We start from the raw sequence: 57,671 nt of genomic DNA on the forward strand, positions 1-57,671 counted from the left end.
TGGATGCCGTTAAGCTTAACGATTAAATCACGCAGTACACGTAATAAATTATTGCTGTGGCTCATTCAGCTTTTTTTGCTATTAGTGCTACTGATCTTTTTATTGCAGTTTAAGTCATTTACAGTGGTTGCAGATATCAACAAAATATTTACGGTTGAGCAATCTGATGATGTCCGTTTAGTTAGTGAACAAGTTGAGCAGAGTCAATTACGCCAACATGTTTTGCTGGTGGGCCATCCACAGCGTGATATTGCTATAAAACATGCTGAGCAGGCTGCAGCAATACTTTCTCAAATCAATGGTATTGATGTCACTGTTAATTTTCCTGCGTTACCAAAACTAAACAATGTGGTCGATCATTATTTGTTGTATCAACATGCATTTGTCAGTAGCGCTTATCGCACAGTGCTACAAAGTAACGATGCACCAACTATCTTCAATTATCAATTTAGTCTACTTAGTGACATTGGCTCGCCTTGGGTGGCAGCAACACTTGAAAGTGATCCAAGTTTAAGTTTAGCTGATTTTTTCAATCAACAAAGTCTGCCGACCAGCGCACTTAAACATGAGCATGGCTATTTAACTGCGCAACAACAAAATCAGCATGGTGAGGATATTTACTATGTATTAGTTAATTTTGTGAGTGCAGGTACAGGGCTTGACTTAAATGTTGCCAGCAACATTGCTACTAAAGTGAATGAGCTTAAACATCTTAATACTAAACATGTTACTGGTATTGAATATTTAGTAACTGGTGCTGCGTTTTTTACAGCCAGTGCTAGTAACAGCGCACAAGCAGAAATGGCAATTTTTGGTGGGATCTCTCTTGTTGCCACTTTATTGCTTATTTTATTAATTTATAGAAGTATACTGAGTGTATTGTGTACGCTGTTTGTGATCGCAATTAGTATGTTATACGGCTACATTGCATTGCGATTATTTTTTACTGAGGTGAATATTCTAACCTTAGTTTTTGCAGTGACATTAATTGGTATTGCAGCAGATTACAGCTTTCATGCTTTGAGTGAGCTACGTTTTAGTAAGCTCAATCAGCACAACCCATTATTAGCCATTCGCAGTTCATTATTACTTGGTTTTATTACTACAACGGCAGGCTACTTAATTTTAGTGTTTACACCATTGGGATTATTTCAACAAATTGCCGTGTTTACGATCGCCGGCTTGCTAGGTGCTTTATTAACCGTATTACTCGTCTATCCGAGCCTTTCGGCTGTACTTTCAAAACACACAGCGCCAATTCCAAATATTATTAGCAAGTTGAATCGTGTCCAACAAACTCTACTTGATAAGCGTACGCATATTGCGTGGCAAGTTGTGGCAGTAATAGTGTTACTGGCTGTTTTAGTTGGTGTAAAAAATAATGACGATCCGCGTAGTTTTTATCAAAGCTCTGCTGATTTAATCGCACAGCAACAACAAATTACCAAGATACTTAATGTTCACTGGGATAGTCCTTATATTTTAGTTGCAGGGGATTCGGCACAACAAACATTACAACGTAGTGAACAGTTTTTAACAGTACTGGACGAGTTGCAACAACGTCAAGTTATTACTGATTATGCCAGTATTAGCCAATGGTTGCCGTCAATAGCCGCACAAAAAAAATCTCAGCAATTAGTTGCTCAGGCACAAAAGGACGGATTATTTTCGCAACTAAATGGGGTGCTTGGACACCCACAGTGGCAACAAAATAAGCCACAGACTCAGCTGGATATAGCAACGTGGCAAAAAAGCCCAATTGCTCCTTTGTTCAATGGCCAGTGGTTTGAGATCAATAATCGCTATTACAGCATTATTAAACTGCAGGGAATTAAAGATGCTACTCTGCTTAAAAGTACTCTTAAAGATTACGAAGGTGTTGTATTTGTAGATAAAGTAGCAGATGTTAGTCAGCAAATTGGGGAGTTTAGAGGCCATTTAATCGTTATTTACGCTTTTGCTTTGGCGTCCGCTATGATGGTGTTTTGGCTGCGTTATGGATTATTTGACGCCTTCATCGCTGTGAGTCGTCCAGTGCTTGCTATGCTCATTGCATTGCTCCTGAGTGCATGGTTTCTTGATGGATTAACCATTTTTAATTACGTGGCAGGAATACTCATTCTCGCCCTGGGTTTAGACTATTGTGTATTCTATGCTGAGCATGGGAGTTGTAAAAAGATTACCCTTACTACGTTCATATCAGCGTTGAGCTCATTGTTGGTATTTGCAATTTTAATTGTTAGTTCTACGCCTGCTGTTCGTCAGTTTGGTTTTACTGTATTTATTGGTGTGGTAGTAGTGTTTATGCTTGCTCCGCGCCTTGCTCTCGTATCAAAAAGGAATATTTAATGGTATCTACTGATTTTGATGTAACTATCATTGGTGCTGGCCCGTCAGGGACAGTTGCCGCGTGTTTACTTATGCAACATGGTTTACGTGTCTGTTTAGTTGAGCGAGATGAGTTCCCTCGGTTTTCTATTGGCGAGAGTTTATTACCGCAATCTATGGATTATCTGCGTCAAGCCAACATGCTTGATACACTGCTAGATAATGCAGATGAACTTGGTTTTCAGTTTAAAAATGGTGCAGCATTTTTTCGTAGTGGTCATCATACCAACTTTAATTTTGAGGAAAAATTTACCCCAGGCCCTGGCACGACGTATCAAGTTAAACGTGCTCAGTTTGATAATCTACTAGCGGATGAAGCTATCAAACAAGGTGCGGAAATTCGCTTTGCTCAACAGGTTACAAATTTCACTACTAATGGGCAAGGGACGTGTATTGAAGTCACTGATTTAAAAACTCAGCAACATAGTAAAATTACTGCCCGTTTTACCTTAGACGCCAGTGGCTTTGGACGAGTACTGCCTCGGCTACTTAGTCTTGAAGAGCCAAGTGAATTAGCACAACGCAAAGCTATTTTTACACATTTTAAAGACAATATTAATTGTCCTAAATTTGACCGTAATAAAATTTTAATTACAGTACATCCTACAATGGCTGATGTGTGGTATTGGCTGATCCCATTTGGTGATAGTACAGTAAGTGTTGGTGTGGTTGGAGAAACAAGACAAATTGAACAAGCTGATCAATCACTTGAGCAAACTTTGTTAAAGTTCATCAGCGAAGATGATAACTTGTCTACTTTGTTAGCTGATGCTGAAATCATCGCGCAAGTGCGTACCATTGGTGGTTATTCTTCCAATGTAAAACAGTTATATGGTGATCGTTTTGCATTATTAGGTAATGCCGGTGAGTTTTTAGATCCGGTATTCTCCTCCGGTGTTACCATTGCACTTCGCTCTGCTGTGCAAGCGTGCGAACTTGTAGTTAAAGAGCTCAATGGTGAAAATATTGACTGGCAAAACGAATATGAAGTGCCACTACGTGAGGGGATTTCAGTCTTTAAGTATTTTGTAAATGCATGGTACGACACTTCATTACAATCGGTAATTTTCTTTGCTGATGGGCAACCGGATGTAAAAGCGATGATCTGTTCAATTTTAGCCGGTTATGCATGGGATAAAAATAATCCGTTTGTGAAAAGTACAGGGCGTGGTCTACGTATTTTAGAGCAAATTTGTGAACCTGAAACAGCTAGTACTATATAAGATGTTGTTTATTCCTCGTGCTATTAAAATTGCTTTATATCTAGCGTTGTTATTTAGTCTAGCGGCTTGTCATTTAACGAGTAAGCCGGAACGTGAGCTGCCTTTGTTTGATTTGATGCCAGTACCTGATTCATTAAATGGTGGTGGGTGGCTAGAGCGATTTCAATTTTCGGGGCTCGTTGAGCAATCGATGCTAGTATCGACGGAGTTTGCGCGTCCCCTAATCCAGATTGCTGCTGTAAGTTTTGAAGGTGTGCCATTAACACAGTTACAGTTTGATACTCAAACACAGAAATTAACGAGTACAAATAGTTTAGGTGTAGAGCTTGACGGTAGAAAAATCATCTACGATATGCAAAGTGCCTTTTGGCCAATTGCTTTGCTTGAACAACATATGCGTGATAATAACCGTGTTATTGAACGCAACATTGCAGGTCAATTAACACGACGATTTTATCGTAATGAGACATTGACTCGTGAAATCACGTATAATGGCGTGCTGATTCAGCTTAATGAGTTAGAGCAAAATTACCGCTTAAAAATAGAACGATTAGAAGAATATTAATATGCAACAACCGCTATTTATTAGCCATTACGCTATGGTCAACGCTTTAGGGCGTGATAATCAAAGTATCAAACGTAACTTACTAGCTGGCAGCCAAGCGGGTATTGTGCTTAATGATACTTTGTTCAATGAAGGGTCGGTATATGTTGGTGCAGTACAAGGCGACTTACCAACATTAACAAAGCATGCGACTGAATTTCAGACTCGTAATAACCAGTTAGCTGCGTTGGCACTTGAACAACTGCATGACCCCGTTGAGGCACTTACACAGCAATACGGTGCCAAGCGTATCGCTGTGATAGTTGGCACCAGTACCTCTGGTATTGCGCAAGGCGAGCAAGCAATACAGACATATCAGCTGCAAGGAACTTTCCCTGTTGAGTATCATTATCAGCAGCAAGAAATGGATAATTTAGCGCAATTTATTCGCACTGAACTAGGTTTACAAGGCGTGGCTTTAACACTCTCAACAGCCTGTTCATCCAGTGCTAAAGCATTTGCTACTGCGCAAGAAATAATAAGTGCAGGTTTAGCCGATGCAGCTATTGTCGGTGGTGTGGATAGTTTATGTGGAATGACTGTAAACGGCTTTGCAGCTCTGGCATCAACGTCTGCTGGGGTGTGTAACCCATCTAGCCGCAATCGTGATGGCATCAATTTGGGGGAAGCTGCCGCATTATGCATTGTGCAAAAGCATGGCAAAGTTAAATTGTTAGCTGTTGGTGAATCAAGCGATGCTCACCATATGTCTGCGCCTCATCCTCAAGGTGAAGGTGCCGCGGTAGCTATGCGTAATGCGCTTGCTGTTGCTGGTTATCAAGCCTGTGATGTTGATTATGTAAATTTACATGGTACGGCAACGCCTAAAAATGATGAAATGGAAGCCATTGCCCATGCTAATGTATTTGGGCTTAACACTCCATGTAGCTCAACAAAAGGTATGATTGGCCACACTTTGGGTGCTGCTGGGGCGACGGAGGTTGGTCTATGCTGGTTGTTACTCGGTGGTTACGACTATGCCCCTCATGTTTGGGATGCTCAAGTGGATGAGAGTTTACCTGCAATCAATTTAGTGCCTATTGGGGCACGACAAAAAACCCAAATAACCACTTGTTTGTCAAACTCGTTTGCGTTTGGTGGCAACAACGTTAGTGTATTAATCGGATTATAAGTAATGACAATGCACCCAATTGAAAATGTATTACCGCATACCGCGCCAATGATTTTGATCGACAGTTTAGATAAATATGATGAAGACACGGGCATTTGCTCGGTCATGATCACTTCACAAAGTAATTTTTATAATGTCGATACTCAGTCTGTCCCAAGCCATGTAGGAATTGAATATATGGCACAAACGATTGCGGCATATGCTAATGCAAATCAACTTGATAATGGCTCAGAAGTAGCAATTGGTTTTTTAGTTAGTAGTCGTAAATACCAAATGCATTGCACTGGATTTAATTTACATAGCACTTTAACCATTGAAGTTGTAAAACTCTACAGTGAAGCGAATGGATTAAGCGCATTTGAATGTGTAATTAAAGAAGGTGAGCGCGTGTTAGTTGATGCCAAAATCAATGTATTTCAACCAGAAAACCCAGAACAATTTTTAGCGGAGCAACTATAATGTCAAGACGTATATTAGTCACAGGTTCAAGTAAAGGTATAGGTAAAGCAGTGGCTTTACAACTGGCTAAAGATGGCTTTGATATAAGTTTACATTGTCGATCTGGCTTGGCAGCTGCTGAGCAAGTTAAAGCGCAAATTTCTGCACTGGGTGTGGCTGTCGATATTTTACAATTTGATGTAGCTGACAGAGCTGCAGCCAAAGCCGTGCTGGATGAATACGTAGCAACAAACGGCGCTTTTTATGGTGTTGTATGTAATGCTGGCATTACGGCTGATACCGCGTTCCCTGCGATGACAGATGATGAGTGGGATAGTGTTATTCATACCAACCTTGATGGCTTTTATAATGTACTGCACCCATTAGTGATGCCAATGGTACGTACCCGCCAAGGTGGTCGTATTGTTGCTATGTCATCGGTATCTGGTGTGGCGGGCAATCGCGGTCAAGTGAATTACAGCGCTTCAAAAGCAGGAGTTATTGGTGCTGCTAAAGCTTTGGCTGTTGAACTTGCAAAACGAAAAATTACAGTAAACTGTGTAGCTCCAGGTCTGATTGATACGGGAATGACTGATGATTTACCTGTTGCAGAAATGACTAAAATGATCCCAGCGAATCGCATGGGTAACCCAGAAGAAGTCGCGGCAGCGGTGTCTTTTTTGATGTCTGACGGAGCAAGTTACATCACACGTCAAGTTCTTCAAGTAAATGGCGGTATGGCGTAATGAAACGGGTAGTAGTAACAGGCATGGCGTCGATCACCGCGTTAGGTGATAACTGGGATGATTTTAAAGCTGCGTTGATCAAAGGTGAAAATGCAGTGCAACGCATGGAGAATTGGCGTTATATTGATGGTTTAAATACCAATTTAGGCGCACCAGTATTAGATTTTAATCGCCCTGCACATTATTCTCGTAAAAAAGTCCGTTCAATGGGACGTGTCTCACTGATGTCAACGGTTGCTACTGAACGTGCGCTCGAGCAAGCACAACTGCTCGAACACCCAGCACTAACGGATGGTTCAACTGGGGTTTCTTATGGCTCTTCAATCGGCTCAACAGAACCACTCGTATCGTTTGGTAGAATGATGGACACAGGTTCAATGAACGGGGTGACAGCAACAAGTTATATCCAAATGATGGCGCATACTGCTCCGGTTAATGTTGGCGTATTTTTTGGGATAAAAGGCCGAGTGATAACCACAAGCTCTGCGTGTACATCTGGTTCACAAGGTATTGGTTATGCCTATGAAGCAATTAAATTTGGTCGCCAAAAATTAATGGTTGCTGGCGGTGCTGAAGAGTTGTGTGTTACTGAAGCCGCTGTTTTTGATACCTTATATGCCACCAGTACGCAAAATGATACGCCAAAGCAAACACCTCGTCCGTTTGATAAAAACCGGGATGGTTTGGTAATTGGTGAAGGGGCGTCAACATTGATTTTAGAAGAATACGAACACGCTAAAGCTCGTGGAGCAATTATCTTAGCTGAAATTGTTGGTTTTGGCTGTAATTCAGACGGCCAACATGTTACGCAGCCCACTTCTGAAACAATGCAAGTGGCAATCGAAATGGCACTGCAAGATGCTGATTTAGCTGCCGATAAAATTGGTTATGTGAATGCACATGGTACATCTACGGATAGAGGTGATATTGCTGAATCTCATGCAACGTTTAATGCGCTAGGCGCTAAACCAATTAGTTCATTAAAAAGTTACTTAGGTCATACACTCGGTGCTTGTGGCGCAATTGAAGCGTGGGCTAGTATTCATATGATGGCAGACAATTGGTTTGCACCAACTATTAATTTGACCGAGGTTGATAACGAATGTGCGCCTTTAGATTATATTACCCAACACGGGCGAGAAATTCATACTGATTATGTGATGAGCAATAATTTTGCGTTTGGTGGTATTAATACTTCATTGATATTTAAACGCTTCAAAGGTGAATAACATGCCTTGGTTGGTTTTATTGCTGTGCTTATTTAGCTCGATGAGTTCTGCTGCATCTAAACTCGAAATTGGGGGTGGTGTCTTTATTGCTGATATTCCGCATTACTTAGGGTCTGATCAGAGTGAGCAATATATAATGCCAGTGCCTTATATTCGTTATCAAAGTGATGATCTAGATGTTGACCGTAATAGCTTTACGGGTTACCTATGGCATAACGAAAGTTTACACTTAGATATATCAGCAGGTGTCAGTTTAGCCGTAGACAGTGAAGAGAATCAAGCACGAGAAGGGATGGATGATTTAGATTGGGTATTTGAACTTGGCCCGTCATTAAATTACTATTTTATTGGCGCTCCAAAAACAGCAAAACAGTTCTCTATCGGTTTATTTACTCGTAAAGCGATGGCGACTGATTTTAGCTCCGTGACTAATGCGGGTTGGCGATATGGTCCAAGTATTTATTTTGAAAGCCCTCTTATAGTTAGTTCGGGTTATGAAGTAACAACCAGTGTAAGAGCTAATGCAAATTTTGCTGATCATCGGTATTTAGATTATTACTATGGCATTTCAGCACTTGATAGTCGCAATGAACGTTCACAGTTTAATACGCAATCAGGCTATTCTGGTGCTGATCTATCAATCGGACTTAATTTTGATAGTAAAAAATATTGGCTCGGTGGGTTTATAAAATATCACCACTTAGCACAAAGTAAACAGCAACGTAGTCCCTTAGTGAAACAAGATAGTAATATCTCGTTTGGTTTTGGAGTTGCTTGGAAGTTCTATACACAACAAGGAAAATAAAATGAAATTAATTACTAGCTTACTCTTAGCTTCATCACTTCTCACTATCACTGCGGTTGAAGCGCGTGATGATATTGGTAAATACCCGATCCAATCACTTTTAGAAACGAGTAAAGCAAAAGAGGCGTTATTAGATATCCCGCTTTATTTTGCTGATCAAGTACATACGAAAGAAAGTAGTAAATATGGTGAAGTGATCACTAATAAAAAAACTAACGCATTTAATAAAAGTGACCGTGAAGCTTGTGAATGGGTAATGCTCAGTGCGCTTAAAGCCTTACAAGAGCGTGCAGTCAAAGAAGGCATGAATGCGGTAGTGAATATTCAATCGTATTATAAAAAGCGTGAGTTTGTTAGCAGCACAGAATATGAATGTGGAGCTGGTGCTTTGATGGCTGGTGTGGCATTAAAAGGCACTTTAGTTAAGTTATAACTAACGGCTTTTCTTAAATTGCTGTATAATTTGCGACCCTTGATAATGTGGCCGTAGGTTATACAGCATGAATTTTAAATCTTTTAGTTTTGCCCCTGAACTTCTTCAGGCGTTAGATGAACTTAACTATCACACCCTTACGCCCATTCAACGCAGTGCTATTCCAGCTGTGCGTAAAGGCAAAGATGTTTTAGCCAGTGCCCAAACAGGCACCGGTAAGACAGCTGCATTTGCGTTACCTATTATTCAAAAATTATCTGAAGTTGAATACACAAAAACCAATGCGCCTCGTGCCTTAGTGCTTGCACCAACACGTGAGCTTGCAGAGCAAATTGCCAATAATTTTACTGATTTTGCTAAATATACCAAGCTTAAAGTTGTGAGCTTATTTGGTGGTGTAAATACTGCTGGTCAGGCAAATGGTCTAAAAGCCGGCGTAGACATTGTTGTCGCAACGCCAGGGCGTTTACTTGATCATATTCGTTTAGGTAATTTGAGTCTTGCCAATGTACAGCACTTAGTACTTGATGAAGCTGACCGTATGCTAGATATGGGCTTTATCACTGATATGCAAACCGTGATCAATGGCTGTGCTGAAGATCGCCAAATTTTGTTGTTCTCTGCAACATTCCCAGCGGCAATTAAACAGTTTGCTAGTAAAGTACTCAAGCAAGCTGAAATTGTTCGTGTTGATCAAACAAATAGCACTGCTGCAACCGTTCACCATGTGGTATATCCTGTGGAAGAGCGTCGTAAACAAGAGTTGTTGTCTGAGCTTATTGGTAAGAAAAACTGGCAGCAAGTGCTGGTATTTGTCAACATGAAAGAAACGGCTGATGAACTAGTTAAAGAATTAAACCTTGATGGTATCCCAGCTGCTGTATGTCATGGTGATAAAAGCCAAGGCAACCGCCGTCGCGCTTTAAGTGATTTTAAAGCGGGTAAAGTTCGCGTATTAGTGGCTACAGAAGTTGCCGCTCGCGGGATTGATATTGATGACTTACCACGTGTAATTAATATTGACTTACCATGGCTTGCTGAAGATTACGTACACCGTATAGGTCGTACGGGGCGTGCCGGTAAACAAGGTCAAGCAATTTCATTTGTTAGCCGCGAAGAAGAAAACATGTTGTTTGAAATTGAAACTTTGATCGGTCAAAAAATTCAGCGTGAATATTTGCCGGGTTATGAAGTAAGCAATCGTGAAGTATTGATTGATAAAATTGGTAAAAAACCGTCGCATCTACGTCGCAGCCATTCAAATAAACCATCTGGTCAAGCAACCGGTGAAGCGCGAGCTAAGAATCGTGCTCGTATTTCTGGTGTGCGTAAGTCACTTAAGGGTGAAAAATTAAAGCTTAAGAAATAACACTTAGTTATTTTAAAGTATAAAAAAGCCTGAGTAATTCAGGCTTTTTTATATCTAAGCTTTTTTAGCTGTGTTTCTCAAGCATAGATAGCGCCAGTGCTTCAGCGGCTTTTATGCCATCAATACCAGCCGATAAAATACCTCCAGCATAACCGGCGCCCTCACCAGCAGGATATAAGCCTTGAGTATTGACACTTTGCATGCTTTTATCGCGTTTAATACAAATTGGTGATGAAGTACGGGTTTCAACGCCAGTTAATAAGCCATCGTTCGATGAAAAACCACGAATTTGTTTGTTAAAGGCTGGAATTGCTTCACGAATGGCATCAATTGCATACTTTGGTAACACGTTAGCCAGATCAGTCAGTTTAATACCCGGTGTATATGAAGGCTTTACATCACCTAAATCACTGGAATCTTTACCCTTTAAGAAGTCGCCAATAAGCTGTGCTGGGGCATCATAGTTACTGCCGCCGAGCGCATAGGCTTGCTCCTCTAATTTACGTTGCAGATCAATGCCTGCAAGTGGGTGACCCGGATAGTCTTCTTCAGGTGAAATTCCTACCACAATGGCGCTGTTGGCATTGCGTTCGTTACGTGAATATTGGCTCATACCATTGGTAACGACACGGCCTTTTTCAGAAGTTGCTGCAACCACAGTACCGCCTGGGCACATACAAAAGCTGTAAACAGTACGACCATTATCACAATGATGCACAAGTTTGTAATCCGCGGCGCCTAAAATGGGGTTGCCGGCATTAGGGCCAAAGCGGCATTCATCGATCATTGATTGTTTATGTTCGATTCTAAAGCCCACTGAGAACGGCTTGGCTTCAACGTAAATGCCTTTGTCGTACACCATTTTAAAGGTATCACGGGCACTGTGGCCTACCGCAAGCACCACATGACGGGTATTAAGTTGTTCACCCGTAGATAGTTTTAAGCCAGTGACTTGGCCATCATCAAGTAAAATATCATCAACGCGGGTGCTAAAACGGATTTCACCACCGAGAGCTTCAATACTTGCACGCATTTTTTCAATCATAGTAACAAGCTTAAAAGTACCAATGTGTGGCTTGCTGACATACATAATTTCTTCTGGTGCCCCTGCGGCAACAAATTCAGTGATCACTTTACGACCGTAATGCTTTGGATCTTTAACTTGGCTATAAAGTTTACCGTCAGAGAAGGTTCCTGCGCCGCCCTCACCAAACTGTACATTTGACTCGGTATTAAGTGTACGTTTACGCCAAAAGCCAAAGGTGTCTTTGGTGCGTTCACGCACTTCTTTGCCGCGCTCTAGAATGATTGGCTTAAAACCCATTTGCGCTAAAATTAAACCTGCAAAAAGGCCACAAGGACCAAAACCAATCACCACCGGACGCTCTTGTATTGTTGCAGGAGCTTCGCCTACGAATTTATAGCTAGTATCTGGCGCGGGTTTAACATGTTGGTCTTTAGCAAACTGAATTAATAATTGCGCTTCATTATCAACCTCAATGTCGAGGGTATAAATAAGTAAAATAGCGGTTTTTTTACGGGCGTCGTAACCACGTTTAAAGACATTAAAGCTATGGAGTTGGCTCTTATCAATACCGAGCTTAGTGATAATGGCGTGTTCAATGGCGTGTTCGTCATGAGCAAGAGGTAGCTTTATTTCTGTTAAACGTATCATATTTAATCTCTGTTAGGTGTCTTAGCAGTCGCTGGTGCGCTATGCTCACAATAGCTGAATATTTTACGTTAATTTAAGCTGTGATGGCAGCGATTATTTATTGTATTTTGACTGTGGTTGGGTATGATCCTTTGCTGTAATTTAAGCTATGTTAGGCAAACGTAAAAATGGCATTTGTAGTCACTGAAAACTGTATAAAGTGTAAATACACCGACTGTGTAGCAGTGTGCCCAGCAGATGCGTTTTATGAAGGCCCTAATTTTTTAGCCATCAGCCCGATTGATTGTATTGATTGTGGGTTATGTGTGCCTGAATGTCCTGCTGAGGCAATCTACCAAGAAGATGAATTACCTGACTCGCAAAAGGAGTTTACCGAACTTAATGCGGAACTAGCCCTAGTTTGGCCAAGAATTACTGAGGTAAAGCCAGCCCCTGCAGATGCGGATACATGGAATGGTGTAGCTGATAAGCTAAAGTTAATAGAAACCTAATACTTTCCTCCTAAATATATAATAATTGTTATATATTTTCATTCAAACTATTAACAAATGTACCTGCGTGAATTACAATTCGTGAGCTTATTTACTCATTAAGAGTAATTTAAATTTTAAACGGATGTTTATGCAGTATCTAAAATTAATAATAAAGCCATGTACTCTTCTTTTTTTGTTGTCTTTTTCTACACTTTTTAGTGAACTGAGCCAAGCCTCTGAAAAGCAACATTTTAGCTTAGCACATATTGATCAAGGTATTGATCTTGATGGTCAGTTGAGTGAACCTCATTGGCAACAAGCCACACTAGTGCCATTGCGTTATCAAAATGAACCCAATGAAAAAGGCACGCCACCGGTAAAAACGGATGCTTATATCTACGAAGATGGCAACTATTTATATGTTGGCCTTGTTGCTTATGATAATGATCCGAGTCAAATTCGTGCCGCACTTCGCGACCGTGATAGTTTATGGAGTGATGATAACGTTGCGCTAATGATCGATACTTTTAATGATGAACGAACAGGTTATGAGTTTTACGTAAACCCGCTTGGTGCGCAAGGTGATATGCGCATGACAGATACCGACGGTTGGAGTGAAGACCCTTCATGGGATGCGATTTGGGATAGCGCAGGGCAAATAACCGAACAAGGTTATGTGGTTGAAATGCGTATTCCGTTCACAGCACTGCGCTTTCCTAAAAATAAAGCTGATATGACATGGGGATTTGCGCTGTGGCGTAATTACCCGCGTGAGGTACTTTATCAGTTGTCTAATGTCGGTTTTGACCGTGATGTGAAATGCAGCTTTTGCCAGTTTGATAAAATCACAGGCTTTAATGCCATGGAGCCCAGTAAAAATATTCAATTAACACCGACCTTGACCGCACTTCGTAATGATGTAAAAGAGGCTGTACCTGGGGATTGGCAAAATGGTGATATTGATACTGAAGCTGGACTCGATTTACGTTGGGGGATCAGCCAAGATGCGGTTATTAATGCCACCATTAACCCAGATTTTTCGCAGGTAGAGACAGACAGTTTAGAGTTAGACGTAAATACTACATTCTCTATTTATTATGCTGAAAAACGCCCGTTCTTTTTAGACGGTGCGTCATATTTTAAAAGTAGCCTATTCGAACTACTTTATACCCGTACGATTGCCGAGCCAGACTTAGGGGCTAAAATAACCGGGAAAACGGATGCACATAGCTATGCGTTTTTGTACGCTGATGATGAAAATACCAGTATTTTATTACCGACCAACCAAGGCTCTGGCTTTGCTAATTTAGCTGAAAAATCAAAATCATCAATTGGGCGTTACCAGTATGATCTTGGTGAGCAAGGCACTATAGGGGTAATGAGCACCCACCGTGAAGCAAATGATTATCACAATACTGTATTGTCTGTGGATGGCAGTTATTGGTTTAATCAAACCGATAGTGTGTTGTACCAAGTTGCAACTTCAGACACTAAAAACTCTGCTTTTTTAGTCGATAATTATGGCTTAGAGAACAATCAATCAGATCAAGCTTATATGCTCGAATTTAGCCGTGAGAAACGAGATTATAAGCTATTTGCTAGTTATGAGGATATTGGTGAAGATTACCGTACTGACGTTGGCTATCAAGCAAAAGTGGATTATAAAAAAGCGTTATTAGGCGGTGGGCAAACTTGGTACTTAGATGCCAGTGAGATGATAACTGAATATTCTTACAATCTGGATTGGGATAAAACCTGGGCACAAGATGGCAGCTTGCTTGAGGAAGAATATGAAGGTTATATCTTTTTAAAAGGGCAATTACAGTCATCCTTAGAGTTTGGTTTGATCCACCGTAATGAGAGTTATTATGGTAATTTCTATAACCAAAACATTGGTTATATCTACGGTGGTTTTAGTCCAACTAAAGATTTACGCATTACGCTTTACAGTGAATTTGGCAGTAAAATTGATTACAGCAATGAGCAGTTAGGTGATTTATTTACCATAGAGCCAGAGTTGACGTGGGATATAAATGATCACTGGCAAGTGCAGCTGGAGCACAGTTACAGCCGTTTAGATAACCCACAAGGTGATAATGTTTTTACTGCGAATCTGACTGATTTACGTGTTTATTATAAATTTAACATGCGCTCGATGCTGAAATTGATTTTACAGTTTGAGGATATCGACCGTAATCAAAACGCTTACTATACCAATGTTAATAGCATAAACCGAGATTACGGTAGTCAGCTGGTTTATTCCTATAAAATCAATGCACAAACCTTGTTTTACCTAGGCTATTCAGATAAAGGCTACCAAGACGATTCATTAAAGAGTGTAGAGCGAGATCAACGAACTTTCTTCACCAAACTCAGTTATGCGTGGCAGCTGTAATTTTTTGATTACATGACTAATTTTAAATAAGCCAGCATTAGCATTGTAATGCTGGCTTACAATAAGTTTATACAAGTAGAGGAGCAGTATGGCTAGCCATTTCGATTGAAAATTTAGCTAATTGAGAGAGTTTCGTAAGCATTTTCTTAAAAATTAAGCGGATCCCGCGATAACTAAAATCTATAAATTTCCCTGCGGGTAGGCCACAAAATACATACATATGACCTACTATTCCTTTCACCTCTGCTGCATAGGTTTGAGTTGTTTCAATTTCATTTGCTAAATAGGTCGCAATAGCATCATAAATAGTTAGTAAGCCCGTTACACTTGCTTGTATCGAATGCAATACACCTTTTTTATTTAAAAAGTCGAGCAGCGCGGCACCTATTTTCTTAGCCCAGCGAACAGAAAAGTGAGCTTGATGACGTTTTTCAAAATCAAGACGAGTAGCTTCTTGGTGACGTAACTCAAATCCTTTTTGAATATCAGCATAGCTTTTGTATTTTGATGCAGTATTTAAATATCCAGGGGTTGGATTAGTCATGCTATGAGCGCCAGGAGAGATACTCGGTGCTGAATTTAAAATATATTCGTCCGTGGTGTGCACAAAAGGCCAAACAGGTACCATAGGGACAGGGTCACCTGCGTGCACACAGCGATATACCCCTTGTAAAGCGTGCTCAGTATGACTTGCAAAACTTAATAGCCCAACACGCGGCGCACCGAAAGTATACAGTTTTACGGGTACTTTAAAGCGTTGCTTTAGCCAATTAGCGGCTAAATTCGCTAATGCTCCGCCTAAGCTGTGGCCGACTACATGAACAGGCGCTGTAGGGTTTTGTGAAAAATATTGTTCTAACTGTGATTTAAGTGAATTAAAAGTTTGATTAAATCCCGCATGTACACTTTGATTGTTAGGCCCTGTTGCTACACCGCAGTGTAAATCAGTAATACAATCGCGCATCTTTGCTGTGCCACGGAGTGCTAATACATAATGATCTTTAAACGCTCCTGTTTTTCCTTTTGCAATACAGCCAAATGGGGTGTGATGGCGGAAAATTCGTTCTAAAATAGAGCCGCTAATGCCCTGTACAGCTGATGAATTGAACGTAAATCTAGCTTCCAGATCAGTATATATTTCTGAGTTTTTCATTGTGCCTTGAGATAGGGTCTCATATGCAATAGCTGCAAAACTCGCTGCAACGGCTGGTGGTAAAGTCGTCATTCCTGAAGACATAATATAGTCCTTATTTTTCAGTTATATTGTCTATTAAATCGCTAAGATAGTTAGATGTAATAATATTAAAGTCTGTTTCCCAGCGAGCAATGCTGGATGCGCGAAATGGCGCATGAGGGTGAAGTGTATTTTTGAAATTAAAACATATTTGTTCATCCGTGATATCTGCATTCAAAGTGGAAAGCTTGAAAGTAATCTCATGCCTTGGATGAATATCAGTTAAAGTTGATCTCCAAAGTAAATATTTTTGACTATTATAATTTGTGCAAATTATTTGATTGGTAAATATTTCAGCAAAAGGAATACCTGGCTGATCAGAGCGAATTGTTTTTTCAGGAAATGTAAAGTTACCGTTATGATCTGTATAAGTAAAATCTTTACGGGCTTTACCATCGGAAAAGTTAAGACTTCTGGAAATTAGCTGACAGTCTATTGGCTTACCATTATTGGTTAAACGACCTTTTACCTCAGGACACAGATGCACTTTATATGCGCCAAATTTATCTAAAAAAGGCTGAATTTTCACGCTAAAAGATTGGAGTTTATCGATGAGTGACATTAGCACCTCTTAATTTATAAATGGAATTATGAGGCATTGCGTAAAAACCGTGTTGTACGCAAAGTATTCACATTCCATGTCAATATTATAGGTATTTTATAGTGTAAGAAAAAATATGCAATTACTTTTATGGTACAGAATGCTGGTGAGAAAATCAAAACAATCATAACTCGTTGCTTAGATTTGGCTCTATCGCTATAGCGTAGTGTAAATCAGTAATACAATCGCGCATTTTTGCTGTACCACGTAATGCTAATACATAATGATCTTTAAACGCGCCTGTTTTTCCTTTAGCTATACAGCCAAATGGGGTGTGATGGCGGAAGATTCGTTCTAAAATAGAGCCGCTTATCGCAGTGATATTTAAACCCTCAAAACTAAATATGGGGCTTAGAAAAGGAAAGCTCGCAGACGTTTTTAATCCCCCATGTTCTGCGGTTGCGTACGCAATATTAGCAAAGTGTGCGGCTTGCTTTGGTAGTAATGAAATCATATTTATCTTCCTTAATTAAAAATACAGAGTTTTATTCTAAATTATTAACTTCATCAACAATAAGTTGTGGATCTATGACCCTAAAGTCTTTATCCCATCTACAAATAGAAGTAGCCGAAAGTAATATATTTGGATTAGCTTTATTATCGAATTTAAAAAAACTTCTTCATTGTTGATCTCCCCATTAAGCTCTTTTAGTTTCTGTAAATATTCTTTTATAGGGTTTATGTTATGAAGAGTCGCAGCCCAAAGTAAATACTCTCGTTTCTCATACGCGAACTTCACCATTTGGCCTGTTCGAATTTCGGCGAGCGGAATACCAGGCTGATCAGAGCGTATTTCCCAACAAGGAAAATTAAAGTTACCCTGAGAATCGGTATATGTATTATCTTTTCTTGCTTTACCATCACTAAAATATAATCCGCGCTCAATTTTCACATTGACTAATGGTTCACCATTATTGGTTAAGCGGCCTTTTACCTCAGGACACAAATGCACTTTATATGCGCCAAATTTATCTAAAAAAGGCTGAATTTTCACGCTAAAAGATTGGAGTTTATCGATGAGTGACATTAGCACCTCTTAATTTATAAATGGAATTATGAGGCATTGCGTAAAAACCGTGTTGTACGCAAAGTATTCACATTCCATGTCAATATTATAGGTATTTTATAGTGTAAGAAAAAATATGCAATTACTTTTATTTTAGTAAGTTAAAGCTCATTAAAATAAAATACAATACTGCCGCCATCTAACTTGCTGCCATTATTAATATTTATCCCTATGCCAAAGTTTTCGAACCAATCGGTCCAGTTCGTTACATCCCATAATACGTCAAAACCATATTCATAAAAATGATCTATACCAAGCGGTTTTTGACTATCCGCACCTAAATCAATACGTTGTGCTTTGACATAAAATGATTGCTGGAAGTTATAAAACTTAAACATATTAAAGGTAGCTTTTATGCCATTTTGGGTTTGCCAGCTTTCTGGATTGATCGAATTTAATTGCTGAGGTTGGGACAATGCCCAGCCATAATAATAATTAACGTTGAGTTTGTATTCATAGTAGCCCCAATCGCGGGGCAAACGATAGATTAACGATATATTCGGGTTAAAAATTACCGCATTACTTTGCACATTGGTATAAATTCCTTCTACAAGTGGTTTTAACAGCCGTTCACTTTGTTCACTTAAATATGCATAGTCATTTTGATAATGCATATAGTGGCTATTAAAACTAGCTTGATAAAACCATTTTGAGCTAATCGGTTTTTTAAAACTAATGCCAATTTTGGCACTTTGCATGATTTCAGAGTTAAGATCAGGTAATGTGTCAGCAAAGGTATGTACACTTTGTTTTTGGTGTAGGTAACTGACTTGGGTGACTAACTTCGTTTGATAGCCTAAAACTGGTTTAGTCAAGGCCCAGTCAAATGGAATAGCGTATACACTGAGTTGGTTGCGTAAACCCAGAGAATCAACTTCATTTGCTGCATTGTGGTGTGGACTAATAAACTTATTAGGATCAAAATTTCCGTAGCCTAAAGTAATGCTGTCACCATCGGTAAAAACTAATGACGTTGCAAATGCGGATTCGAGTTGCTTAGTCGGGTTCGCAAAAAGCGTTGATGGCGTGCAGGTAATTGCTAGAATGAGTAGCGTTTTCGAGCAAGGCATAGTGTGCTAGGTAAGTTAGATTAGTTACAGTGTAGATTTTTTATAGAGTAAAACAAATAGCTGAATGAATAATGCCAGCAAGTGCTGGCATTAAATGTTAATCCGGTTTATGGCGTATAGTAAGTTGGCGAACCTGGCCCTACTGGCAGACCAAATACAAACACCCACAAGTAAAACAGAGCAACCCACCCGACAAAAAAGATCATACTGTAAGGCAGCATTGTGGCGACAAGAGTGCCTATGCCCATGTCTTTTTTGTATTTTGTTGCTACCGCGAGGATCAAGCCAAAATAACTCATCATTGGGGTGATCAAATTAGTGACTGAGTCACCAATACGATAAGCTGCTTGAATGGTTTCTGGGGCGTAGCCTATTAGCATTAACATTGGTACAAAAATAGGGGCCGTTATTGCCCATTGTGCAGACGATGAACCTAAACTTAGATTTACAACTGCGCACATTAATATAAACAAAACAAACACTTCTGGGCCTGTTAAGTTTAATGCTTGCAACATGGCTGCACCATTAATCGCTAAAATAGTGCCTAGGTTTGTCCATTTAAAAAACGCTACAAACTGTGCGGCAAAAAATACCAATACAATGTACATGCCCATTGAGCTCATACTTTTACTCATGGCGTTGATCACATCTTTGTCGTTTTTCATGCTACCAACAACGCGACCATAGACGAAACCTGGAATACCAAAGGTAATAAAGATAAATACTACGATCCCTTTTGAAAATGGCGAGTGGGCAAACTCCCCCGTTTCAGGATGACGCAAAATGCCATCGGCTGGAATAATGGTCCACGCTAGTAAGAGCGATACTAATAATAACGATACACCAGCCCATTTTAGGCCAGATTTTTCTTTGGCTGTGAGGCCTTCTATATTATTTTCTGCTAGATCGGCGCTGGCCTCGTCTGGGTTGTATTTCCCTAATCGTGGCTCGACAATTTTCTCAGTAACCCAAGTGCCTAATACAGCGATTAACAGCACCGATATCATCATAAAATACCAGTTTGCTTCAGCGCCTACTTGATATGTAGGATCTATCATTTGAGCCGCTGGTGTGGTGATACCTGCAAGTAGCGGGTCGATTGTACCAAGTAATAAGTTAGCGCTATAGCCACCAGAAACACCCGCGAAAGCGGCAGCCAAACCAGCGAGTGGATGACGGCCTAAACTATGAAATATCATCGCTGCCAGCGGAATGAGCACCACATAGCCAAGCTCTGATGCGGTATTAGATAAAATAGCAGCCAATACGACCATAAAGGTGACTAAACGCTTTGAGGCGCCCATCACCATGCCACGCATTGCCGCAGAAAGTAACCCTGAGTGTTCAGCAACGCTAACACCCAATAAAGCCACAAGTACTGTGCCTAAAGGGGCAAAGCTAGTAAAGTTAGTAACAAGTCCTGTTACGATACGTTGTAATCCCTCAGCACTTAGTAGGCTGACAACTTCAATTACTCCATCAGGTTCACGACCTGCAGAGCCAACTGGGCGAGGATCAATCGCACTTAAACCAAACCAATCAGCGATGCCACTGAATAAAATAATGGCTACGCAAAATAACGCAAATAAAGTGATAGGGTGGGGTAGCATGTTCCCCAAAAACTCAACAGAGGCTAAAAATCGGTTAAATAATCCCGATGGTTTAGCTTCATTGGTTGAGTTGGCTTTGTCGACGGCTTCTGACATTGCAAGACTCTTAAAATAATAAATTGCCGCAATCTATCATTTTTAAGCTTGAGTATCATCTATAAACGGTGGTTTACCATTTAGGTACGATCAGCGACTGATTTTATTCAACAATACCTTTGAACAATAACGGATAGCGACGCAAGCGATTGCCTATATAGTCATCCGCGAGAATTTGCTGACAGATGTCTTCTATATCATCGGATGCTTCGAATACCCAGTCGAATCGCTCAATTGCAGTTAAAAAGCCTTTTTTAAGAAATCGTTGCTTACGATACTCGTCAAGATTACTTTTAATAATACCAAGTTTGCAAGGATCAGCACGTAATGATGAAACCACTTTAGATATAAAATCTGTATGCTTGTTATAACAGGCCGATGAGCGCTGACGGCGTACTCTGTTAAAACTCATATTTACACTTCGTTAAGTATATTTTCTATCTTTTTGAGAAAGTCATCTTTGTGTTTGTCATGTTCATAATCGAGATGATAAGTATTATGAAAACCAAACCGTAATTGCACGCCGCTACCCTTGAGATAAATGGTGTAGCCGTCAATATCTGAAAATGCAGTTACTCCTTGATAATGCTTGCCATCCTCGCATGCTTCACCATGTTGAATAATATGCTCGTAAACTGACAAAATCTCTTTTGTTTCAATGTCATTTTTCATAATTACTCCAATATTACGTTTATCAATCGATAATACGAAACCAAGTCATATTAAGTTTATAGTATGTGATAATAAATGCCTGAAAAAAATTTGCTATGTCGCAAAATTACAATCAGGGTATTTAGCCATCATGCTAAAGTGTATTTATTTTAGGGAGAACAACGATGAAATTTAATTATACTACGCTGCTACTGTTGGTTTTGTGTTTTATAAGCTCTCACAACGTGCTGGCAAATGAAGAGGACTTAGTGTTAAAAGATCAACAAGGTGAGTTATTCGAGCTGAGCAAAATTGTTGGTAACAAACCTGTTTATTTGAAATTTTGGGCGACCTGGTGCAAACCGTGTATGCAGCAGATGCCGCATTTTCAACATGCCTATGAACAATATGGGGATACGATTGATACGATAGCAATCAATATTGATCTCAATGACGGCCCCGCTGCAGTTGCTGCGGTGAAAAACCGCTTTAATTTAACCATGCCAATCATGACGGATGATACAGGTAAGGTGGCTCAACATTATCAGTTTATTGGTACACCTTTTCATGTGCTACTGGATAAAACGGGCAAAGTTATTTTCCAAGGACACGAGGCAGATAAAGCGCTCGATAATACATTGCGGTTATTATCACATGATGGTGTGGTTGAAAAAACACGCTTGTTAGATGAAGCAAACAAGCAGGCAGCTATTGCTTTAGATATTCCTACACAAGGCTTAAAAGCGGTGCTCTTTACAGCAACCTGGTGTGATTGGTATTTAGCAGATACGCGCCCGGAAATGGCAAAGAATTGTGTTGCAGCTCAACAGCAAATGAACACGTTAGCCAAGCAGGGGGTAGATAGTGAAGCAAGAATTAGCCAACTATGGACAGATCAAGCGGCTGTGACAGAATACAAAGAGAAGTTTAACGTGAGTCACCCTTTAACAATTGATTATGGTAATGATTTATTTATCAATAATGAAATCAGTAAAGTACCGACATTATTAGTTTACAAAGACGGTAAAATAATAAATCGTATTACTGATTTCACAAGCTCAGTCAATCTACAAAATACACCATAATTTGCTTTGAAAACGCGTAAATCTAGCCTATGCTCTAGGCTCATTCATTAATGAGCTTAGAGCATGATAGATAAGGCGTTATTACTTAAAACTCGCGAATTATCAGATAGATTGATCGCCCTGCAAACACCGATCCGTATTTTAGATGCGATTAATTGGGATAAAAGCATAAAAGAAGAGTTTTTTAGGCAAAAATGCCAAAAGAACCCTTTGGTCGATAAAGCCTATTATCAACAACGTGATTTAGGGTTTGTGCCCAGTGAGTTGCGCCAAGCGTTCTCTGATTTAAACCGTAATATCATTAGCCAGCTCGGGCAACTCAACCCAATTACTCAATATATGAGTAAAATGTGTGCTGAATATAAAACAGTGCTCAATATGCTTGAATACCGTGGTACGCCTGAGTTTCATGACTTGTCGGTAGAACTGTTTGGTCACCCTAAAGATCTTTTTCATGCGGGTGAACCATCGTTGTCAGAGCTTGCAAATATGCTTGAACTGCCACTTAAGAACCTGCTTGCTGCGGACATTTTACCGGATGATCCAAAAAATATTGATGCCGATGCTGCGGTTAAAATTCTTACGGAGCAAGTGAGCGTCAGCATGCCTGGTATTGATGTTGAAGTGATCATCAGTGATGGCATAGTAAGCGATGCGGCAGCTGGCGCGAACAATATCAAACTTAATCAAGATGTGAAATTTTCACAGCGTGAGCTCGATATTCTAGAAGTCCATGAAGGCTGGATCCATGTTGGCACCACGCAAAATGGGTTAGCACAACCTTATTTAACCTGTTTGAGTAAAGGCACGCCAAGTTCAACGGTGACCCAAGAAGGCCTTGCGGTATTGACGGAAATCATCACCCTTAAATCAACACCACGGCGTTTAGCTAAGCTTGTTAATCGTATCCAAGCCGTTACTAAGGTAATAGACGGCGCTGAGTTTGTCGATATTTACCGAGACTATGTAGCGCAAGGATTAAGTAAAGATGAAAGTTACACCCTTGCGCAACGAGTTTTCCGTGGTAGTACTGCTACAGGTTTACCGTTTACTAAAGACATTGCTTATATCAAAGGTTTTGTGTTGGTGTATAACTTGATCCGTGTCGCCATTCAACTTGGCCGCATTGACCAACTGCCCCTGTTACTCGTTGGTAAGATTTCAATTGATGACTTTAGGCTAATATCACAGCTACATGATTTAGGCGTGATTGAAGATCCTAAGTTTGTGCCACCGCACTTTAAAGATCTACGCGGCTTAGCAACCTGGCTCAGTTTTGGTCGCTTTATAGGTAACCTGTCTTTTGAACAGTTAGAGAATGATTATAAACCGCTATTTAATTGAATTATATAATAAACCCCAATTTTCTAATCGAAAATTGGGGTTTAAAATTGCTAATAATTTAAATAATGACTTTATAAGAATTAATTTTTTAATGTCTCAGCCATTATTTTGAATCTACGCGTTAAAATGAAAGACGTGCGCCTAGATAAAAACGGCGCGGTTCTACCCAATCAGTTGCTTCACCAAATGCAAAGTTACCATCACCACTCGCTAATCCTTGCTCAACTGTAGTGGCTTGGTCATCCAGAATATTGAAAATATCTAAGAAAAACTCGGCTTTATATTGATCAAAGTCATGAGTATATTTAACGCGGATATCCAATGTTCCGTATGATGGAGTAACCTCACTACCGACAGAGTTGTCAGCCACCCAGTTAGTTTCATAACCGCCAAATTCATAAGCTTCATCAACTTGTAGAGGTAAATAACGACCTGAAATCAGTTGTGCTTTACTATAGCGGGTACCAGAGTTCCAATTATAAACAGCACCCACTTCAAAATTATTGTCGAAATAGTAGGTACCTAATAACTTAAATTGATGCTCTACATTACCAGGTTGCTTACCGTACATGTTCGGTGCTCTTGGATCTAGAATTTCCCAGTCACCTTGGAAATCAGCATTACCATCTGAGTTAGAGTTACCTTTAGCATCATTATGAGTATAAGACGCTAACATAAACCAGTTATCAGCACGTAGTTTTTTAAACGTGACCTCAATACCTTCATAATCTCGTTTAGCACCTGCTAGTGTACCAATAACGTAGTTTGAACCTGGATTCTCATCGTAACCAAAATAAGAAAGTGGCAACTCAAGACTTGTACCAGCCATGTAGCCCTCTTCAGAATAAATACTCAAGTCATAATCTTCCATAATATCTTTGGTAGTTCGCTTGGTATATGTTACTGATATGTTCGTACTGTCTGTTAAGTTAGTAGAATAACCAATTAAATACTCATCAGTATAAGGGGTTTTTGTACTTGGCGAGAAAAATGCATCTTGCTGTTTTGCACCACCGCGCGTTCTAAACGTTACCCAATCATCATTAACATAAACTCTTTCTTCAAGAACTGAACCTGTGAGGTTGCCAGCAAATGATGTCATATCGGTACGAAGAGGGTCGTAGTAACGCCCACCAAATGCCCACACTTTAGAGTCACCATCACCAAAAATATCGTAAATAACACTTAAGCGAGGTGCAACTTCCCAATCAAAAGTAAAGATAGTTTCACCAGTTGATGCAATATGATCCCATTTTTCTGCTCTTAAGCCTGCTTTTATCGTTACGTTATCAATTGTAAAAGTGTCTTGTAAGAAAGCCATTTTGCCTTTGGTTTCTAATTTTGAAGTAGCTTGCTGAACTTGCTCTATTTGGTATGCGTTTACATCGCCTGTAGGGTTATTTGCAGTACTGTCAAAAACAATGGCTTTTACTTCATCATCGCTAATAACACCATCATTATTTAGGTCTGCGCCATGTAAGTTACCACTATCATTCAAAGCTTGCGCTACACGAGTATAATCAGCCGCTGCTAATCCTTTCTCACCCGTCCATTGGCCCGTCGCATATGTTTCAAATGTTACGCCACTGTCTGATGCTGCTATTGAATTATATTGAGGTCCACCATTATAGACACTATTAGAAATATTCTCATTAGTCTCTACAGAATAGCCCGCCTCAAAAGTATGATCACCAAAGTCAGTGTCTAAGTAATACGTAAAATCTATGTAAGCAGCTTTTTTATTTCGCTCACGAATTGTATCGGCACCTAAACCACCAATATCTGTTTGTGACTGTGAAGGTGAGGTACTTAAAAAAGCAATATCACTGCGTGTTGATTTATCTAAAGCGACAGTAGAGAACTCCGCTTCGTGCTCCATATACCCAGCATTAATAATAAAGTCATCCCATGAATGAGAGTAGTCTATTTTATAATTGTCACCACCAGTTTTTTGTGTTCTTTGGCGGTTATATACGGTTGTTGTTGAACGTGATCCTGATAAATCTCTTGGGTCATTGAAGTAAGTGAAAACAAGGCGATCTCTATCTGTCGCCTGCCAAGTGATTTTACCAAAACCTAAATCAGTATCATCTTCTACAGTATGGCTAAACTCACCCGTTTCTGTATTCGTTATATCGTCTTCGCGGTTTTTTAGCTGGTAAGATGCAAAAAACCATAGTTTATCTTTAATAATAGGGCACGCCAAGCGTGATAGCAGTATCATAGGTCGAAAACTTATTTTTACTTTTTGATTCATTGTCATAATCACCAACAAGGCTATCATTCTGGAAGTAGTAGTTTATTGAACCATGAAACTCGTTACCGCCCGATTTAGTTATAACACGAGATACTAAGCCAGCTCCGCCAGCATATTTAGCTTCAATACCGCCAGTTAAAACTTGCTGCTCTTGAATTATTTCTGAATTTATATTGCCGCCAGCTGTACCGTCCGCATTATCAGTAACATTTACGCCATCAATATAATAAACGTTATCAGATGAACTACCCGCTTCACCGCCTATATCAACATAGTTCACACCTGACTTAGATGATGGATTACCATTTGTTGAAGGTTTAACGCCAGGGACTAACTGTAAGTAGCTTTGAAAGTTTCTGCCTGTTGGGAGTGATTCAGTCATATCTAGCGTTACATCTAGACCTGTAGATGACGACGTTGTATCGATTGCAGTAACTGCACGTCCTGAAACAACTATTTTTTCAATGTCATTGTTACCATTACCAGTGTCAACGGCGTAATTCAAATTTAAATTTTTATCAGTAATAACGCGAACATTTTTTGCTTCAAAGGGCTGAATCGATGCACCGGTAATATCAATAACATATTGACTTGAAGGGTCTAAACCTCGTAATGAAACATAACCATTACTATCTGAAACAGCTTGCTTACCAATTAAACTTTCAGGAGATTTCGCAGATACAGTTGCACCTGCTACAGGCTGGCCTTGTTTATCCGTCACTCTTATTTTTAAACCACCTGTATCAGCGGCATATACATTACTCGAAATGCTAACTGCTGCAGCGACAGCTGCTGCTAGTAATTTTTTGTTGAATTTTTTCATTTATATTTTCCCTAAATATTTTTATTAGAAATTAATACACATTTCATTAATTAAAATAACACAAGTGTTAATAAAGTAAATGTTTAGCTTTAATGATTTTGTAATGTAAATTTATTGACGGCTGTGTATGGTTTTACTCAGTGTTTATTAATGTTATTTATTAAATAATGGTTATGATTGGTGGGTAACTATAGTGTCAGAGAAAAGGGCTAAATAATAAAGTAATGCACCCTTATCATTTTGTTTTTAATGGGTAAAATTATTTCTGGGATGGTTTTTAAATCGGTAGAATCAATATTCTTGTTAAGAAATTGATGTTATTGTTTTGTTAATTAGAACATTGTTATTACTAGCTATGCCTTTAAGGTATAAAATAACCGCAGTAATATACAACTGCAGTTTTAGATATATAGGTCCAAGGCAATGTATCTATAGCTAAAGAAACAAGAGCTTGCCAATAACCAGTCAGTACTTGGCTGTGAACCGGTGCATTCAACACTACAACCTCAGCAGGTTTAAAAAAATGAAAGTCTGTTGCAGTATATGCACCCATCATACGGCTGATGAGCAAACTCCTATTGTTTAATTTTGGTAGTATAATTGTATCATTCACAACATCAATGCTGTCACAGGTTGGCCGTGCTAAAATAGATCCAACGCGCTCCCCATGTTGTTTTATTGTATGGTGCTTCATCAAATCTTAAACCGCTGAGTGAACCGTAAATACTGTCATCTAAATAGTACCAAGGTTTGTTCTTCACGGATTGCTTGGCCCATCACTGATGCTAAGCTGGTTACACAACTTGCCACAATAAAACGCCAGGTTCGCCAATTAATTACTCGCACGGTTTCTGCTAGCTGTGCTAATGCATCGTTAATTGGCTAACAAAACTCATCAATAGGCAGTAGGTCTTTGCTATAAGGCACAAGGAAACCGCCGCCAATATCGAGTGTGCTCAATGTCATTTGCTTAATGACTAAATTGCATGCTTCAATTGCACTGACGTATTTTGTCGGGCTTGCTGTTTTCGAACCAGCATTGAACGATAAACCTTTAATACGAATACCTAATTGCTTTCTGAAATAAAAATCTTTTATTTTAAAATCATTTGGTTGGAAGTTGTTTTTGCTTTATTTTGTCGATAAGTAATATTAATCATTATAAGTATCTGGTTTATAATAGGTCTTATAAATAGTCATAATTCGTGCAGCTACTTCAGGTTTAAAACTAGCATAGTGATACTGCTTGATGGGTTGGTGCATTTTAGCACTTTGCATGAGTGCATCTATTTGCTCAATCACTTCAGCGCCAACTTGGGTTCTGCTACAGGCAAAGTAGCCACTATTGAACTCTGGGTATTCTATGATCTCACGGCTATCTAGTTCAGCATATTGCTGCGGTGTTAAAAAGTGTTTAACACTCATGTCATAGTCAATGATCATATCAACACGCTTGTGTAAGAGTAGTTTTGCTAAACGGGAAAAATCACCTGCACCAATTATGGGCATGATTTGATGTTGGTACATGGCCAGCATGCTATCAAGTTCTTGATAACTAGTAGATGTAAGAGTGGCAAAGGTGTACTTATTTGCGAGTAACTTTGAAATTGAAACTTGTTCAGGCAAATCCTTAAGCGTTTCTTTTAACCCAAATACTCTGCGTTGTAGGAACATAGAAGAAGGCATCGCAGAGAAAATAAATTGCTTTTCGCGCTGAGTTGTTTTCAATATGTTAAAACTACACACATTGGTTTGAGTTGATAGCTGCTTTAGCATCCGAGCGGCATTGGTTGTGTATTGCTCTACTTTAAATTTATGGCTGAGTGCTTGCGTAAAAGCAGCAAGGTAGCGTTCATCAGCAATAGATTTTTCTTCTTCGGTGAGAAAATATTCATAAGATAAAAAAGTAACAGCTTGCTTTGCATAGGCAAGGCAGCATAAAAGCCAAGTAAATGAGTAGCAGAATTTTCATACAAGTTCCTTTTAGTTATTATTAAAATAACAAGAAACTTTAATTTTGTCTTTTTAAAAAAAGCCCTTGCGGGCTTTATGTAATTAATTAACGTGCGTTGGTACTTTCAAAAATTTTATCGGCAGAAGCGGCAACAAAGCCGGTGTAAAGCTCGCCATCTGGCTTATTGTAACGAAGTGCAAATTCATAAAAACAGCTCGGTACACTCATCTTGCCATCGCTGAACTCTACGGCAAAATCATCAGCAAGGGTTGATGACTGTTCAAGTAAAACTTCTGGAGAACCTTTAACTTCACCCCCTGATGTATTAAGCGCAAAACCTGCATCTTTTAGTGCTTGGTTTACCGTTTCGATATTATCAAACTTTGCCAGTTCATTAATGCTCACCGTGAAGTGATTAGCACGGTACCCCCATGCTGACATCCAAGCCGCATATTCACTTTCTGCAAGCAGTTTTTTATAGATTTCGGTGCTAACTTGCCAGTGAGTGCCTGAATATAAAAAGTCGTCTACAGTCACCGCTGCTGCATCGATATTGGCGACCATATCATTGACGATGGCTTGCAGCTCAGGTGAGCATTGCTCAACTAAAAGTTCTGAGATAAACACTTTTGGCTTTCTAGGATCGCTGTGCTCATAATGTTTAGCGTAAAGCTTTTTAGCTTCAAAGTGGTATTCGCCACATTCTTTATAGCCAACGGCTAAAAAGTGGGCTGCAAGTTTTTCAAGGCCAATGTGCTCATGGTTAAATGTTCTCAATGCAATGTGATCATTAATCACATCATCTTTTTGCGTTGAACCGAGTAATTCATGAACCTTAACCGCCGAAGGCGTAACGGATAAATAATTTTGCCATAGGTTGTCAAATAGGGCATTTACATCTGTGTGCATTTTTAATTCCTTAATTTGGTTTAAATGGTGTGTAGCCATTTAGTCATTATTTAATGATTAAGCCCGGCGCGAGGGTTTCTGGTAAATTTACTTTGTTTGCTTCAACAGAGGCAACAGGGTATGAGCAGTAATCAGCAGCGTAATAGGCGCTCGCTCTGTGATTACCACTTGCACCGATGCCACCAAATGGCGCAGCGCTTGACGCACCTGTAATAGGGCGGTTCCAATTTACAATACCAGCACGAATACGCTTTAAAAAGTGCTGGTAATCATCATTTGAGTCGCTCAGCAGGCCTGCTGATAAACCAAATGAGGTATTGTTGGCTTCATCAATGGCGCTGTCAAATTCAGTGTAGCGATACACTTTTATTAGTGGTCCAAAGTGTTCTTCATCTGGCATGTTTGTAATATTGCTTACATCAATGATACCAGGGCTTACAAAACCAGTGCCGACTTTTAAGTGTTTCAGCTCAACCAGTGATTTAGCTCCCATATCAATTAGTTGCTGTTGTGCGCTAACCATGCCAAGAGCTGCTTTTTCACTGATCATTGCTCCCATAAATGGTTGCTCTTGGGCAAAGCTATCAGCAACTTTAATATTCTTAGTGGCGCTGATGAGTTTGGCTAAAATAGCATCGCCATTTGCTGTGTTTTCAATAAATACACGGCGAGCGCAGGTGCAACGTTGCCCTGAGGTAATAAAGCCAGATTGAATAATATCGTGTACCGCAGCGTTGATATCCGCCACATCTTTGATGATCAGTGGATTATTGCCGCCCATTTCTAAGGCGAGAATTTTGCCTGGATGCCCTGCAAATTGCTTGTGAAGCAGGTGACCTGTATTAGAACTGCCAGTAAAAAATAAGCCATCAATACCTTGGTGGCTGGCAAGGGCAATACCGGTGTCAACTTCACCTTGAATGAGGTTGATCACACCCGCGGGTAAGCCTGCTTTTAGCCAGAGTTCTAAAGTAAACTGCGCAACATGTGGCGTTAATTCTGACGGTTTAAATACCACAGTATTACCCGCTAAAATTGCAGGGACTATATGACCGTTTGGTAGATGACCTGGAAAGTTATACGGGCCAAATATCGCCACTACACCATGCGGCTTATGGCGAATAAACGCTTTGGCACCTGGCATTGGATTTTCTGTGGTTCCTGTGCGTTCGTGATGGGCTTTAATTGAAATAGCCACTTTGCCGGTCATTGCGCCCACTTCTGTGCGGGTTTCCCACAATGGTTTGCCGGTTTCACGGGCAATAATGGTTGCAAACTCTTCGCTGTGCGCTTGCAACTGGGCAACAAAGTTTTCAAGTACCGTAATGCGCTCGCTAATAGGCGTTTGCGCCCAAGCAAACTGCGCTTTACGCGCTGCGGCAATAGCATCATTCACTTGCTCTTTACTGGCTGTTTTACCTTGCCAAATCGTTTCACCATTACTTGGGTTAACTGAAGTAAAGTCGTGACCAAGGCCGCTTTGCCATTGGTTATTAATAAGTTGAGTCGTTGTACTCATAAGGTGATTCCTTAACAAGATCACAGCCGAAAGAACCGCGCTGCATCCCCTTGTTTTAATTTAAGTGCGTGGGCAACATCGTGGCTGATTATCAAGGTATGCTTAGCATGATTGTAATGCGCGTGCTTGGTGAACGTGGCTCTAAAATCGCTGACGCCTTGGTTACATATCGCCAAGGTATCTGAACTTTGTTCGTCAACGTAATCGAGTTCACCAATAGAAATAGGGCATACCAGTGATTCGCGAACACTACGAATATTGCCGAGCTTGGCTTCAACAGTGGGCCCTGCATCAAATAAATCAACGTATCCACGGTGCTCAAAGCCTTCTTTTTCAAGTAGCTTGAGTGCCGGTTTAGTTTTATCGTGCACTTTACCAATTACGGCTTGCGCTTTTTTACTTAACAGATTGGCGTAAATTGGGTATTTTGGCATCAACTCACTGATAAACACTTTATCGCCTAACCCGACGAGGTGATCAGCTTGTGGAAATTCGATACTAAAAAAGTGCTCTTCTAACCATTGCCAAAAAGGAGAGTGGCCGTGTTCGTCACTCACACCACGCATTTCTGCGATGATTGTATCGGCAAAGCGTTCACTGTGCTGAGCCATAAATAAAAACCGTGATCGAGATAAAAAGCGCCCAGCCAGTCCTTTGCGGCTATCTTCGCGTAAAAACAAGGTACATATTTCAGAGCAACCAGTGTAATCGTTACACATACTCAATATATCAACAGTGTTGTAGACGTTTAGTGTACGTGAATGATGAACAGTTTTGCCAAGGTGATAATGATACAAAGGTACATTTAAACCAACCGCAGCTTCAATGGCAGTTGTGCCAACCACTTCACCAGTTTGGCTATCTTCTAAAACAAATAAGTAACTTTCATCTTGAGGTTGATTGATGTTTTTAGCAAAGCTACGTTCAGCGCGCTCAATTTTTTCAAGTAATAAGGCATCATTTACAGGTAATGACGTAAAGCCATGACCAGATTCAATGGCTATTTGCTTGAGTGCAGCAAAGTCACTGGCAGTAATAGGACGTAATACATGCATTTAAAAGTGCTCCATTAGCGCCCGGTGAGGGCGCTAAATTAGATTAACCGTTTACAACATCCGCAACCGCTTTTTCAAAGCGTGCTAAGCCTTCTTTAATGTCTTCAATTGGGATCACTAATGAAGGTGTAAAACGAACGACATTGGTCCCTGCAACTAAGCTCATTAAGCCGTGTTTAGTGCTGGCAACTAAAAAGTCACGCGCGCGCCCTTCAAATTTGCTGTTAAGTACAGCACCTAATAATAGACCTTTCCCACGTACTTCGCTAAACACGTCATATTGCGCGTTGATGGCATTCAAACCATCACGGATAAGTTGTTCGCGTTGTTTGACACCCGCTAGTACATCTGCGGTATTTACAGTATCAAAAGCTGCTTCTGCTACCGCACAGGCCAGTGGATTACCGCCGTAGGTTGAACCATGTGTGCCAACTTTAAGATGCTGCGCGATCTGCGTGGTGGTGATCATCGCACCTATTGGAAAACCGCCGCCTAGCGCTTTGGCTGTCGTTAGAATATCAGGTGTTATCCCTAATTCTTGGTAAGCATATAAAGCACCGGTACGGCCAACACCAGTTTGCACTTCATCAAAAATAAGCAGTGCATTGTGTTTGTCACATAGTGCGCGCACACCTTGCATGAATTCATTGGTTGGCGAGATAATACCGCCTTCGCCTTGCAGGGGTTCCATCATGACCGCACAGGTTTTTTCGCTAATTAGTGTTTCAAATGCCGCTAAGTCGTTATAATCACAGTGGTCAATTGCTGCAGGTTTAGGGCCAAAACCGTCAGAATAAGCTGCTTGTCCACCTACGGTTACTGTAAAGAATGTACGGCCATGGAAGCCTTTGTTGAAGGCGATGATTTGAGTTTTATCTTCACCATGAACATCAAGTGCAAAACGACGAGCAAGTTTAAGTGCTGCTTCGTTTGCCTCTGCCCCTGAGTTGGCAAAGTAGACTTTATCGGCAAACGTGGCATCGGTCATTTTTTTCGCTAAGCGCAGTGCTGGCTCATTTGTCATGACATTCGATAAATGCCAAATTTTTTCGCCTTGCTCTTTTAGTGCGCTCACAAGCGCTGGGTGACAGTGGCCTAAACAGTTAACTGCAATTCCTCCGGCAAAGTCGATATACTCTTTGTTGTTTTGATCCCATACACGAGAGCCTTGACCACGAACAGGGATCACCTCTGATGGATTGTAGTTTGGCACCATTACGTCGTTGAATAATTCTCTTGTTACTTGCATTTATTACACCTAGATCTGGCTTAAAGTGAAAAAAGTGATATTGCATAAAAGGGGTTAATTAAGCCGTTAGTAACCCGCAATAGATTGATTTCATAATTTTTATTATCTAATGCTACTATTATCTTGGTTCGAAGTTTAAATTTGCAGTGCTATTTTGTGAAAAATGATTAAAATAAAATACAAAATAGTGAAGAAAATAATCAATATGATAACTACACAAGATGAGAAGCTACTTTCTATACTACGTACAAATGCCAGAGCGAGTATTTCTGACCTTGCGCGGCTACTAAACCTGTCGCGCTCGACGGTGCAAAGTCGCATGCTAAAATTAGAAGAGTCAGGTGTTATTAAAGGATACAGTGTTGATTACGGTGAAGCCTATTTAAATGCCATGGTTTCTGCGCACGTATCTATAAAGGTAAAACAAAAACTGACGACTAAAACTAATATAGAACTTAAGCAAATAGATGCTATTTCGCAGCTTTATGCGATCAGTGGCGAATTCGATCTAATTGCTGTGGTTCAGGCGCAGAATTTAGAGAAATTAAGTCACTTGCTTGATGATATAGGCAACCTTGATGGCGTAGAGCGAACCACATCATCCGTTATTTTAGAAACAAAGTTTAATCGCTAGTACTAATGAAGTAGTGGTTAAAATAATTCTACGAATTTAAATTTAATCGTTTTTTAGACTACGCTAGTATTTATCTTAGGATTAATTCTGTATGTCATAACCCTAGCTTCACTAAGCGGTAACTATCGAGGATTCATGCAAGTTAATTTATTAAATTCTATTATCAAGATCACTAAAAACAGAGACATCAATTCGCTTGAATATACGATTATTTCAACAATTCAGGAGTTTATAACGTGCTCAGAAATTACAATTTATAAAGATTTAGCAATAGAGGGGGAGCTTAGAGTTGAGCGTAGTGCATCATTACTATTTAAAGGAGCGAAAGAGTTTACTTGGCTTGATAAAAGTATTATCGATAGCCCTAGTGATGAACTCATTTCGTGTATGCGTTCAACATGCATCATAACGGTTAAAGCGGACGATAATAAAGAGCATCGCTGGTTGCCAATTTGTCTGCAAGATAGGCCCGTAGGCGCTATTGCAATTACTTCTGGTGAGTTAAAAAGCGAAGAGCAGGTGCTCTTAAATGCATTTTGTCGGATCTTTGAAAATTACCTTGCTATCCTGCACGAAAACGAAACAGATAAATTAACCGGACTTTTAAATCGCCAAACATTTGATAAAAAGTTAAGGTTACTCCTTGAAAAGCAGGTAGTTAAACAGCACAAAACAAACAAAAATGATGAGAATAGAAATCGTCAAGCTGACGCAACTTCTTGGTTGGCAATTGTGGATATTGATCATTTCAAGATGATAAATGATCAGTATGGTCATGTTTGTGGTGATGAAGTGTTATTAGTGCTAGCTCAAAAAATGAAAAGTTTTTTTCGCTCCACTGATTTAATTTTTCGCTTTGGCGGAGAAGAGTTTGTACTTGTATTTGAGCCCACCGATTTAGCATCTATACAAGCTAAACTTACTGGCTTTCTAGCCTTTATTAGGGAAACAAAATTTCCATTTATTAGCCAACTTACCTTAAGTATTGGTTTATCGAGAATAAGCCTATATGACTTTCCAATTTCAGTGATAGAAAATGCTGATAGAGCGCTTTATTATGCAAAGCAAAATGGCCGTGATCAATTGTGTTTTTATGATGAATTGATCAGTAAACACTTAATCGAACCACAACAGCTGCAATCAGATATTGATTTGTTTTAATTATTTAGGTGCTTTTCTAATTACTTTTTTGGTGACTTCATCTAGTTTGATAACGTAGGCATTGCCGCCAATGCCTTTAAATTCTTCATCAGTGAAGATCAAGGTATTTTCATCGTAGAAGGTAATTGCTTCTTTTTGTGTAACGATACCTAAATCTATGATTGATACATCACCGGAGAAAAACTTATCTTCGGTGAAGTTTTCAAAAAGCCAAATACTGGTGGAATCAAGCAGCACTAATTTGCTGCGATTCGGGCTCAATGCTGCTGAAGTGATCCAACAGAGTTTTTCCATGGTGGTACAGGTTTTAAATGAATCGATTAACTCTGCATCGAAATTAGCTGCATGATCGCCGACCTTATAGACATTGGTAATACCATCAAACGGCTCTGTGCGATTTTTTGTAAACAGATATAAGTGGCGGCCAAAAGCAACAAATGCTTCAAGGTCAAAATTACGTTTATCTGGTGTGACAGGGTTGCCATCGAGTTCAGGATAGGTGAACTTAATGATTTCGGCTTCGGTAGTATGTCCTTTGATATCAATGGGATTTTCAATTTTATAAATCGACAGCCATTTACGCTCTTGTTTATTATTACCAAAATCACCCAAAAAGAAGTGACCAAAATCGTTTTGAGTCATATCTTCCCAGTCGATATTTTTAGCATTTGTTACCAGTACTTCTTTCGCTATCGAACCGTCTTCGTTGAGACGATATAATTTTGGATCATCGCCGCCATCGTTGATAGCCCAAAGTCGATTGAATTTATCAAATTCAATCCCTGATATTTCTTTTAACTTAGGATCAACACTAATTTGTTTTTTACTATATAGGGTATAAATAGACATACTAATAATGATCGCAACAGCGAAAATCGCCACTGTGATAAGAGAATAAAGGCTTTTTTTGAGCATGGAAAGCTAAGATTTGATACTAAGTTACTGAGTATTATTATCTATTTTGAATGTAATTTCTATGGCAAAAGGATGATATTGACTGATTATCAGCTTTCTAGGTTCCAAACCCCTGTGCCAGTTGCTGCAATATGATTAACGTTACCTTGTAATACCTTACTGCCAACGTTAATCGATGATTGTGGGCGGCTAACTAAATAACCTTGCACACAGCGAATACCCATGCGCTTTACGAGCTCAAATTGAGCAATTTCTTCAACGCCTTCAGCGACAATCTTAAGTCCTAGTTTAGTTCCTAACTCGCTGATAGAGTTTAAAATTTCGTTGTATTTAGGGTTTTCATTCGCTTGTGCAATAAACAGTCGGTCAATTTTGATCACATCAATAGGTAAATCAGCTAGGGTGCTTAAAGAACTAAACCCAGTACCAAAGTCATCAATGGCAATAGTGACGCCTTCTTTACGTAATTTTTCAAGTTCATTAATAATGGTATCACTTGCTGTGATCAAGGTTGATTCGGTTATTTCTAACATCAAAGAGCTTGGTGGTAGGCCTGTTTTAGCGAGCTTTTTCATTACCCACTCATGAATAGGGCGATGTTTGAGTTGAATGCCAGAAACATTCACTGATATTTTTACTTTGCGCATACCTGCATTATGCCACGCAGCCATTTGTCGGCATGACTCTAACATTATCCAATCACCGAGTTCTAAAATGAGGTTTGACTCTTCAGCAATGGGAATAAATTCAACCGGGGAAATTGGCCCTTCTACAGGGTGATCCCAACGGACTAACGCTTCGAAATAATCTATAGCGCAATCTTCTACATGCACGATGGGTTGAAATGATAAATGAAAATTATGGCAAGCAATAGCTAAACGTAGCTCTTCTAATAAGTAATGATAGCGGCGCATTTTGTTACCCATCTCAGGTGAATATACTTTAAAAATACCGCGGCCATCGGTTTTTGCTCGGTACATGGCAACATCAGCCATTTGTAGCAGTGCATGGGGTGTAGAGGCGCTTTCTGGGTACACTGCTATGCCAACACTGGCGCTAATTTTTATCAGTTTATTACCGAGTACAAAGTCACGCTCTATTTCATTTAGAACATGCTGGGCTACAGCTAATGTTTTTGATTCTATATCTATATTGTTGATAAATATAGAAAACTCATCACCACCTAAACGTGCTAAATTTTGTTCTAATAAGCTTGTCGGATTGATATCGTTAAGCTTATGATGACGTAAAACGCAGGCAAGGCGCTCTGCAACTTGTATCAGTACTTCATCGCCAAAACTATGGCCAAAGGAATCATTTACTTGCTTGAAACCGTCTAAATCGATAAAGAGTAACGCGCAATGAATATTTTTTAATTCAGCGCCGTTGAGCTGTCGATCAAGGTGCTCAATGTAAGCATGGCGGTCAATTAATAGGGTGAGTTTATCTTGGCTGATGCTAGTTTGAGTTTCGCGGGCATAGTTTGCAACGTGAGTGGTTAACGCATTAATTGCCTGGCTTAGGCGAGTGACTTCTGTTGCGTGCTTTAATTCAGGTAGCTGAATATTAAATGAGTCGATTACTTGGTGAGTTTGTAAATTAAGTTGGGCAATTAATAGTTTTTCACGTTTACTATTTAGCTGTTTACCTAGATACCAAGTAAAAAACAAACCAATTAGAATCAATAAAATAAAATTGGCAGGTGACAAAATGGTGGCGCTTATCAAAGATGATGCTTGGGCGGTAATAAATTGGTTATCTGTTACTTTGATGAGCAGGTAATCGGTTCCGTCTTTACTGATTATATGGTGGCCGCTTAAAATTGGGTTGTACCAAGGGGGCATTGTAAGCTCAGTGGTGGCAGTGTCAAATGCCCTGATAGCGATACTCGATTGTTGCGTATTAATAGTATTGACTTGGTTTGTTAATAGTATATTCATGCCATAACAAAAAACAATGACAGCAATGAAGGTCATACTGAGTAAGCGAAAAAGTTTAGTCATTCCATTAAACCATTTTATCCCAATTTTATGAGTTTATTATTAGGTACTGCCTATTTTTGTCAGTATATAGTTTGTCAGACTAACTAACAAAACATTTCTTTAACAATAATCCTGCAAAAGGAGCTACTCTTTTTATAAACGCGATTGGCTCAGAAATGTCGAGTGTTTACTCAACGTAAGTATTAAATTTATTCACTTTACCAGCGCTTATTTGTTAACTACTTTATAGTTCATAATTCAGACAGTCATTAAAACTTGGTTTAATTTTTGCTCTTATTTAAATTGCGTACAACTAGATGAGTATTTGCAAATCTTTTGCACGCTTTAGGTGCAGTATTTATTTAATTGCACTGTCATAAAGCATCAATATAACTTTGTTTAACTGAACAAATGTTATGAATACAACACAACCCCATGCATATGTTGAGTAGTTGAGCACGGCACGGTGGCAAGGATTAATTAACCTCAAGGTTTATTTGGAGCCCGCTATGTTAAGTAAACGATTTTTTAAAACTAAAAATGAAGCCGAAGTTACTTTTGAATTTCAGCATCCTCAGGCAGATCATGTTCAGCTAGTTGCCGAATTTACCGATTGGCAGCCTGTGGCTATGAAATTTAATAAAAAAGAGCAGTGCTTTAAACTCAAGCAGCGTTTACCCAATGATCAACAGTTTCATTTTCGCTATTTGGTCAATGGTACAATTTGGGACAACGATCAGCACGCGGATGGATACATTGCAAACAGCTTTGGTACAGAAAATAGTATAGTCAATACACAACGTATTTAAGGCGCGGTTAATGGAGTCACTTTCACAGCTGTTTTATCTACACGGTATTGGCTATGAATACACTAAGTATAACGGTGAGCATGTTGTTTTTAGTAACGACACCCGCAGTGCTGCACTGAGTTGCTGCGGTGTTGATGTCACTGATCAGGCGCAAATTGATCATCTTAATATTCTTTTAGACGCGAATAAGTGGTTACAGCTGGTACCAAGTTGTAGCTTAGTCAGCGCAGAGCAACCAGCAGTAAAAGTACGCGTTGATAAACGTAAGTTAGCGCTGCAATGCACAGTTTCTTTTACTACTATCGATTTACCGAGTGTCACACACTCATTGGCAGAACTACACTGTTGTGGTGATTATGTTTTTAATGGAATCACTTACCTAGAGCTGATTTTTCCTTTGCCCGCTTTGCCAATTGGCTATCTTGATGCGACTGTGCAGGTGGCTGATACTACACAGCAAACTCAGTTGTGGGTGACACCAAAACATAGCTATCAAGTCGGTGATGAAAAACAAACCGGATTATCTATTCAACTTTATAGTTTAAAAAATAAAGCTGAGCAAGGAGTCGGGGATTTTGCTGATTTATTAGCGTTGGTGGAGCAAGCTGGGCAGCAGCAGTTGGACTATATTTTATTAAACCCACTGCATTTATTATTTTGTCAGCAACCAGAGCGAGCGAGTCCTTACAGTCCTAATAGCCGTGCTTTATTAAATCCATTATATTTAGCCATTGATTTATGTATAGATAGCAAAAATAACCTTGAACTTGATCATTACTTGCAAAGCTCTACTGCAACTGAATTTAAACAGCGTATTCAAGGCTTACAATATATTGATTACAGCGACGTAAATCAGTTTAAGTATGCTGCATTTAAGTTACTGTACCAGCATTTTAAAAACCATGGCAGCGAGCAACGCAAACAGCATTTTAGTGATTTCTGTCAGCTGCATGAAGCAACACTTGCGACATTAAAAGTCAATGACACTGAATTTGCTAATTACTTGCAGTGGCAAGCACATGTGCAATTAAAACAGTGCCAAACCAGTGCCAGAGATCATGGTATGAACATCGGGCTGATCAATGATTTAGCGGTGGGTTGCGCCGGTGACGGCAGTGAGTTTTTGAATCAACAGTCATTATTTACCGATTCAGCTTATGTCGGCGCGCCACCGGATCCTTGGGCTGAGCAAGGTCAAAATTGGGGATTACCTGCGCTTAATCCAATTAAGCTCAGTGATAACAATTTTAGTTACTACAAAGCGCTAATACGTGCCAATATGGAAAACGTTGGCGGCTTACGTATAGATCACGTTATGGCCATTCGTCGCTTATGGTGGTGCTTTGAAAACCAGCAGCAACAAGATGGCTGTTATGTTTATTATCCTTTTGATTGTTTATTGGCCATACTCACTATTGAATCTCATGTGAATCAGTGTATTGTCATTGGAGAAGATCTTGGCGTGGTGCCACCAGAAGTGAAAACCGCTCTCGCAGATAAAGCAATTTTTTCAAATGGGTTATTTTATTTCGAAAAAGATTTTCACGGTGAGTTTTTAACAGCGCAGTCATTTCCTGCACAATCATTATTGATGGTTGCAAACCATGATGTCCCCCCTTTTTTTGGCTGGTGGCAAGGGTTTGATCTTACTTTAAAGCATGAATATCAGTTGCTAGACGAGCAGCAGCTTGCCCAACTGCAAACAGAACGAGAAATTGAAAAACAACGATTACTGCGATTTCTGTCAAGCTGTGAAGAGCACTCATTCTCGCTAGACAGCTCGGCAGAAGATGTATATCAAGCAGTAACATTAGGCTTAGCGCATGCACCTGCGCGGTTATTTACAATTCAGTTAGATGACTTAGATGAGCAAACGTTACCAGTTAATATTCCGGGTACAGATCAAGAGTACCCGAATTGGCGTCGGGTATTATCGCATTCAAGTGAGCATATTTTAGCGCGCCATAGTGCACTGCTCAGTGCTATTAATTCCATAAGGACTAATTAAATGAACAGTCATGTTCGTAAACCTACAAAGTTACAGCACTATGAGCAACAAGTTGATGCGTTAAAGCGTGGCTGCTTTAAAGACCCATTTAGTTTTTTAGGGTTACATGCAATTTCAGATACACACAGTGAGATCCGCTGTTATATGCCAGGCGCAACAAATTTAAGTATAAAACTGGCAAAGCAAACGCTTAGTTGTACACGTTACCCTGACTCTGATTTATTCATTTTACAATTGAGCAATAAAGTTATTTCGGCTTACAAATTAGTCGTTGATTACAGCCAGTGTCAGGTTATTTGTGAAGATGTATATCGGTTTGAAAGCAGCCTAGACAACAGCGCCATGTACTTATTTAACGAAGGTACGTTAGAGCATGCATATCGTCATCTCGGTGCTCATTTTATCGAATTATCGGCTATTAAAGGTGTCCGTTTTAGTGTTTGGGCCCCTAACGCCAGTAGTGTCTCGGTGATTGGTGAGTTTAATCATTGGCAACGTAGCCAACATTTTATGCGCTTTAACCCCGCTTCAGGCGTATGGGACTTATTTATACCCGAGTTGACACCAGGACAATGCTATAAATTTTCGATAACCACACTCAGCGGCGAAATTCTTGAAAAAGCAGATCCCTTTGCCTTTAAAATGCAACAAGCTCCGGGCACTGCTTCCGTATTACAAACGCGCCCAGCGGCGATTGAATTGACTGATAAAATGCGCGCACAACGGACAAAGCGCAACGCGGTAGATGCGCCGATCAGTATTTATGAAGTGCATTTGGGGTCTTGGCAACGCAAAGAGGGGGACCGTTACTTAAATTACCAAGAGTTAGCGCAGCGACTTATTAGTTATGTAACTGAACATGGTTTTACTCATATTCAGCTTATGCCGATCAGCGAATTTCCATTTGATGGCTCGTGGGGTTATCAACCTGTAGGGTTATTTGCACCAACCAGCCGCTTTGGTGGTTTGGAAGATTTTCGCTATTTTGTCGAGCAATGCCATTTAGCAAATATTGGCTTGTTGATCGACTGGGTGCCTGGGCACTTTCCGAGCGATCCCCATGGCTTGCACCGTTTTGATGGTACGCATTTATTTGAGCATGCAGACGCAAGACAAGGTTTTCACCCTGATTGGAATACCTATATTTACAATTATGATCGCCCTGAAGTACGCAGCTTTCTCGTTGCAAATGCCATGTATTGGTTAGAAGAATTTGCCATTGACGGCTTACGTGTCGATGCAGTGGCATCAATGTTATACCTTGATTACAGTCGTAAAGAAGGTCAGTGGATCCCTAATAAATATGGGGGTCGTGAAAACTTAGGTGCGATTGAATGCTTAAAACAAGTTAATTTACGCAGTTATGCCAATAACCCTGGGATCATGATGGTCGCTGAAGAGTCGACCGCGTGGCCCGGAGTTACACGTCAAGTGGATCATGATGGTTTAGGGTTTGGTTATAAGTGGAATATGGGCTGGATGAATGACAGTTTGCATTACATGCAGCGCGACCCTTTATATCGTCAACATCATCACCATGAATTAACGTTTTCAATGGTGTATGCCTATAGCGAAAACTATATATTGCCATTAAGTCATGATGAAGTAGTGCATGGTAAAGGCTCTTTAATTGCAAAAATGCCAGGTGATGATTGGCAAAAGTTTGCCAATCTTCGTGCTTACTACGCATTTATGTGGGCACATCCAGGTAAAAAGCTGTTATTCATGGGCAGTGAAATCGCACAACGAAATGAATGGAACCACGACCAGTCAATTGATTGGCATTTGCTACAACATTCATCTCACCAAGGCGTACAGCGAACAATTACTTTGCTCAATAATGTTTACTGTAATGAGCAGGCACTGCATCAGTTAGACACCGATCCTGCTGGTTTTAGCTGGATAGATAATCAAAATGCCCAGCAGAGTATTTTTAGTTTTATTCGCTTTGCAAAAAAAGCCTGCAATTATGTGGTTGTGATCAGCAATTTAACGCCGACTGTTTATCATGACTATTGTATAGGTGTACCAACCGTTGGTGAGTTTGAAGTGATATTAAATACCGATGATGAGCAACTGTTTGGCTCCGGTGTACGTGTTTTTTCGCACGCCAATAAAACAATCTCGAGTCAAGCAATAGCAAGTCATGGCCAGCAACACAGTATTAAGATCTCATTACCCGCGCTTGCGACCGTTTACTTAAAAAGGGTGCTCGATGAGTCTATCAATTGAATTAAATCAAGGCCATGTAGCGCCACTTGGCGCGAGTGTATTAGCAGACGGCGTTAATTTTGCTGTTTATGCGCCTTTGGCCAAACAATTGTATGTGTGTTTATTTGATAGCAGTGGCCACACTGAAGTCTTAAAATTGGCAATGAATAATAATGAAGGTGGGATATGGAGTCTGTATATCGCCCCGCTTGCAGCGGGTACTTTATATGGCTATCGGGCTGACGGCGATTATCAACCAAAAAAAGGATTGTTCTTTAATAGTCAAAAACTGTTAATTGACCCATATGCAAAAGATTTGTTTGGTGAATTTACTTGGAGTGAGCGCCACTACGGACAAATGCCAATTGGTACGTTAAGCACAGTGAACAACGCCATTGATATTCCTAAATCTAAAGTGGTGCAATTACTGCCATATCAAGGTAAAAAACCGCAACATAGCTGGGGCAAAACGGTTATTTATGAATGCCACGTAAAAGGCGCCACTGCACGTCACCCAACTATTCCCGCTCAATTGCAAGGCACCTATTTAGGTTTGAGCCATCCAAGTTTTATTGAGCATTTACGCTCTCTTGGCATCACAACGTTAGAGTTGTTACCTGTGCATAGCTTTATTAGCGAACAGTTTTTAACCGCTAAAGGTCTGCAAAACTACTGGGGTTATAATACGTTAAACTTTTTTACCCCCCATAAAGAATACTTAGTAACTGATGAAATTGCTGAGTTTCAACAAATGGTCACTAAGTTACATGAAGCGGGTATCGAAGTTATTCTGGATGTGGTTTATAACCATACTGCAGAGGCTGGCAGTGATGGTCCAATCCTGTCTTGGCGTGGTCTAAATAACCTAGGTTACTACCGCACTGTAACTGATAATCCAGCAGTGTATATTAACGATACAGGCTGCGGTAACACCTTAAATATTGACGATCCATTTAGTTTGAAAATGGTCCTCGATAGCCTGCGCTATTGGGTTGAAATAATGGGCGTAGATGGTTTTAGATTTGACCTTGCGACTATTTTAGGACGCACGGCCCATGGTTTTAGCCAAGCTCATAGTTTTTTACAAGCCATTAATCAAGACCCGATCTTAAGCCAAATAAAGCTCATCGCAGAGCCATGGGATATCGGGCCTGGTGGCTACCAGCTCGGTGCTTTTCCTGCGCCTTGGCGCGAGTGGAATGACAAATATCGCGATGTTGTTCGGCGTTTTTGGCAAGGGCAAAACAATATGTTGGCTGAGCTTGCAAAACGTCTGCATGGCTCATTCGATTTATTCGAGCATAACCACCGCGGGCCACTTAATAGCATTAACTTTATTACCAGCCATGACGGTTTTACATTAACTGATTTGGTCAGCTACGAACAAAAGCATAATGAAGCGAATGGCGAGCAAAACCGCGATGGTCATAGCGCCAACTACTCATTTAACTGCGGCTTTGAAGGCTTTACGGATGATGCAAAAATTACCACCTTGCGTTTGCAGCAGCAAAAAAACTTGTTACTGACCTTATTGCTTTCCAAAGGCGTGCCTATGCTGTCTTCTGGCAGTGAAATGGGGCATTCACAAGGCGGCAATAATAACGCTTATTGTCAAAATAATCGCACGGGTTGGCTGGCTTGGAAAGACTCGCAACGCAGCCATAGCTTAACTCGCTTCATAGACGATGTACTAAGTATCAGAAAACAGTATTGTGTATTTAAACACAGTGTATTTTTACATGACACAGACAAACGTTTTGCAGTTAATTGGTATACCGAGCAAAGTAACGCGATGCAAGAAAGTGATTGGCATGATGGCTCAAAACAATTTTTGATGTATAGCTTACAAGATACTCAGTTAAATACCGCGTTACTGATTATTTTAAACGCCAGTGATGTGGCAGTGAAGTGCCAGTTACCGGCGCTTGATGGTGATTTGCGTTGGCGTTTAGCGTTGAGCAGTGTTGCGCAAGCAGAGCTTAAGAATAAAGAACAGTTTGAGGTTGCTGCACAAAGCAGTTGGGTTTTTACAGGCAATTTAGAGGATCAAGGACATGGCTAATAACGGTGAACAAATATGTGTTGCAAAAAGCTGGCAAGATGCCCCTTTAATCGATGAAAGTACGCTTGAAGATGATTTATCCCGGCATTTTTATTATACCCTTGGTCGCGATAAAGTCGGAAAATCACAATTGTATTTATACAACGCCTTAGCACTTACTATTCGTGATCGACTCGTCGCCCGTTGTCGTGCAACAAAGCAACAAATACACAGTGAAAAGCGTCGTAAAGCTGCCTATATCTCACTGGAGTTCTTAATGGGGCGGGCGATGGGTAATGCTATTTTAAACTTAGATTTAGATGAGCAAGTTAAACAAGCACTCAATAATTACTGTGCACAAGTAGAAGATGTAGCAGCAGCAGAGCACGATGCTGGGCTTGGTAATGGTGGCTTAGGGCGACTCGCAGCCTGCTTTTTAGATAGTTGTGCAAGCTTAGCATTACCAGTTACCGGTTATGGTATTCGTTATGAATATGGCATGTTCAACCAATCAATCGAAAATGGCCATCAAATTGAGCAGCCTGATAATTGGTTACGTGAAGGTCACCCGTGGGAACTCAGTGCGCCTGAGCAAGCTAAGCGAGTTAAATTTTTTGGCCATGTTGAGAGCTATACCGATAAACACGGCCGGGTTCATCGCCAATGGTTAGACACAGAAGATGTATTAGCTGTCCCCTATGATTTACCGGTGCCAGGTTATAAAAATGACATCGTTAATACCTTACGGCTATGGAAATCTGAAGCTACGGATGAATTTGATTTAGGTGAATTTAATGCAGGAAGTTATTCAGAGGCTGTTGCACATAAAAACCTAGCTGAACAAATTACCATGGTACTTTATCCAAACGACAGCAGTGAAAATGGCAAAGAGCTACGCCTGAGACAACAATACTTTTTATCATCAGCAAGCTTACAAGATATCGTTGAGACTTGGGTATCAAAGCATGGAGAAGAGTTTAGTGACTTTGCTGATTACCATGTTTTTCAACTCAACGACACTCATCCTAGTATTGCTGTTGCAGAGTTGATGCGCTTACTTGTTGATGAGTATGACTTAGATTGGGATGCTGCATGGCAGATCACCACAAGTACTATGGCATACACTAACCACACCTTACTGCCTGAAGCCTTAGAAAAGTGGTCGGTGTCGTTATTTGCACGATTATTACCACGTATTCTAGAAATCATTTACGAGATAAATGCACGTTTTCTTGCACAAGTTGCTTTGGCATGGCCTGGCGATGTTGCAAAACAGCAAGCCTTATCACTTATTGAAGAAGGCCACGATCCACAAGTAAGAATGGCGTACTTGGCCATTGTTGGCAGCTTTTCAGTCAACGGTGTTGCCGCACTACACACGGAGTTACTAAAAGAGGGTTTATTTAAAACTTTTTATGAGTTGTGGCCAGAAAAATTCAACAATAAAACCAATGGTGTGACGCCGCGCCGTTGGCTAGCTCATTGCAATCCAAAGCTCACTCAGTTGATTGGTGAAAAAATAGGTCAAGATTGGGTCGGGGATTTTGCGCAGATTAGTCAACTACGCCGTTATTTCGATGACGTAAAGTTTCATCAGCAATGGCAACAGGTCAAGCTTGAAAATAAACAACGTTTAGTGGATTTAGTGCAAGCGCGTTGCGGCGTTGAATTTGATACTAGTATGCTTTTTGACGTTCAAGTTAAGCGTATCCATGAATACAAACGGCAATTATTAAATGTGCTGCATATTATTCATTTATATGACCGTATTAGACGCGGTGACACCGAAAACTTGGTGCCGCGCTGTGTATTATTAGGTGGTAAAGCAGCACCGGGTTATTACATGGCTAAGCGTATAATTAAGCTTATTAATAATGTTGCCGATGTGATTAATAAGGACCCGCTCGCACAACCTTATCTGAGAGTCGCGTTTTTACCTAATTATAATGTGACAGCGATGGAAACGATTTGTCCAGCCACTGATTTATCCGAGCAAATTTCAACCGCAGGTAAAGAAGCCTCCGGTACTGGTAATATGAAGTTTATGATGAATGGCGCATTGACGATTGGCACTTTAGATGGTGCAAACATCGAAATCCGTGATGCTGTTGGTGCTGATAACTTCTTTTTATTCGGTGCCCAAGCCGAACAAGTGGAAGGTATAAAACACAACTATAACCCAATGCATATTATTCATAATACACCGGACTTACTCAATGTGATGCAGCTCCTAGAAAGTGGTCATTTTAATTTATTTGAACCAGGGCTATTTGACGACATTATTGGTGCAATCAAAAGTCCCCATGATCCTTGGTTAGTTGCTCATGATTTTGAAAGTTTCGTCCAGGCGCAGCGAGCTGTTGAACACGCCTACCAAGATCAACAACACTGGACGAAAATGAGTATTTTGAATACCGCAGCCAGTGGTGTTTTTTCAAGTGATAGAACGATTAGCCAATACAGTGATGATATTTGGCATTTGCAAGCATTGACAACATCAAATGTGGTCGACACAGCCACTAACAGCACCGATTAATACGGAGATAAATTATGCCAAGTTATGCAAATCGCTACATAAGTAATCTTACACGAGAAACTTACGCACTTATTTTAGCGGGTGGGCGAGGATCGCGCTTACATGAATTAACCAACTGGCGGGCTAAGCCTGCGGTTTATTTCGGGGGCAAGCATCGTATTATTGACTTCCCATTGTCAAATTGTATTAACTCGGGTATTCGCCGTGTTGGGATTGCAACGCAGTACAAATCTCATTCGTTGATCCGCCATGTTCATCGCGCATGGGGGCATTTCAAAAAAGAGTTGGGTGAATCTGTCGAAATTTTACCTGCATCACAGCGCTATGGTGAAGATTGGTACTGTGGCACCGCTGATGCGGTGTTTCAAAACATGGATATCATCCGTCATGAATTGCCAAAATATGTGATGATTTTATCCGGCGATCACGTCTACCGTATGGATTACGGTGCGTTATTGGCGAAACATGTTGAAACCGGTGCTGATATGACAGTGTGCTGTATTGAAGTACCGTGTGAAGAAGCTGCTGATACCTTTGGTGTTATGACGGTCGATGAAGCCAAACGTGTAAAACGCTTTGATGAAAAGCCGAAAATGCCAAGTTCAATACCAGGTAAGCCGGGAACATGTTTAGCATCAATGGGAAATTACGTTTTTAATACCGATTTTTTATTTGAGCAGTTAAAAAAAGATGCTGAAAATGAAGGTTCAGGCCGTGATTTTGGGCATGATATAATTCCAGCCATTATTGAGGAGCATAATGTATTTGCTTTCCCATTTCGTGATCCAGGCCATGAAGGACAACCTTATTGGCGTGATGTAGGTACGCTGGATTCATTTTGGGAAGCAAATATGGAACTGGTAATGCCAGAGCCGCAGTTAGATTTATATGATCCAACATGGCCAATTTGGACTTATCAAGAGCAACTGCCACCGGCAAAATTTATTTTTGATAATGATGACCGACGTGGCATGGCGGTAGATTCAACGGTATCGGGCGGCTGTATTATTTCAGGCTCAGTAGTGAGAAAATCATTATTGTTCTCAAATGTTCATATTCGGTCATACTGCGTAATCGAAGAATCGGTGATATTACCGGGTGCAATTATTCAACGTAATTGCCGTATTCGCCGTGCTATTATTGACCGTAGTTGTGAAGTGCCAGCCGGTGTTGAAATTGGTTATGATCGTAAAGCAGATGAAGAAAATGGCTTTAGAGTATCGAAAAAAGGTATTGTGTTAGTAACTCGCGAAATGCTCACTGAGCTTTCAAAAAAGCTTGAGCGCCTAGAACGTGAGAGCAAGCAATTGGCCTGAAGTTTAAACAGCAGTAGGAAACAAGAAAAAGATGCATGTATTAATGGTTGCGGCCGAAAATGACGCTTTACCAAATGCCAAGGTCGGCGGCGTTGCTGATGTACTACGGGATTGCCCAAAAGCATTGGTAGAGCAAGGCTTAACCGTCGATGTGGTTATTCCTGATTACGGTTTTAGTGCACTAGAGCGAATACAACTAGGTACTGTAGAGGTACCATTTGCAGGCAGTATCCACTCAGTTCAAGTGTGGCAAGTATATGTTGGGCAACAACAGGTGAGGCAAATTGTGTTATCGCACTCATTATTTAGCCAACACAATGGTGACGTGTACTGCAATGATGATGGGGATCGCCCGTTTGCTACCGATGCGACTAAGTTTGCGCTATTTAATGCAAGTGTATGTGAGGCACTGTTACAAGGTGTGATCACTCGCCCTGATGTATTGCATTTGCATGATTGGCACAGTGCCTGTGTGGCCGTGCTATTAAAATTTGACCAGCGGTTTGCATCTTTTTCTTCTTTACGTACCGTGTATACGGTGCACAATATTGCCCTACAAGGGATACGACCATTTAAGGGGGATGATTCAAGTCTCGAAGCATGGTTTCCATCGCTAAGCTATAACGGTGAGCTGTTGTGCGATCCGCGCTATCCTCATTGTTTTAACCCGATGCGCAGCGCAATTAATTTAGTTGATAAAATACATTTAGTCTCGCCAAGTTACGCGCAAGAAGTATTGCAAGCCAGTCAACCGCATAATGGTTACTTTGGTGGTGAGGGTTTAGAGCAAGATTTAAAGCAAGCCAGTGCGAAGAATAAACTGGTTGGCATATTAAATGGCTGCGAATACAACACCGACAAACAACTCGCAAGTAGTCAGTTATCCGATCTTTACGCTGCAATAGACCAGGCTTTATTTGCTTGGATGGCAAAAGAGGTTAATTTACAAAGCAGTTACTATATTGCTCATCAACGGTTGCTAAAATTTAGTACGCAACCCATGAGCGGGCCTTTAGTAACAAGTGTAGGGCGCCTGACCGACCAAAAAGCTTTGTTGCTGCGCCAACCTTATCAAAATCAGCAAGTACTTGATCAATTATGCCAAAAGCTAGCTGAGCAGCAAGGACGAATGATTATTTTAGGCTCAGGTGATCCACTACTTGAAAACACCTTCACAGCTGCAATGGCTCGCAATAGTAACCTGTTATTTTTAAAAGGTTATGGTAACAATGTTGGCGATTTACTGTATGAATTAGGGGATTTGTTCTTGATGCCGAGTTCGTTTGAGCCGTGTGGTATTAGCCAAATGCTGGCGATGCGTGCAGGGCAACCGTGTTTAGTACACCAAGTTGGTGGTTTAAAGGACACCATCGCTGATTTAGAAAATGGCTTTAGCTTCAGTGGTGACACATTACAAATGCAAAGTGAAGCGTTACTAAACTGTTTTGAAAAAGCACTAACACTGCGACAAGAACAGCCAAATCAATGGCAGCAAATAGTCAGTAATGCAAAAGCGGCTCGATTTACTTGGTCACAAGTAGCAACGGATTACTTGAGTAAACTTTATAATTAATACTGCTATTTACCCTCTTACTAGCTATAATGTACTGTAATAACATTATATATTAGTTACTTAGTATTGGTTTTGTTCTGAACAATGACCAATAACCTACTTAAAGGGTGAATTAGTGCAAGTATTTGTTGCCCGCCAAGCAATTTTTAATCGTCGCCAGCATGTTGTTGCTTACGAGCTATTGTTTCGCAACAGCACGGCGAATTACTTTCCAGATATCGAAGAAAGTGTCGCGACTGCCAAGCTGATTATGGAAAATCAGCTTAATTTTGGTACCCGACATATCACGTCCGGCAAAAAAGCATTAATTAATATAGGTCCAGATTCATTGAAAATGGACTTGTGTGCATTTTTGCCGTCACAAGATGTAGTCCTAGAACTGTTAGAAACAATCGAACCAACTGAAGAAAACTATCAGCTATGTCGTGCGCTTTTCCATAAAAACTTTGTCTTAGCACTGGATGATTTTGTGTATGAACCTAAGTGGGAAAGGTTTTTAAAGCTGATTAAACTAATTAAGTTTGATATTCAAATCACCCCATTACAGCAAATTGCACCGCTGATAAAAAAACTAAAAAAGTACAATAAATTAAAATTATTAGCTGAAAAAATAGAAACGGTAGATGATTTTAAAACGGCGCACAGGATGGGCTTCGATTATTTTCAGGGCTATTTTTTTGCCAAACCTGTGGTCATTCAACAAAAAGATATTGATATTAATTATGCACTTGCATTGACAATTTATGCGCAAGTCATGAAACAGAATCCTGATATCAATGCGATTGCACGTTTGTTTCAATTAGATACGGCGCTGGCATTTAAGTTGTTGAGGTTGATCAACAGTGGTGTGTTTCCTGTCCAAAAAGAGATTGAATCACTGAAACAGGCATTGGTTTACTTAGGTCATGATCACATTAAAAAGCTTGTCAGCCTGATCATCACTGCACATGTTGCGCAAACCAAGCCCAGCGAATTAATAAAAGTGTGTATTATCCGTGCGCGGTTTTGTGAACTCATTGCGAACAGAGTTGCACCCAGTCAAGCCAATAGTGCTTTTTTAACCGGGTTATTTTCACTGCTAGATGCGATTTTAGATCGACCAATGGAGCAGCTGCTCACCCGTTTACCGTTTCCTGATTCAATCAAAGCTGCCTTAATGCAAGAAAAAAATACTTTGTATTATATTCTTGAAACAGTAAAAGCGTATGAATCTGGCAGTTGGTGGGCAATGGAACAAGCAGTTGTATTCATTAATATAAACAGTGATTTACTACCCAAATTTTATCGAGATGCGTTAGACTGGTCAAACACCCACCAGTACAATTAATATAGTTGAGCTATTAATGCGTAATCACAATATGGATATTATTCGCGGCCTTGCAGTACTTGGCTTAATGTACATGAATGCCTATTTCTTCGGTTTGTTTGAGTTTGGTTATGTGCCATTAGCTGATCCGCCCGTTTCTGATCATATTATTCAATGGCTCAGCCTAATTTTTGTTGATGGTCGCTTTCGTAGCCTGTTTTGTATTTTGTTTGGCGCCGGTTTATATATTCAATGGCAGCGCTGGCAAAGTCACGAAAAGCTCATTAAACGTTTAAAAATACTGGCTGTTCTTGGCCTGTTGCATGGTTTTTTATTGTGGGCTGGAGATATTCTACTGATCTATGCTTGCGCAGGGTGGTTAGCGGCTAAATATTTAACCGCCGATGCGACACTGATATTAAAACGTGGCGTGCAATTTCTACTGTTAGGCGCAACAATAACCTTCCTTATTTCGTTACTTGAACCTAGTTATGTAATAAGCCGTGATGCAGATACTTTTATTGATAGCTATCAGGCATTACATGCAACTTTCTCGACGTTGTTTATTAACAATGTGCTTATGTTTGTGCTGATGTTAATTGCCTTGCCACTCGTAACCTTATGGATGGCGGCGGGCTTAATGCTAATTGGTATTTATCTGTATAAGCAAGGGCTGTTTGTGAGTGGTTTTGCAACACAATCGTGTGTTTTTATTACTGCTGCTGCGCTGTTATTAAGTCTGTTTCGGCTGCTGTTACAGTGGCAGTACAGCCCGTTAAGTTATGCTCTACAAGAGCCGGTTAATTGGCTTGCGGCGCTATTTACAGCCTTGCTCTATATTCAGCTAATAGTTAAATTGTGTGCAAATAAAGCCGCCTCTGTGCCAGTACTACAAGCAGCAGGGCGATTGGCGTTGAGTCTATATATTAGTCAGTCCGTGATGCTGTTCGTATTGTTTAAAATTATTTTTCCTGAGTGGGTACTTAGCTTCAATCTACTGGATTATTGGTTACTTGTAACTGGGTTGGTTTTACTGCAAATACTCGTTTGTGCAATTTATCCGCGTTACTACAACGATGGGCCACTTGAAGCCTTGTGGCGAAGATTGTCGTGATGCACGCAATTTCACGTCAATGGCTAAAAATTAAGGAAAAGGGGGCGCAATATTTTTATGGCTAGTTTAAACTAACGGCTTTAAATTAAAGCTGAAGTGACCTATGACAGAGTTAAAACGATTAAATAAATTTATTAGTGACACCGGTTTTTGTTCACGGCGCGAAGCGGATAAATATATTGAAGATGGTCGTGTAACTGTCAACGGCCAACGCCCTGAAATGGGTGTGAAGGTTGCAAGCAGTGATGTAGTTTTGATCGATGGTAACGCACTTAAAAAAGTCCCTAAGCGTGCATACATTGCCTACAATAAGCCTGTTGGCATAACCTGTACTACAGAACGTAAAATTCAAAGTAATATTGTTAAAGCGGTTAACTACCCAGATCGTATTTTTCCAATTGGCCGCTTAGATCGTCCCTCTGAAGGGTTAATATTTCTAACCAACGAAGGCGATATCGTTAATAAAATTCTTCGTGCTGGTAATAACCACGAAAAAGAATATGTAGTTACAGTCGATAAACCTCTAAATCGACAGTTTGTAAATAAAATGGCAAACGGCATTCCAATTCTAGATACAGTGACCAAAAAATGTAAGGTGACGCAAACCGGTGCCCAGCAATTCACTATTATTCTTACCCAAGGCTTGAACCGGCAAATTCGTAGAATGTGCGAATACCTTGGTTACGAAGTGGTGACGCTAAAACGTACCCGTATTATGAATGTTACGCTAAAAGGTTTAAAAGTAGGCCAGTGGCGTCATTTAACCGAGCAAGAAATGGCTGAAATTAATAACTCGATTGCCGATTCAGGCAAAACCGAAGAGTTGTCGGTGGATGAAAACAAACAAGCAGCTAAAACCAGCAAACCTATACAAGAGCGCTCTGTACGTAAAGAAGATGACAAAAAGCGTGATTTTGCAAAGCATGTCAAACAAGGCCGTTTTGAGTCTAAACATGGCCAACCGAGTAGCAAGCCGACCAGAAGAAACTCAACTACCCGAACAGGGACATTAAGCCTGAAAAAGTAATGATGACGGGGTGTGTTAGCTATTGCATGGGAAGCTTATCTTTATATTAACTAATATCAGCTTTGGTTAAGAATTTAACCATCAGCAACGGTCAAAAGTAACGGTTAAACATTTGATATAATTTGTTTCTGATATTTGTTTTCATACATTCCAATTAATCAAATAGTTATTTTATCTATTTCTACCTATGTACCTAAAAAATAAATTGTGTTAGAGTTTGATTTTTTGTTAATTTAAAGGATTTAAAATGAAAGCAAAAAAAGTGTTGGTGTTCTTTCTTTTTGTGTTTTTAGTGGCTGGAGCGCGAGGAGCTATTTTTGATCCAACTACTCCTCCAACCGTACCAGAACCGCCTTTATTAGCTGCTCCAATAAACTTTGGTTATGCAGAAAATGGTGGGGTCTTAAGTGTTTTCTGGGAATGGTCTCCAGACGGTGAGATAATCATAGGCCCTCCTATATTTCCACCACCAGTCGAGGCGTTTTCTGTTCGACAAGTCAGCAGTTATAATTTTAAGGATAGTGTAGCTGTCGAAGTTGCTGAACTTGGTAATGTTTTTAGGTTTCTAGGTAATACGACAAACAATCGTTATTCATATAATATGGCTTCACTTCCAACTGTGAAATTTAGAGTGAGGGCTCAAAGAATCAATGTCTCTACAGGTAAAACCACGTATTCTGCATATCTATATAGCCCACAAATCACTCGTAAAGTTAAGTTAGCAAACCCATCAATATCGCCAAGTGGCGGTATTATATTTTCGACAGACCGAATAATTCTAAGCAATAACCAGCAAGCAACGATCAAATACAATTGGGTTGAGTCCGAATCTAATTGTTCATCTATAAATAACTGGTTAACCTACATTAACCCTTTAAGCATTGGCTCTAAGAGTAAACTATGTACGTACGCAGCTAAGGATGGTGCAATATCAAGTGATATTAATGAGGCTGTTTATACTGTTAAATCTTCGACTAGTGCAAAACAAATAATATTTATACATACTGATTTGTTAGGTAGTCCAGTAGTCGAAACTCAAGGAGGTGAGAAATGAAAAACTGTACACGATATTTATTTTTAATAATATTTACTCCAATATTTACTTTTGCGGCATTGCCTCCAGGAGAAGGCGGTGTTGAAGCTATTGCGCCTCCATCTGAATATAATTTAGAACGTTTTGCAGTTAAACGTGATATTGAAGCGCTTACTCATAATCTAGCAGGTGAAAATATATCACTAGCCGATGGAATGCTTACATTCAGCGTTACAGATTTGAGCATTAAAACTAACTCATCGATCCCTGTTAATATTACGCGCACGTACAATAGGTTGGCAGGTAAAAATGATAAATCTCCCGCACAGTTTGGCGACTGGGAGCTTGAGCTCCCCAGAATTGAAGGTACTTATTTAAAAGGTACTAACCGCTATACTAGCAATTATTATTCGAGCACAGCTTGCTCAAGAGCCTTGTCACCTGGCCCTATTTCATTCTATGGCGATGTTTATGAACAACATGAGTACTGGAATGGTGCTGATGTAAATATACCTGGTGCTAGTGGTAAATTATTGAGAAGTGCTGGGCAGCATCGTTATAAAACGAAGTCTAATGCATCAATTACATGTGGTATCGAAAATGGCAATGAGTTTTTTATTGTTAAAACAAGCAATGGATTAACTTATACTTTAGCCCATCGTATTGAGAAAAGAGGTCTTCCTCTGGTAAAAACTAAACCAGCGCAGCGGTCAAAATTGTTATATGTTGCAACAGCGGTAGAGGATAAGTTTGGTAATGTAATTCATTATGAATTTAATGGTAGTAATTTAGATAAAATACGATATCAACCCGCTGACTCAGCATCTAAAGAAGAGCTTGTATCCTTTTCATATGAAACACAAGGAAGAATTAGCCAGATTGTAAGTCATAACCGAGTGTGGGAGTACCTGTACGAGAAAAATTACGTTAATTATAATTTAACTGAAGTTATCTTACCATCAGGGCAGAGTTGGGAGTATCAATTTCCTGAGTTTATAGACTACGCAAGTAAAATAAATGTAGCATCAGGCCGACATGCACATGACTGCGCATATAGTCATACAAGTCCTGTAAGAGGCCCCAATAATTCATTACACATTAAACATCCTAGTGGTGCAAACGTTAGCTTTAGTTATGAGTTAAGAGTACATGGTCGTACAGAAGTTCCTGCTAGGCAACAGGTTAATAATAGGCAAGGTATCCCTATTAATTATAATGCCTGCTATGCAAACCTATCTATTACCCAAAAATCAATAAATTTTAATGATATCGAATATTCTTGGGAATATGATTATAGTAATAATTATGCACACTTTGATGCTACAGGATTAAGTAGTAGACCTTTTCAAAAAGGTATAGCTATCTTAGGAGATAAAAAAGAGTCGACCTGTAGAGCTAAAAGTGACTGCGTTAACATCCCTAAAGATTTAGGGATGACCCCTTATGATTTAAGGGTTCTAACAATTACAGAACCTGATAATAGCAATATTGTAAGTTACATCAGTAAACGCTGGGATGAAACCGATGGTCAAGTTATAGCGCAAATAAAGCATAGTCCAAATGAAATTGTTAAGGAGCGCACCTTGACAACATATTGGAAAAGCAATCTCAAAGGTCAAAGCGAAATAACTGACCCTTTATTGACCACAAATACTGATACAATATCTTATGCAGTAAAAGAAGAAAGTGTCAATCAACAGGTTAATGGTGATACTTTTGTTAGAACCTATCTTTATAACTTGAATTCAAGTATTAAGTGCAATCATTATGCAGCCACCAGAACTTCTGATTGCCCCGTAAATAATTCATGAGGGGTTTTATACCCTCTTGTTTTTCTTGGCCGATGGTTGAGCTTATCAACTGCCGCCTGTATCTCTGCTTCACTTAGCGCCATAAAGTCAGTTCCCTTGGGGAAGAAGCGTCTAAGTAAGCCGTTGGTATTCTCATTTATGCCCCGCTCCCATGATGAATAGGGATGAGCGAAATACACATCAGCTTCTAATTTTTGTGCAACATGCTCATGGTGAGCAAACTCTTTTCCATTATCTAACGTCACGGTAATAACCTTACCTTTATATGGTGTCATACACGTGATCAGCGCATCGGCTGTTATTTTCGCATGCTTGCTTTCAATTCTGTGAACGACTGTATATAACGTTTTACGTTCAACCATTGTGACAAGCGCATTTTTACGCCCTTTACCTATCACTGTATCGCCCTCCCAATCACCAATCCTAGACTTTGAATCCACAATACTTGGGCGTTCATCAATGCTGACTCGATTAACTATCTGTCCACGTTTATCATAGCTTCCATAGCGTTTTTTATACTTTTTACATGCACGAGTGAGTGTCTTATGTAGCTTGCCACCACGAGCCTTGTCTCTGTAAATATATTGATAAATTGTTTCATGATGTAAAACGACCTGTTTCTCTAAAGCTAAGCGGCCTGCCACTTGCTCAGGGGAAAGTCCGTCATGCAACAATTTATTAATCCAGTGAGTGACGTCCTCTGTTAACTTACTTGCTTTGAAAGATGACTTACGTCTTTGTTCAGCAAAGTTATTGGCTTG

50 protein-coding genes (2 of these 50 cut by a window edge) are annotated in these 57,671 nt (G+C 40.0%); 29 read left to right on the plus strand and 21 right to left on the minus strand.

Features of this window, described 5'->3' with window-relative positions; genetic code table 11:
* The 11 genes from NDQ71_RS20315 to NDQ71_RS20365 all read left to right on the plus strand — a co-directional run.
* Positions 1-26 carry the end of an outer membrane lipoprotein carrier protein LolA gene (locus NDQ71_RS20315; protein ID WP_192541466.1) on the plus strand. The gene continues 544 nt to the left of window position 1, outside the view, so the window shows 26 of its 570 coding nt (coding positions 545-570); its start codon lies off the left edge, out of view; the stop codon is at positions 24-26.
* Positions 4-2,349: an MMPL family transporter gene (locus tag NDQ71_RS20320; RefSeq protein WP_301563032.1), complete on the plus strand. Its 2,346-nt coding sequence runs from the start codon at positions 4-6 to the stop codon at positions 2,347-2,349. Before NDQ71_RS20315 ends, NDQ71_RS20320 begins: the two co-directional genes overlap by 23 nt.
* Entirely contained in the window at positions 2,349-3,611 is a 1,263-nt protein-coding gene (locus NDQ71_RS20325) for an NAD(P)/FAD-dependent oxidoreductase (protein ID WP_192541464.1), read from the plus strand. Before NDQ71_RS20320 ends, NDQ71_RS20325 begins: the two co-directional genes overlap by 1 nt.
* 1 nt (position 3,612) lies before the next feature.
* Entirely contained in the window at positions 3,613-4,176 is a 564-nt protein-coding gene (locus NDQ71_RS20330; protein ID WP_192541463.1) for a DUF3261 domain-containing protein, read from the plus strand.
* A 1-nt stretch (position 4,177) separates the two neighbouring features.
* On the plus strand, positions 4,178-5,347 hold the full coding sequence (locus tag NDQ71_RS20335) for a beta-ketoacyl-[acyl-carrier-protein] synthase family protein (RefSeq protein WP_192541462.1): 1,170 nt from the start codon (positions 4,178-4,180) through the stop codon (positions 5,345-5,347).
* A gap of 3 nt (positions 5,348-5,350) precedes the next feature.
* Positions 5,351-5,806 (plus strand): 3-hydroxylacyl-ACP dehydratase, encoded by a 456-nt coding sequence (locus NDQ71_RS20340; RefSeq protein WP_192541461.1) that lies wholly within the window; start codon positions 5,351-5,353, stop codon positions 5,804-5,806.
* Complete coding sequence (fabG, locus tag NDQ71_RS20345; RefSeq protein ID WP_192541460.1) at positions 5,806-6,531, plus strand: 3-oxoacyl-ACP reductase FabG; 726 nt, start codon at positions 5,806-5,808, stop codon at positions 6,529-6,531. The genes NDQ71_RS20340 and fabG overlap by 1 nt, the downstream gene beginning before the upstream one ends.
* Positions 6,531-7,760, plus strand: a complete 1,230-nt coding sequence (locus NDQ71_RS20350) for a beta-ketoacyl-ACP synthase (protein ID WP_192541459.1) — start codon at positions 6,531-6,533, stop codon at positions 7,758-7,760. The genes fabG and NDQ71_RS20350 overlap by 1 nt, the downstream gene beginning before the upstream one ends.
* A 1-nt stretch (position 7,761) precedes the next feature.
* A complete protein-coding gene (locus NDQ71_RS20355; protein WP_192541458.1) occupies positions 7,762-8,565 on the plus strand; it encodes a MipA/OmpV family protein in 804 nt (267 codons plus the stop codon).
* A gap of 1 nt (position 8,566) precedes the next feature.
* Entirely contained in the window at positions 8,567-8,998 is a 432-nt protein-coding gene (locus tag NDQ71_RS20360) for an excinuclease ABC subunit A (RefSeq protein WP_192541457.1), read from the plus strand.
* A gap of 67 nt (positions 8,999-9,065) precedes the next feature.
* Positions 9,066-10,367, plus strand: a complete 1,302-nt coding sequence (locus NDQ71_RS20365) for a DEAD/DEAH box helicase (protein WP_064665032.1) — start codon at positions 9,066-9,068, stop codon at positions 10,365-10,367.
* 64 nt (positions 10,368-10,431) lie between these two features.
* Here NDQ71_RS20365 and NDQ71_RS20370 read toward each other — a convergent pair whose 3' ends face one another.
* On the minus strand, positions 10,432-12,042 hold the full coding sequence (locus tag NDQ71_RS20370) for an NAD(P)/FAD-dependent oxidoreductase (protein ID WP_192541456.1): 1,611 nt from the start codon (positions 12,040-12,042) through the stop codon (positions 10,432-10,434).
* A gap of 167 nt (positions 12,043-12,209) precedes the next feature.
* Here NDQ71_RS20370 and fdxA point away from each other — a divergent pair, with 167 nt between their 5' ends.
* A complete protein-coding gene (fdxA, locus tag NDQ71_RS20375) occupies positions 12,210-12,533 on the plus strand; it encodes a ferredoxin FdxA (RefSeq protein WP_192541455.1) in 324 nt (107 codons plus the stop codon).
* Positions 12,534-12,663: 130 nt separating this feature from the next.
* Positions 12,664-14,910 carry a carbohydrate binding family 9 domain-containing protein gene (locus NDQ71_RS20380; protein WP_192541454.1) on the plus strand — a complete coding sequence of 749 codons (2,247 nt, stop codon included), beginning with the start codon at positions 12,664-12,666 and terminating at the stop codon, positions 14,908-14,910.
* A 67-nt stretch (positions 14,911-14,977) separates the two neighbouring features.
* On the opposite strand, the gene NDQ71_RS20385 is transcribed toward NDQ71_RS20380, so the two are convergent.
* The 8 genes from NDQ71_RS20385 to NDQ71_RS20420 all read right to left on the minus strand — a co-directional run bounded on the left by NDQ71_RS20385 (position 14,978) and on the right by NDQ71_RS20420 (position 21,259).
* Positions 14,978-16,147, minus strand: a complete 1,170-nt coding sequence (locus tag NDQ71_RS20385; RefSeq protein WP_301563033.1) for a lipase family protein — start codon at positions 16,145-16,147, stop codon at positions 14,978-14,980.
* Between the two features lie 10 nt (positions 16,148-16,157).
* The gene (locus tag NDQ71_RS20390; protein WP_301563034.1) at positions 16,158-16,706 is read right to left on the minus strand and encodes a DUF6795 domain-containing protein; all 549 of its coding nucleotides are present in this window, start codon (positions 16,704-16,706) and stop codon (positions 16,158-16,160) included.
* A gap of 163 nt (positions 16,707-16,869) precedes the next feature.
* Positions 16,870-17,199, minus strand: coding sequence for a hypothetical protein (locus NDQ71_RS20395; protein WP_192541451.1), 330 nt, complete (start codon positions 17,197-17,199; stop codon positions 16,870-16,872).
* A gap of 72 nt (positions 17,200-17,271) precedes the next feature.
* Positions 17,272-17,772 carry a DUF6795 domain-containing protein gene (locus tag NDQ71_RS20400; RefSeq protein ID WP_301563035.1) on the minus strand — a complete coding sequence of 167 codons (501 nt, stop codon included), beginning with the start codon at positions 17,770-17,772 and terminating at the stop codon, positions 17,272-17,274.
* Between the two features lie 140 nt (positions 17,773-17,912).
* Complete coding sequence (locus tag NDQ71_RS20405; RefSeq protein ID WP_301563036.1) at positions 17,913-18,881, minus strand: Solitary outer membrane autotransporter beta-barrel domain; 969 nt, start codon at positions 18,879-18,881, stop codon at positions 17,913-17,915.
* Positions 18,882-18,988: 107 nt separating this feature from the next.
* The gene (locus tag NDQ71_RS20410) at positions 18,989-20,587 is read right to left on the minus strand and encodes an AbgT family transporter (RefSeq protein WP_301563037.1); all 1,599 of its coding nucleotides are present in this window, start codon (positions 20,585-20,587) and stop codon (positions 18,989-18,991) included.
* A 103-nt stretch (positions 20,588-20,690) separates the two neighbouring features.
* A complete protein-coding gene (locus NDQ71_RS20415) occupies positions 20,691-20,999 on the minus strand; it encodes a hypothetical protein (RefSeq protein ID WP_064665027.1) in 309 nt (102 codons plus the stop codon).
* A gap of 2 nt (positions 21,000-21,001) precedes the next feature.
* On the minus strand, positions 21,002-21,259 hold the full coding sequence (locus NDQ71_RS20420; protein WP_064665026.1) for a DUF3081 domain-containing protein: 258 nt from the start codon (positions 21,257-21,259) through the stop codon (positions 21,002-21,004).
* Positions 21,260-21,423: 164 nt separating this feature from the next.
* On the opposite strand from NDQ71_RS20420, the gene NDQ71_RS20425 reads away from it, so the two are divergent.
* Together NDQ71_RS20425 and NDQ71_RS20430 are read left to right on the plus strand one after the other, a co-directional pair.
* Entirely contained in the window at positions 21,424-22,323 is a 900-nt protein-coding gene (locus NDQ71_RS20425) for a redoxin family protein (RefSeq protein WP_064665025.1), read from the plus strand.
* A gap of 63 nt (positions 22,324-22,386) precedes the next feature.
* The gene (locus NDQ71_RS20430) at positions 22,387-23,667 is read left to right on the plus strand and encodes a flavohemoglobin expression-modulating QEGLA motif protein (protein WP_301563038.1); all 1,281 of its coding nucleotides are present in this window, start codon (positions 22,387-22,389) and stop codon (positions 23,665-23,667) included.
* 121 nt (positions 23,668-23,788) lie between these two features.
* Here NDQ71_RS20430 and NDQ71_RS20435 read toward each other — a convergent pair whose 3' ends face one another.
* The 9 genes from NDQ71_RS20435 to NDQ71_RS20475 form a co-directional block, all read right to left on the minus strand.
* On the minus strand, positions 23,789-25,924 hold the full coding sequence (locus tag NDQ71_RS20435) for a TonB-dependent receptor (protein ID WP_301563039.1): 2,136 nt from the start codon (positions 25,922-25,924) through the stop codon (positions 23,789-23,791).
* Positions 25,854-26,747 carry a TonB-dependent receptor gene (locus NDQ71_RS20440; protein ID WP_301563040.1) on the minus strand — a complete coding sequence of 298 codons (894 nt, stop codon included), beginning with the start codon at positions 26,745-26,747 and terminating at the stop codon, positions 25,854-25,856. The genes NDQ71_RS20435 and NDQ71_RS20440 overlap by 71 nt, the downstream gene beginning before the upstream one ends.
* A gap of 361 nt (positions 26,748-27,108) precedes the next feature.
* Positions 27,109-27,441, minus strand: coding sequence for a hypothetical protein (locus NDQ71_RS20445; protein WP_301563041.1), 333 nt, complete (start codon positions 27,439-27,441; stop codon positions 27,109-27,111).
* Positions 27,442-27,629: 188 nt separating this feature from the next.
* Positions 27,630-27,845, minus strand: coding sequence for a hypothetical protein (locus tag NDQ71_RS20450; protein WP_367318024.1), 216 nt, complete (start codon positions 27,843-27,845; stop codon positions 27,630-27,632).
* Positions 27,846-27,899: 54 nt separating this feature from the next.
* On the minus strand, positions 27,900-28,523 hold the full coding sequence (locus NDQ71_RS20455; protein WP_192543108.1) for a hypothetical protein: 624 nt from the start codon (positions 28,521-28,523) through the stop codon (positions 27,900-27,902).
* 283 nt (positions 28,524-28,806) lie between these two features.
* Positions 28,807-29,610 carry a DUF1338 domain-containing protein gene (locus NDQ71_RS20460; RefSeq protein ID WP_192543107.1) on the minus strand — a complete coding sequence of 268 codons (804 nt, stop codon included), beginning with the start codon at positions 29,608-29,610 and terminating at the stop codon, positions 28,807-28,809.
* A 46-nt stretch (positions 29,611-29,656) separates the two neighbouring features.
* Complete coding sequence (astD, locus tag NDQ71_RS20465) at positions 29,657-31,129, minus strand: succinylglutamate-semialdehyde dehydrogenase (RefSeq protein ID WP_192543106.1); 1,473 nt, start codon at positions 31,127-31,129, stop codon at positions 29,657-29,659.
* A 20-nt stretch (positions 31,130-31,149) separates the two neighbouring features.
* A complete protein-coding gene (gene astA, locus NDQ71_RS20470) occupies positions 31,150-32,184 on the minus strand; it encodes an arginine N-succinyltransferase (protein WP_064665020.1) in 1,035 nt (344 codons plus the stop codon).
* A 43-nt stretch (positions 32,185-32,227) separates the two neighbouring features.
* Entirely contained in the window at positions 32,228-33,433 is a 1,206-nt protein-coding gene (locus tag NDQ71_RS20475) for an aspartate aminotransferase family protein (RefSeq protein WP_301563042.1), read from the minus strand.
* Positions 33,434-33,638: 205 nt separating this feature from the next.
* Here NDQ71_RS20475 and NDQ71_RS20480 point away from each other — a divergent pair, with 205 nt between their 5' ends.
* Both NDQ71_RS20480 and NDQ71_RS20485 read left to right on the plus strand, forming a co-directional pair.
* Positions 33,639-34,067: an Lrp/AsnC family transcriptional regulator gene (locus NDQ71_RS20480; RefSeq protein ID WP_064665018.1), complete on the plus strand. Its 429-nt coding sequence runs from the start codon at positions 33,639-33,641 to the stop codon at positions 34,065-34,067.
* Positions 34,068-34,202: 135 nt separating this feature from the next.
* Positions 34,203-35,228 carry a GGDEF domain-containing protein gene (locus NDQ71_RS20485; protein WP_301563043.1) on the plus strand — a complete coding sequence of 342 codons (1,026 nt, stop codon included), beginning with the start codon at positions 34,203-34,205 and terminating at the stop codon, positions 35,226-35,228.
* On the opposite strand, the gene NDQ71_RS20490 is transcribed toward NDQ71_RS20485, so the two are convergent.
* Positions 35,229-36,143, minus strand: coding sequence for a hypothetical protein (locus NDQ71_RS20490; protein WP_301563044.1), 915 nt, complete (start codon positions 36,141-36,143; stop codon positions 35,229-35,231).
* Between the two features lie 89 nt (positions 36,144-36,232).
* On the minus strand, positions 36,233-38,146 hold the full coding sequence (locus NDQ71_RS20495; RefSeq protein ID WP_301563045.1) for a bifunctional diguanylate cyclase/phosphodiesterase: 1,914 nt from the start codon (positions 38,144-38,146) through the stop codon (positions 36,233-36,235).
* Between the two features lie 488 nt (positions 38,147-38,634).
* Here NDQ71_RS20495 and NDQ71_RS20500 point away from each other — a divergent pair, with 488 nt between their 5' ends.
* From NDQ71_RS20500 to NDQ71_RS20555, 12 genes are all read left to right on the plus strand, one after another.
* Positions 38,635-38,934, plus strand: coding sequence for an isoamylase early set domain-containing protein (locus NDQ71_RS20500; RefSeq protein ID WP_064665014.1), 300 nt, complete (start codon positions 38,635-38,637; stop codon positions 38,932-38,934).
* A gap of 10 nt (positions 38,935-38,944) precedes the next feature.
* Positions 38,945-40,942, plus strand: coding sequence for a 4-alpha-glucanotransferase (gene malQ, locus NDQ71_RS20505; protein ID WP_301563046.1), 1,998 nt, complete (start codon positions 38,945-38,947; stop codon positions 40,940-40,942).
* Positions 40,943-43,174, plus strand: a complete 2,232-nt coding sequence (gene glgB, locus NDQ71_RS20510) for a 1,4-alpha-glucan branching protein GlgB (RefSeq protein WP_301563047.1) — start codon at positions 40,943-40,945, stop codon at positions 43,172-43,174.
* The gene (gene glgX, locus NDQ71_RS20515) at positions 43,158-45,215 is read left to right on the plus strand and encodes a glycogen debranching protein GlgX (protein ID WP_192541735.1); all 2,058 of its coding nucleotides are present in this window, start codon (positions 43,158-43,160) and stop codon (positions 45,213-45,215) included. The genes glgB and glgX overlap by 17 nt, the downstream gene beginning before the upstream one ends.
* On the plus strand, positions 45,208-47,730 hold the full coding sequence (locus tag NDQ71_RS20520) for a glycogen/starch/alpha-glucan phosphorylase (RefSeq protein ID WP_301563048.1): 2,523 nt from the start codon (positions 45,208-45,210) through the stop codon (positions 47,728-47,730). The genes glgX and NDQ71_RS20520 overlap by 8 nt, the downstream gene beginning before the upstream one ends.
* A gap of 14 nt (positions 47,731-47,744) precedes the next feature.
* Positions 47,745-49,046 (plus strand): glucose-1-phosphate adenylyltransferase, encoded by a 1,302-nt coding sequence (gene glgC, locus NDQ71_RS20525; protein WP_192541737.1) that lies wholly within the window; start codon positions 47,745-47,747, stop codon positions 49,044-49,046.
* A gap of 31 nt (positions 49,047-49,077) precedes the next feature.
* On the plus strand, positions 49,078-50,619 hold the full coding sequence (locus NDQ71_RS20530; protein ID WP_192541738.1) for a glycogen synthase: 1,542 nt from the start codon (positions 49,078-49,080) through the stop codon (positions 50,617-50,619).
* A 115-nt stretch (positions 50,620-50,734) separates the two neighbouring features.
* Positions 50,735-51,946, plus strand: a complete 1,212-nt coding sequence (locus NDQ71_RS20535) for an EAL and HDOD domain-containing protein (RefSeq protein ID WP_192541739.1) — start codon at positions 50,735-50,737, stop codon at positions 51,944-51,946.
* A 16-nt stretch (positions 51,947-51,962) separates the two neighbouring features.
* The gene (locus tag NDQ71_RS20540) at positions 51,963-53,039 is read left to right on the plus strand and encodes a DUF418 domain-containing protein (RefSeq protein WP_225736597.1); all 1,077 of its coding nucleotides are present in this window, start codon (positions 51,963-51,965) and stop codon (positions 53,037-53,039) included.
* Positions 53,040-53,142: 103 nt separating this feature from the next.
* Positions 53,143-54,066, plus strand: a complete 924-nt coding sequence (gene rluF / locus NDQ71_RS20545) for a 23S rRNA pseudouridine(2604) synthase RluF (protein ID WP_301563049.1) — start codon at positions 53,143-53,145, stop codon at positions 54,064-54,066.
* 247 nt (positions 54,067-54,313) lie between these two features.
* Positions 54,314-55,120, plus strand: a complete 807-nt coding sequence (locus NDQ71_RS20550; protein ID WP_301563050.1) for a hypothetical protein — start codon at positions 54,314-54,316, stop codon at positions 55,118-55,120.
* The gene (locus NDQ71_RS20555; RefSeq protein WP_301563051.1) at positions 55,117-56,910 is read left to right on the plus strand and encodes a hypothetical protein; all 1,794 of its coding nucleotides are present in this window, start codon (positions 55,117-55,119) and stop codon (positions 56,908-56,910) included. The genes NDQ71_RS20550 and NDQ71_RS20555 overlap by 4 nt, the downstream gene beginning before the upstream one ends.
* Here the strand turns inward: NDQ71_RS20555 and NDQ71_RS20560 are convergent.
* Positions 56,865-57,671, minus strand: the 3' portion of a protein-coding gene (locus tag NDQ71_RS20560; RefSeq protein WP_086959932.1) for an IS30 family transposase. Its footprint extends 162 nt past the window's final position; only the last 807 of its 969 coding nucleotides appear in the window; its start codon lies off the right edge, out of view; it ends in the stop codon at positions 56,865-56,867. The genes NDQ71_RS20555 and NDQ71_RS20560 overlap by 46 nt on opposite strands.

This window comes from Pseudoalteromonas sp. KG3, assembly GCF_030436385.1.
Classification (GTDB): domain Bacteria; phylum Pseudomonadota; class Gammaproteobacteria; order Enterobacterales; family Alteromonadaceae; genus Pseudoalteromonas; species Pseudoalteromonas prydzensis.

Bases quoted from the DNA above. Each gene is read 5' to 3' on its own strand.
- NDQ71_RS20320 (WP_301563032.1), top strand. From the start codon at position 4: ATGCCGTTAAGCTTAACGATTAAATCACGCAGTACACGTAATAAATTA.
- NDQ71_RS20325 (WP_192541464.1), top strand. From the start codon at position 2,349: ATGGTATCTACTGATTTTGATGTAACTATCATTGGTGCTGGCCCGTCA.
- NDQ71_RS20330 (WP_192541463.1), top strand. From the start codon at position 3,613: ATGTTGTTTATTCCTCGTGCTATTAAAATTGCTTTATATCTAGCGTTG.
- NDQ71_RS20335 (WP_192541462.1), top strand. From the start codon at position 4,178: ATGCAACAACCGCTATTTATTAGCCATTACGCTATGGTCAACGCTTTA.
- NDQ71_RS20340 (WP_192541461.1), top strand. From the start codon at position 5,351: ATGACAATGCACCCAATTGAAAATGTATTACCGCATACCGCGCCAATG.
- fabG (WP_192541460.1), top strand. From the start codon at position 5,806: ATGTCAAGACGTATATTAGTCACAGGTTCAAGTAAAGGTATAGGTAAA.
- NDQ71_RS20350 (WP_192541459.1), top strand. From the start codon at position 6,531: ATGAAACGGGTAGTAGTAACAGGCATGGCGTCGATCACCGCGTTAGGT.
- NDQ71_RS20355 (WP_192541458.1), top strand. From the start codon at position 7,762: ATGCCTTGGTTGGTTTTATTGCTGTGCTTATTTAGCTCGATGAGTTCT.
- NDQ71_RS20360 (WP_192541457.1), top strand. From the start codon at position 8,567: ATGAAATTAATTACTAGCTTACTCTTAGCTTCATCACTTCTCACTATC.
- NDQ71_RS20365 (WP_064665032.1), top strand. From the start codon at position 9,066: ATGAATTTTAAATCTTTTAGTTTTGCCCCTGAACTTCTTCAGGCGTTA.
- NDQ71_RS20370 (WP_192541456.1), bottom strand. From the start codon at position 12,042: ATGATACGTTTAACAGAAATAAAGCTACCTCTTGCTCATGACGAACAC.
- fdxA (WP_192541455.1), top strand. From the start codon at position 12,210: ATGGCATTTGTAGTCACTGAAAACTGTATAAAGTGTAAATACACCGAC.
- NDQ71_RS20380 (WP_192541454.1), top strand. From the start codon at position 12,664: ATGCAGTATCTAAAATTAATAATAAAGCCATGTACTCTTCTTTTTTTG.
- NDQ71_RS20385 (WP_301563033.1), bottom strand. From the start codon at position 16,147: ATGTCTTCAGGAATGACGACTTTACCACCAGCCGTTGCAGCGAGTTTT.
- NDQ71_RS20390 (WP_301563034.1), bottom strand. From the start codon at position 16,706: ATGTCACTCATCGATAAACTCCAATCTTTTAGCGTGAAAATTCAGCCT.
- NDQ71_RS20395 (WP_192541451.1), bottom strand. From the start codon at position 17,199: ATGATTTCATTACTACCAAAGCAAGCCGCACACTTTGCTAATATTGCG.
- NDQ71_RS20400 (WP_301563035.1), bottom strand. From the start codon at position 17,772: ATGTCACTCATCGATAAACTCCAATCTTTTAGCGTGAAAATTCAGCCT.
- NDQ71_RS20405 (WP_301563036.1), bottom strand. From the start codon at position 18,881: ATGCCTTGCTCGAAAACGCTACTCATTCTAGCAATTACCTGCACGCCA.
- NDQ71_RS20410 (WP_301563037.1), bottom strand. From the start codon at position 20,587: ATGTCAGAAGCCGTCGACAAAGCCAACTCAACCAATGAAGCTAAACCA.
- NDQ71_RS20415 (WP_064665027.1), bottom strand. From the start codon at position 20,999: ATGAGTTTTAACAGAGTACGCCGTCAGCGCTCATCGGCCTGTTATAAC.
- NDQ71_RS20420 (WP_064665026.1), bottom strand. From the start codon at position 21,259: ATGAAAAATGACATTGAAACAAAAGAGATTTTGTCAGTTTACGAGCAT.
- NDQ71_RS20425 (WP_064665025.1), top strand. From the start codon at position 21,424: ATGAAATTTAATTATACTACGCTGCTACTGTTGGTTTTGTGTTTTATA.
- NDQ71_RS20430 (WP_301563038.1), top strand. From the start codon at position 22,387: ATGATAGATAAGGCGTTATTACTTAAAACTCGCGAATTATCAGATAGA.
- NDQ71_RS20435 (WP_301563039.1), bottom strand. From the start codon at position 25,924: ATGAATCAAAAAGTAAAAATAAGTTTTCGACCTATGATACTGCTATCA.
- NDQ71_RS20440 (WP_301563040.1), bottom strand. From the start codon at position 26,747: ATGAAAAAATTCAACAAAAAATTACTAGCAGCAGCTGTCGCTGCAGCA.
- NDQ71_RS20445 (WP_301563041.1), bottom strand. From the start codon at position 27,441: ATGAAGCACCATACAATAAAACAACATGGGGAGCGCGTTGGATCTATT.
- NDQ71_RS20455 (WP_192543108.1), bottom strand. From the start codon at position 28,523: ATGCTAAAGCAGCTATCAACTCAAACCAATGTGTGTAGTTTTAACATA.
- NDQ71_RS20460 (WP_192543107.1), bottom strand. From the start codon at position 29,610: ATGCACACAGATGTAAATGCCCTATTTGACAACCTATGGCAAAATTAT.
- astD (WP_192543106.1), bottom strand. From the start codon at position 31,129: ATGAGTACAACGACTCAACTTATTAATAACCAATGGCAAAGCGGCCTT.
- astA (WP_064665020.1), bottom strand. From the start codon at position 32,184: ATGCATGTATTACGTCCTATTACTGCCAGTGACTTTGCTGCACTCAAG.
- NDQ71_RS20475 (WP_301563042.1), bottom strand. From the start codon at position 33,433: ATGCAAGTAACAAGAGAATTATTCAACGACGTAATGGTGCCAAACTAC.
- NDQ71_RS20480 (WP_064665018.1), top strand. From the start codon at position 33,639: ATGATAACTACACAAGATGAGAAGCTACTTTCTATACTACGTACAAAT.
- NDQ71_RS20485 (WP_301563043.1), top strand. From the start codon at position 34,203: ATGCAAGTTAATTTATTAAATTCTATTATCAAGATCACTAAAAACAGA.
- NDQ71_RS20490 (WP_301563044.1), bottom strand. From the start codon at position 36,143: ATGCTCAAAAAAAGCCTTTATTCTCTTATCACAGTGGCGATTTTCGCT.
- NDQ71_RS20495 (WP_301563045.1), bottom strand. From the start codon at position 38,146: ATGACTAAACTTTTTCGCTTACTCAGTATGACCTTCATTGCTGTCATT.
- NDQ71_RS20500 (WP_064665014.1), top strand. From the start codon at position 38,635: ATGTTAAGTAAACGATTTTTTAAAACTAAAAATGAAGCCGAAGTTACT.
- malQ (WP_301563046.1), top strand. From the start codon at position 38,945: ATGGAGTCACTTTCACAGCTGTTTTATCTACACGGTATTGGCTATGAA.
- glgB (WP_301563047.1), top strand. From the start codon at position 40,943: ATGAACAGTCATGTTCGTAAACCTACAAAGTTACAGCACTATGAGCAA.
- glgX (WP_192541735.1), top strand. From the start codon at position 43,158: ATGAGTCTATCAATTGAATTAAATCAAGGCCATGTAGCGCCACTTGGC.
- NDQ71_RS20520 (WP_301563048.1), top strand. From the start codon at position 45,208: ATGGCTAATAACGGTGAACAAATATGTGTTGCAAAAAGCTGGCAAGAT.
- glgC (WP_192541737.1), top strand. From the start codon at position 47,745: ATGCCAAGTTATGCAAATCGCTACATAAGTAATCTTACACGAGAAACT.
- NDQ71_RS20530 (WP_192541738.1), top strand. From the start codon at position 49,078: ATGCATGTATTAATGGTTGCGGCCGAAAATGACGCTTTACCAAATGCC.
- NDQ71_RS20540 (WP_225736597.1), top strand. From the start codon at position 51,963: ATGCGTAATCACAATATGGATATTATTCGCGGCCTTGCAGTACTTGGC.
- rluF (WP_301563049.1), top strand. From the start codon at position 53,143: ATGACAGAGTTAAAACGATTAAATAAATTTATTAGTGACACCGGTTTT.
- NDQ71_RS20550 (WP_301563050.1), top strand. From the start codon at position 54,314: ATGAAAGCAAAAAAAGTGTTGGTGTTCTTTCTTTTTGTGTTTTTAGTG.
- NDQ71_RS20555 (WP_301563051.1), top strand. From the start codon at position 55,117: ATGAAAAACTGTACACGATATTTATTTTTAATAATATTTACTCCAATA.